Genomic DNA, 54,763 nt, shown 5'->3' with positions numbered 1-54,763 from the left:
CGGCCAGCTCGACCACGACGCCGTCCGCGCCGGTCGACCAGGCGCCCGGCGCGTCGGGGAATCTGGTGGGCTCGGCGTCCAGCCAGCGCAGGCTGGTGACGGCGAGGAAGCCGTGCGGGTCGGTCAGCGACCGCTCGTGCTCCTCGTGCCACTTCTCCCAACTCTGGACGAAGCCCGGCCGGTCGGTATCCTGGATGGTCATGTCGGCTCCCTAGAGATCTGCTTCGAGACGGCGGAACCGGCTGGCGTGGAACACCAGCGGCACCACCGAGTGATCGGCGTCCAGCGCGTGGACGCGGAGCAGGACGATGTCGTGGTCGCCCGCTCTGATGTGCTGCTCGACCGAGCAGTCGAACCAGGCGCTCGCGCCCTCGATCAGCACCGCCCCCGCCGGGGTCGCCCGCCAGCCGAGCCCGGCGAACCTGTCGTGTCGGTGCCGCGCGCCGCCAACTGCCGTCCGGCGGCCTCCTGATGGGCGCCGAGCACACTGACCCCGAGCCGGTCGCGCTCGCGCAGCACGGGCCAGGTGGTCGAGCTGTGGGCCACGCACACCGACACCAGCGGCGGGTCGAGCGACACGGACGTGAACGAACTGGCCGCGAGCCCGACCGGCGCCCCTTCGGCGAGGGCGGCGATCGCCGTGACCCCGGTGGGGAAGGCACCGAACACCCGGCGCAGCTCGGCGGGTTGCAGCGCCGGCGGCGCCGCGTCCAGGCAGCTCGTCCGGGTCGCGCTCATCGCCTGCCCCATTCCTCGGCGAGCAGCTCGTACGTACGGACCCGGTCGGCGTGGTCGTGGGTGATCGAGGTGATGACCAGCTCGTCGGCGCCGGTGGCGTCCCTGAGGATCTCCAACTGGTCGGCGACCTGCCCCGGTGTGCCGACGAACTGGGTCTCGGTCCGGTCGGCGACCAGTGCCGTGTCCTCCGGTGTCCAGGGGAGGGCGCGCGCCTCGTCGGGGGTGGGGAACTGGATGGCGCCCTCGCCGGTGCGGATGCTGCGCACCCACGGCCCGTAGCCGGTGGCCAGTTCACGCGCCGTGGTCTCGTCCTCGGCGACGACCACGTCGGCCGAGACGCTGACGTAGGGCCGGTCCAGCTCGTCCGACGGCTTGAACGCGGCGCGGTAACCCGCCGCAGCCTCCAGTACGGTGGCCGGGCTGACATGGTAATTCGCCGCGAACCGGAGCCCGTTGGCGCCTGCGACCTGCGCGCTGACGCCGGCGCTGCTGCCCAGGATCCACACCTGGAGGTCGGCGCCCTCGCCGGGGACGATATGCGCCTCGACACCGTTGTCCGCGGTGTACGTGCCGGCCAGCAGCGCGAGGATGTCGGCTATCTGCTCGTCGTAGGGCTGGGATTCGGCGCCCGGCTGCTGGAGCAGCTTCTTGTGGAGGACGAAGCGCGGTGACTTCAGCAGGTGCTCGAAGGAGAACCTGGCCGGGATCCTGAGCCCGCCCGGCGTGCGGCCGTCGACGACGTCCGCCACGACCGGCGGCGCCTCGCCGGTGGCCGGCGGTTTGCCGCCGGACCTGCCGAGGCCGAGGTCGAACCGGCCGGGGTAGGCGGTGTCGAGCAGCCCGAACTCCTCGACGGTGGCGAGCGCGGTGCGATGGCCGAGCTGCACGGCGCCGGAGCCGAGTCTGATGGTGGAGGTCGCGGCGGCGGTCAGGGCCAGCAGCACGGCGGGGGACGTGCCGGCGACACCGGGGTTGAGGTGGTGTTCGGCGAACCAGTAGCGGGCGTAGCCCAGCCGCTCGGCGTGGCGCGCCAGGTCGATGCTGTTGCGCAGGGCCTGGGCGGCGTCCGAGCCGGAGGAGATCGGCACGAGGTCCAGTACCGCGAGAGGTGTGTCGGCCACGGGATGCTCCTTGTCAGTGGGCGGCGTCAGTGGGCGGCGAGTTCGGGTACGACCGGGCCCCAGTGCCACGGCGGGTCGGGGATCTCGCTGCGCAGCACGGGCGCGACGTCCGACTGGAACAGCTCCAGGCTCTCCCGGTGCTGGGTGTCGGTGAGCCCGCTCGCGTCGGCGTGCACATGGAGCACGGTGTGGCCGAACTGCTCGTGGTACCGGTGCACCTTCTCGATCACCTGCTGCGGACTGCCGACCAGCGCGGAGCTGCGCTCGACGAAGTCCTCCAGCGTGGTGAAGACCGGATCGGCGCCGAGCCGCTTCTGCATGGCCAACTGGCCCTCGAAGACGGGGCGGTAGTCGGCGAGCGCCTGCTGCGACGTGCGCGCCGTGTACGACCCGGCCGACCCGGCGCCGACCGTGGCGAGCGCCGGGTCGTGCCCGTAGTGCTCCCACCGCTCGCGGTAGTAGCGGACCAGCGCCGCGTACGGCTCGATCGGGTTGGTGACGTTGGCGGAGAACAGCGGATCGCCGTAGCGCGCGGCGAGATCCACCGACTCCTGGCTGGTCGCGCTGCCGTGCCAGACCCGTACCGGCTGCTGGAGCGGCCGGGGCCAGACCTCGGCGTCCTCCAACGAGCCGCGGAACCGGGGAGCGGCGGTGACCTTGTCGTTGCGCCAGATCTGCCGGAACAGCTCGTACGACTCGGCGTTGCGGTCCCACTGGTCGTGGGGCGTGACATGGAACAGCTCGCGCTGCGCCGCGCCGTTCCCCTTGCCGATGATCAGTTCCAGCCGCCCCTGGGACAGGTGGTCCAGCGTGGCGTAGTCCTCGTAGGCGCGCACCGGGTCGAGCAGGCTGAGCGTCGTGACGGCGGTGAACAGCCGTATTCGCTTGGTCAGCGCGGCCAGGTGGCTGAGTACCACCGGCGGGGACGACGAGATGAACGGGCGCTCGTGCCGCTCGCCGACACCGAAGCCGTCGAAGCCCAGCTCCTCGGCGAGCAGCGCGTTGCCGATCACTTCGCGGAACCGGTCCTGGGTGGATGACTTCACCCCGGTGGTGGGGTCGGGGGCGTGCACGATGAGGGTGATGGCCAGGAACTTCACGAGGCCGCCCTCCTGTTGGCGTCCGCCGCGCGCGACTCCCCGAGCCCCAGGTGGTCGCGCAGGGTGTCGCCCTCGTACTCGGTGCGGAACACCCCGCGCTCCTGGAGCAGCGGTACGACGGTGTCGGCGAACTCGTCGAGGCCGCCGGGGACCAGGTGCGGTACGAGAATGAAGCCGTCGCCCGCGTCGGTCTGCACGAACTCGTCGAGCGCGTCGGCGACCGTGGCGGGGCTGCCGATGAACGACTGCCGGCCGGTCACCTCGATGATCAGCTCGCGGATCGAGAGCTTCTTCTCCTCGGCCAGGGCGCGCCACTGCGCCGCTGTGGCGAGCGGGTCGCGGTGCATCCGCACGCTGGCCCGGCCGCGTGCGACGGTGTTCTCGCCGACCAGCGGGTCGACGGCGGGCAGCGGCCCGTCGGGGTCGTAGGAGCTGAGGTCGCGGTTCCAGAGCTGTTCCAGGAACTTGATCGCGGTCTGGCCGCTGACCTGCTGGTGGCGGATGACGTCCGCGCGCTCCCGCGCCTCGGCGTCGGTGTCGCCGAGTACGTAGGTGACACCGGGCAGGATCTTCAGGTCGTCCGGCGAGCGGCCGTAGCGGGCGAGGCGCCGCTTGACGTCGGCGTAGAACGCCCGGCCGTCCTCCAGGGTGCCGTGCCGGGTGAAGATGGCGTCGGCGCCCGCGGCGGCGAATTCCCTGCCCTCCTCGGAGTCGCCGGCCTGGAAGATCACCGGCCGGCCCTGCGGGCTGCGCGGGACGTTGAAGTGGCCGCTGATGTCGAACTGGCTGACGTGGTGGTCGAACCGGCCGGGCGCCGGGTCCTTGAGGAAGGTGCCCGACTCCTTGTCGGCGACGATCTCGTCACCCTGCCAGGAGTCGAACAGCTCCCACGTGGCGGCGAGGAACTGCCGGGCGCGCTCGTAGCGGTCCCCCTGGGCGAGGAATCCGCCGCGGCGGAAGTTCTGCCCGGTGAACTCGTCCCAGGAGGTGACGACGTTCCACGCGGCGCGGCCGGCCGACAGATGGTCCAGGGACGCGAACTGCCGGGCCACGTCGTACGGTTCGTTGAAGGTGGAGTTGATGGTGCCGGCCAGGCCGAGCTTGTCCGTGACGGCGGCGAGCGCGCTCAGCACGGTGAAGGTGTCGGGGCGTCCGACCACGTCCAGATCGTAGATCTGTCCGTTCTGCTCGCGCAGCCGCAGTCCTTCGGCGAGGAACAGGAAGTCGAACTTGGCGCGTTCGGCGGTGCGGGCGAGATGGGTGAAGGAGCTGAAGTCGATCTGGCTGCCGGACGCCGGGTCGGTCCAGACGGTGGTGTTGTTGACTCCGGGGAAGTGCGCTGCCAGGTGGATCTGCTTGACGGGCTTGCTCATACGGGGTGCGTCCTTCGTCTTTGCGGGCGTCTGCGCTGCGGTCGTCTCAACTGCGGTCGTCTGCGCTGCTGTCGTGTCGCCGGGGGCGCGGCCTCAGGCGTCGGCGTAGCGGTTGACGGGGCGGGTGAGGCCGAGCAGCCCGCGCAGGGTGTCCGCCTGGTACGCGGTGCGGAACGCGCCACGGCGCTGGAGTTCGGGCACGAGCCCGCGGGTGATCCCGGTCAGGTCGTGCGGCAGGGTGCCGGGCCGCAGCCGGAATCCGGTCAGCCCCGCCTGCTGCAACTCCTGGAGCAGATCGGCCAGTTGGGCGGGCGTACCGGTGAAGACCCGCGCGTCGCTGGCGTACGGGGCGCCGGCGCGCTCGTCCAGCGCGGCCTTGCGGTCGGCGGCGGCCGCCGGGTCGTCGTCGATGAACACCACCAGGTCACCGAAGAGATGCACCGTCTCGTCGGCCCGTCCGGCGGCGGCCTGCGCTTCGCGGATCTCGGTGACGATCTCCGCGGCGTGCGCGGTGTCGCGCGGTGTGACGAAGCCGAGGTCGGCCGAGCGGGCGACCAGCCGGAACGGCTCGGTCCTGTGGGCCAGGGCCGCCACGATCGGCTGGCCCTGCGGCGGGCGCGGCGTGATGGAGGGGCCCTTGACGCTGAACTTGTCGCCCTCGAAGTCGATGTAGTGCAACTTCTCGCGGTCGATGAAGCGTCCGGTGGCGGCGTCGCGGATCTCCGCGTCGTCCTCCCAACTGTCCCAGAGCCTGCGCAGCACCTCGACGTAGTCGGCGGCCTCGTCGAACAGGTCCTTGAGCGCGGCGCGGCCCTCCGGTGTGTCCAGTTCGTCGAAGCGCAGGCGGGGCACGGTACGGCGGCCGAAGTGGGCGGCCTCGTCGCCGCGGCCCGACACCTTCACCCGGACTCCGGCGCGGCCGGCGCTGACGAAGTCGACGGTGGCGATCGCCTTGGAGACGTGGAACGGCTCGGTGTGGGTCACCACCGCGGTCGGCACAAGACCGATGTGCCGGGTCAGCGGCGCGATTCTGGCGGCGATGAGTACGGCGTCGAGCCGTCCCCTCACCTGGTCGGTCCTGCCGTCGAGGCCGTCCTGGTCGGTGGACTGGAGGCTCAGCGCGTCCTCGAAGGTGACGAGGTCCAGCAGGCCCCGCTCGGCCTCGGTGACGAGATCGGCCCAGTAGCGCGCGGTGAGCAGTTCGCCAGGCCGGGCGGCCGGCTCCCGCCAGGCCGCGGGGTGCCAGCCCGCACCGTCGAGTGCGACGGCCAGATGGAGGGCTGAGGGTGATCGGGGCATGGGGTACCGCTTCCTGCTCGAACGGGAATCTCGTGTGACCGGACGGCCGGGAACACGCCGAAAGGCGTCCGCGCCGGTGGTCGGTCCGGGCGGAGTTCGGCGAAACGGGAATCCGGGAGGCGCTGTACGTCCGTGGGTCGCGCGGCTGCGGCCCGCGATGCTTCGCGAGGCGCTGTGCGGCTCAGGCTCAGGCGTGAGCGCTGGGCGCCACGGCGTGCTCGTACGCCGGACACAGGGCGCCGGCGACGCGCTGCAGATCGATGTGGCGCCGGGAGAACATCGCGACGGCGCGGATGCGGAAGATGCCGGTCACGGCCTGGTCGGATCCTGCTCGCACTGCCGTCACCTCCACCCTCGACTGGAGCACCCCGCAGCGCCGAGGGGTTGCCGGTCGGCCCGTCAGCTCCGGACATTGCCCGGGACCGTCAGCCGACACTCATAACCTGCTCAAACGGTAACTCCGTATCGGTGTCCGGCACAATCCCCCGACGTCCGGGCACGGTACGGGCACGATCACCGGGGCGGGGATTGTCTGGACGTCACCGGGCGGTTACCGTTGGCCAGAGATTGTGACTGTGTGCCTCTCACGAGGGGCAGGACCGGACCGAGGAGGCGGAGATGCGTACGCAACAGCGTGGCTGCACCCGCTGTCCCGGCTCCTTCCAGTCACGGGTCTCCCGGCGCCATGTGGACCTGCTGCGCGTGAGCAGCGCCCTGTGTCCGGGCATCTCCCGGCTCCGCTGACCCGCCCGCCCCACCCGTAGTCCCCCGGCGCCGAGCGCCCGCCCCGCCGTGCCCGAAGACGCGCACGGCGCACCTTCCCCTGCCCGGCCCTCCCGACGTCGCACGCGCAGCACCGCGCGGCGGCGCGCACGGTCGTACCCACACCATCCCCGCCGCTGCGCACTGCCGCGCCCCCGACGAGACGGGAAGCACGAGACATGGCAAGTCCGGACACCTTCCAACGCGAACCCACTGCCGCACTGGCCGAGAAACCCACGGACCAGCAGCTCCTCGCGGCGAGACTGGTCCCGCTGCGCCGACCCGGGCAGTGGATATCCGCCCTGGTGCTGCTGGTGCTGTTCGCGATGCTGGTGAACACACTGCTGACCAACAAGCGGTTCCAGTGGGACGTCGTGGGGAGCTACTTCCTGGGCAGCTCGATCCTGCGCGGCTTGGAGCTGACGCTGTGGCTCACCGCCGCCGTCATGGTCAGCGGCTACATACTCGGCATCGGCATCGCGGCGATGCGGCTCTCCGGCAACCCCATTCTGCGCGGCCTGAGTTTCGGCTACGTGTGGCTGATCCGGTCGGTGCCGCCGCTGGTGCAGCTCCTCTTCTGGTACGAACTGGCCTCCCTCTACCCGCGGTTGTCGCTGGGGATTCCCTTCGGCCCGGAATTCGTCACGGTCAAGACGGCGCACCTGTTCAGCGGTGTGCTCGCCGCGTACGTGGCGCTGACACTGGACGTGGCCGCGTTCTCCGCCGAGATCGTCAGGGGCGGCATCCTCTCCGTCGACCACGGCCAGGCCGAGGCGGCGCAGGCGCTGGGGCTCGGCGGCGGCCGGATCTTCCGCAAGATCGTGCTGCCGCAGGCGATGCCGGCGATCATCCCCGCCTCGGGAAACATGCTCATCGGCATGCTCAAGGCCACCTCGATCGTCAGCGTCATCGCGGTCCAGGACCTGCTCTACTCGGCCCAGTTGATCTACAACCAGAACTACCTGATCATGCCGCTGCTGCTGGTCGCCACCATCTGGTACATCATCCTCACCACCCTGCTGTCGATCGGCCAGTACTACGTCGAGCGCCACTACGCGCGCGGCAGCAAGCGCGGCCAGGGCGGCGGCCGTTCGGGCCGCGGCTTCTGGCAGATCGCGCGGGGCAACATTCCGCTCTTCGGACGGACCAAGGCCGACCTGGGAGGTCTGTCATGACCGGGGCCGAGACACCCCTCGTAAGGATCCGGGGGCTGCGCAAGAGCTTCGGCGCGCACACCGTCCTGGACGGTATCGACCTGGACGTGCGCGAAGGGGAGGTGACAGTCCTGCTCGGCCCTTCCGGCTCGGGCAAGTCCACCCTGCTGCGCTGCGTCAACCATCTGGAGCGGCCCGACGCCGGGTTCGTGGAGGTGGGCGGCGACATCGTCGGCTACCGGCACGACGGCGGCAAGCTGCACGAGCTGCGGGCGCGGTCGATCACCAGGCAGCGCGCCCAAGTCGGCATGGTCTTCCAGCAGTTCAATCTCTTCCCGCACATGACGGTGCTGGAGAACATCACCGAGGCCCCGGTGGCCGTACGCGGCGCCGGCCGCAAGCAGGCCGCCGAGCGGGCCCGTGAACTGCTGGAGCGGGTGGGCCTCGCGGGCCGCGAAGGCTCGTACCCCCGGCAGATGTCCGGCGGCCAGCAGCAGCGGGTGGCCATCGCCCGCGCGCTGGCCATGGAGCCGCGGCTGCTGCTGTTCGACGAGCCGACGAGCGCGCTGGACCCGGAACTCGTCGGTGAGGTGCTCGCCGTGATGAAGGACCTGGCGCTCAGCGGCAACACCATGATCGTGGTCACCCACGAGATGGGCTTCGCGCGTGAGGTGGCCGACACGATGGTCTTCCTCGACGGCGGCCGGATCATCGAATCGGGGCCTCCTGCCGATGTGCTGACGAACCCTCAGCACGAGCGGGCCCGCGCCTTCCTCTCCGCGGTCCTCTGAACCGCGCTCCTCTGCCCCCCTCTCCCCCGCGTGTCGGCCGCCACCCCTCTGCTGTGGCACCACCCTCCGAAAGGCACACCGTGACCACCGAAAGACTGCTCGCCCGCCGCGTCCGGCGCGTCGCCGCCGCCACCGTCGCCGGGGCCGCCTCCCTCGCCCTGCTCGCCGCCTGCGGCGACTCGTCCGACCCGGGCGGCTCGCCCGCAGTGGACGTCAAGGGCGGTGCGCCCGCCGCTGTGAAGGTACCGAAGGAGGACGTCGTCTCCGCGGTCAAGGCCGACCCGGCGCTGACCGCGAAGCTGCCGGCCGCCGTCCGCGAGAGCGGCACGCTCACGCTCGGCACCACCCTCGTACCCGGGACCAACAACCTGCCGCACGGCGGGCAGGTCGACGGCAAGGACGTCGGCCTCGACGTGGATCTGCGCAACGCCGTCGCCAAGGTGCTCGGCATCACCTGGAAGGTGGGGTACGGCACCTTCCCCACCGTCATCCCCGGTGTGCAGAACGGCAAGTACGACGTGGGCCAGGACAACTTCGGGGTGACCAAGGACCGTGAGAAGGTGGTGGACTTCGCCACGTACCTCAGCGACGGACAGGCGTTCCTCGGCTCCAAGGACGCGGGGATCGACAAGGCGACGACCGTCACCGACGTGTGCGGGCTGAACATCGCGACCGGCTCCGGCTCGACCTTCCAGCAGATCCTCACCGACGGCGCGCCCAAGTGCGCGGCGGCCGGCAAGAAGCCGTACAAGGTCACCTACTTCGCCGACACCGCACCGATCTTCCTGGGCCTCGCCAACGGCAAGGTGGACATCTACTTCGGTCCGACGCTGGGGGTCAAGTACGACCAGAAGCGGCTGCCGGGGACCAAATTCCTCGGCGAGGTCAGCACGACCCCGGTCGGCTTCGTCACCAAGAAGGGCTCGCCGGTCGCCCAGGCCCTGACCGACGCCGTCAACAAGCTGATCGCCGACGGCGACTACGCCAAGATCTTCAAGAAGTGGGGCGTGCCCGGCACCGGCATCGCCAAGTCCGAGCTGAACCCGCCCGCCACCTTCTGAGACAGCTCCGCACGACAAAGCGACAGAACGACAGAACGGCGGAACGACAAAGCGGCGAGGCGCTCAGGCGCCTCGCCGCTTCGCGTGTGATCTCGCTGCGGGTGATCCCGCTGTCACCCGGTCTGCGGGGCCCGCACCGTACGGAACAGCGGGTCGCGCCGCCGGGTGAAGCCCAGTGCCTCGTAGAGCCTGATGGCGTTGGTGTTCCCGGCCGCCGTGTGCAGGAACGGGGTGTCGCCCCGGGCGACGATCCCGGCGCCCACGTGCCGGATCAGCCGGGCGGCCAGGCCCCGCCCCCGGTACGCCTCGTCGGTGCAGACCGCGCTGATCTCGGTCCAGCCGGGCAGCCGCAGCCGCTCCCCCGCCATGGCGACGAGCTTGCCGTCCTCGCGGATGCCGTAGTACGCGCCGAGGACGATCGTGCGGGGCAGGAAGGGGCCGGGCCGGGTGCGCTCGACCAGGTCGAGCATGTCCGGCACGTCGGCGGGGCCGAGCCGCACCGCCGCCGGGTCCGCCTCGGTGCGCAGGCCGGTGGCGACGAGCTGGACGCCGGCCACCGAGTCCAGGATCTCCCAGCCGTCGGGGAGGTCGCCGACGCCGGTGACGACGGTCGTACCGCCGGGGCCGATCAGCGCGGCCAGGTCGGCCCAACTGCGCGGCTCCTGGGGGCTGCCGACCGCGACGAAGGGCGACACGTCGGAGGGGTAGCGGGCGGCCGAGCCGATGCGCTCGGCGAGGTGGGCGTGCGGCCCCGACAGCGCGGCCCAGGCCGGGTTGTCGAGAATGTGCGGCTCTGTGGTCGTGGCCATGACTGTGGTGACACTCCGTTCGATGGGGTCGGCTGCGCGAGGGGCCTGGCGGCGCCGTGGTCAGCCGCCGTGCCTGCCGAGGGCGAACCGGCGCGAGCCGGGTTCGCCGTGGACGAGACCTGCGGCGAGTTCGCCGATGACCGAGCCGAATTTGAAACCGTGTCCTGAGAAGCCGGCGAGCACGGTGACGGGACCCGCTCGGTCGATGACGAAATCGTGGTCGGGTGTGGTGGTGTAGAGGCAGGTGGCGGCGGCCGGCGCGGTGGCGTCCACCCCTGGCAGCCACTTCGCCGCGTACGCCGCCAGGCGCTCGCGCGCCGCGGGGTCGACGGTACGGTCCCGGTGGTCCGGGTCGACGACGGGCCCCACCCCGTGGAATCCGGCTTTGACACCGTCCACACTACCCAGTCCGTACACACCGCCGCCGACGGTGAGACCCGCGCCCTCGTGGTGGATGAAGCTGGGCCAGTCGAGCGCGTCGGCCGCCGGGAAGTGCAGCGGCTGCTCCTGCGTGACGCGCATGGGCGGCAGGCCCGGTACGACGGGCCCGAGGGTGGCCGGTGCCCAGCCGCCCACGGCGCACACGACGGCGTCAGCCGTGAGCGCCTCCTGCTGGTCGGTGACCAGTTCCACACCGCCGGCGCGGTGGGTGAGCGAGATCACGCGTACGCCGTGCCGGATCTCGGCGCCCTTCAGCGCGGCGGCCCGCTGGAGGGCCGCCACGGCTGCGTCGGCGTCCAGCCGTCCCGCCTGCGGGTGGAAGAGCACCGTCGCGTCGGCCCGGATGCCGGGCCAGCGCTCGGCCGCGGCCTCCGGGGCCAGCGTCTCGGACGGGCGGCCCGCGAGGGTGAGCACGTCGCGCAGCGCCGACGTCGCCTCCTCGGGGCCGTGGTCGACACAGCCGGTGAGGGTCAGGACGGACGTCCCGGTCTCCTCCTCCAGCCGCTGCCACAGCGGCAGCGCCCGTACCGCGAGCGAGACGTAGAACGGGTCCGCGTAGGCGATGCGGAAGATCCGGGAGCTGCCGTGCGAGCTGCCCCGGTCGTGGCCCGGCTGGAACTGCTCCAGGAGGGTGACCTGGTCACCCCGTGCGGCGAGGTGCCAGGCCGCTGACGACCCCATGACACCGCCGCCGATGACGACTACCCGTCGTGCCATGGCGTTGTTCTCCTCTTGTGGCCGGTTCCGCTCGGCGGACTACGAGTCGGTCGTCGGGAGTCCGGGCGGGTTGACCTTCGACGTCGGGACGGCCTCGTTGTCCAGGTGCCAGGCGTCGAGCCACTTGTCGTACTGACCGTTCTTGATCAGATAGTTGATCGCCTCGGACAGCGGCTTGGCAAGCCCGCTGTCCTTCTTGGTGGTGGCGCAGATCAGCCCCTGAAGGGTGGCCCCGGCGCCGGAGTACTTGCCGGCGTTGCGGGTGGCCTTGGGCGTTTCGGCCGTCTGCACCGTGTGGTAGGCGATGCTCGGGTTCGGCGCGAAGTAGGCGTCGATCCGGCCGGAGGCCAGCGCCAGATAGGTGCTGTTGCTCTCCTGGAAGTACTTGACGGTGAGCTTCTTGCCCTCCGCCTTGAGCTGGTCACGCCAGTGCAGCAGGATCCTCTCCTGGTTGGTGCCTGCGCCCACGGCGACCGTCTTGCCTGCCAGGCTGCCGTACGTGCCGTCGAAGTTCCACTTGCTGTCCTTGACCACCTCGAAGCCGAGGTTGTCCTGCCGGTAGCAGGCGAAGTCGTACTTCTGCTTGCGCTCCTCCGTGTCGGTGATGTTGGAGAAGCCGACGTCGCTCTTGCCGCTGTCGATGCCCACGAACAGGTTGTCCCAGGTGGCGTTGGCGAGCACGGGCTTGAGCCCGAACACCGCCGCCACCAGCCGGGCGAGGTCAGGCTCGGAGCCGGTCAGGGTCTTCTGGTCGTTGCCGATGTAGCCGAGCGGCGGTGAGCCGGACGGCAGCAGGCCGAGCCCGATGGTGAGTTCGCCGCGCTTCACCAGGTCCTTGGGCAGGGTGGCCCGGATGGAGTCGACTTGGGGGACGGTGAGCGTGGTCTCCCGCGCCGCGCCGTTGGAGAGCGCGCCGACGACGACCTTCCCCTTGGCACTCGCGCCGCCGGCGGACGAGCCCGCGTCGGAGACGCTGTCGCTGCCGCAGGCGGCGAGGCCGGTGGCCATGGCGGCGACGGCCGCTGCGGCGGCGGCACTCCGGAAGAGTCTGGAACGGGTCTGCGGCATGATGATCCTCGGTCGGTTCGGTGGAAGCGGGTGGACGGGGAAAGTCGGTCGGGGACAGCGGAGTTCAGAGCACACGGCTCAGGAACTCGCGGGTCCTCGGATGCTGGGGGTTGCCCAACACCTCGTCGGGGGTGCCCTGTTCGAGGATCCGGCCGCCGTCGATGAAGACGACGAGGTCGGCGACCTCGCGGGCGAAGCCGATCTCGTGGGTGACCACGATCAGCGTCGTACCACCGGTGGCGAGATCCTTGATCACGGCCAGCACCTCCCCGACCAGCTCGGGGTCGAGGGCGGAGGTCGGTTCGTCGAAGAGGATGACGCCCGGCTCCAGGGCGAGGGCCCGTGCGATGGCCACCCGCTGCTGCTGGCCGCCGGAGAGCTGGCGCGGATAGGCATCGGCCTTGTCGCCGAGACCCACCCGCTCCAGCAGCGTCCGCGCCAGCTCCTGGGCCTGCGCACGGGTCTTGCGCCGGGTCGCCACCGGCGCCGCTGCGACGTTGTCCAGCACGGTGAGATGCGGGAAGAGGTTGAAGTTCTGGAAGACGAAGCCGATCCGGCTGCGCTGGGCGAGGATCGCCCGTTCGCTGATCTCCTTGAGCCGGCCGCCCTGGTGGCGTACGCCGATCGGCTCGCCGTTCACACTGACATAGCCGATGTCGAGCTTTTCCAGGTGGTTGACGGCCCGGAGCAGTGTGGACTTGCCGGACCCGGAAGGCCCGATGATCACGGTGACCTGGCCCGGCAGCACGGTGAGATCGACATCCGTCAGCACCCGGTTCGTGCCGTACCACTTGTGCGCCCCGTGGATCTCCACGGCGGCGGGGGTCACACTCGTCGTCATGTCGCTGATCCGATCTCGATGCGGGCGCGCAGCGCCTTGATGCCGGCGCGCAGTTTCTGCAAAGGGGTCGGCGGTACGGTCCGCAGCGCGCCGCGGGAGTAGTACCGCTCGACGTAGTACTGGACGACCGAGACGACGCTGGTCAGGACCACGTACCAGAGCGTCGCCACCATCAGCAGCGGCACGATGTCGCCGGGGTAGGTGCTGCCCATGCTCTGCACCTGGCCGAACAGGTCCAGCAGGGAGACGTAGAAGACCAGTGACGTGCTCTTGATCAGCCCGATGAGCTGGTTCACGTACGACGGCACGATCGCCCGGAGCGCCTGCGGAAAGACGATCCGGGTGAACTGGTAGCCCTTGGGCAGCCCCAGCGCCGACGCGGCCTCGTGCTGGCCCTGGTCGACGGAGAGCACACCGGCCCTGACCACCTCGGCGGCGTACGCGGCCTCGTTGAGGCTCAGTCCGACGATCGCCACGACCATGTCGGTGGCGAGGCTCGACTCGCTGAAGTGGACGAAGCCGGGGCCGAAGGGGATCCCGAGGCTCAGTGTTTTGTAGAGGGCGCTGACGTTGTAGAGGAAGAGCAGCACGACGATCAGCGGGACGGACCGGAAGAGCCAGATGTACACCCACGCGACGGAGCGCAGCACCGGGCTCCTGGAGAGCCTGCCCAGGGCGAGCACCACCCCGCCGAGCAGGCCAAGCACCGCGCTCCAGGCAGCGACCTTGAGGGTGATGAGCAGCCCGTCGAGGATCACCGGGCGCAGGAACCAGTAGCCGAACCTGCCCCATTGGTAGAACGGGTTGGTGACCAGGCCGTGCACGGCCTGTGCGACGAGCACCAGCACGATCGCCGTGAGGATCCACCGCCAGGGGTGGCGCAGTCCGACGACGCGCTGGGCGGCCGGCTCGGCGACCGGTTTCTCGGGCGGGGACTGCGGAGCGTCGACGACGGGGGCGGACGGCACAGGGAACTCCCGGAACGGTACGACGGAGGGGCACACCGCCGGCCGCGCGCGTCGTCGCGTGCGGCCGGCGGCGGCCGAAGAGGTGGTGGCAGCCCGAGGTGGGGGTGCGGCAGACGCCCGGAGCCCCCGGGACACGGCAGGGGGCTCGACGGGTTCAGGACAGGAAGTGCCGTCTCCCACGGAAGAGTTCGGGGAGCGGGGAAATGCGTCAGTGGCTGTGACAGGCGGTGCTGGTGACCAGCATGTGGTCGACCACACGGCGCTGCGTCAGAACAACGGTCCGCGACATGGGAGGGAGCATGGCATCGCGGCCGGAACCGGTCAAGGATTCATCAGGCTCGGGCCTGAGACGAAACGATCCAGACATGTATTGCGGCCGCGTTGCGGATTCATGGCCATCTGGGCCGGGGGCTTTCGCCGCTCCCGGGCGCCTTCTACCGTTCTGGACATGGGCCGGCCCGGCGGCTTCGCCATGCGACAGACCGCCCCGGCCGAGGAGATACCCGGCGCGGGGCGGTTGCGGGTCGTGCGGGTCGTGCGGGTCGTGCGGTCGCGCGTACCACCGCGGTGAGCGGACCGGTACGAGGGTGGCGCTAGCGCTGGTCCTTGGGGCGGGGGGCGGGGGCCGCCGTGTCGAGGAAGAACGCGTCGATGCCCTGGACGGAGTCGATGAACTCGTCCAGGTTCACCGGCTTGGTGACATACGCGTTGGCGTGCTGGCGGTAGGCGTCCTCGATGTCGTCCGGGGCGGCCGACGTGGTGAGCACCACCACCGGGATGCTGCCGAGCTGCGGATCGTCCTTCAGGACGGCGAGCAGCTCCCTGCCGTTCATCCGGGGCATGTTGAGGTCGAGGACGATCAGGTCGGGCCGTTCGTTCGCCGGGTCGCGGAGGTATTCGAGCGCGGCCACGCCGTCGTCCGCGCGGGCGATGGTGCGGGCCATACCCCGTTCGACCAGGGCGTCCTCGATCAGCATCGCGTCCGCCGGATCGTCGTCCACGAGGAGCACGGTGTACGGACGGCCGGGGGCGTAGGCGTTCATGGCGGGGCTCCTGCTGTCGGGGACGGGCAGTGGACGGGTGGCGGGTTGTGCGGTGAAGACCAGACCGGGCCAGCGCCTGCGGGCTCCCTGCCTGCTGATGCCCCAGGCGCTGCCGAGTTGGGGGTACCCCGCGCCCGCCCGCACGGCCTCGGCCGCTTCCTCTCTGGCGCAGCGCTCGACGGCCCGGTCGAGATAGGCGAGGACGCGGAGCCGGCCGAGCGGTCCGCCTTCCTCGGCCAGCCGCCGGGCGAGGTCGGTCACGGCTCTCTCGGCGGATGCGGTCAGCTCGTCGTGGTCAGGACGAACGGTGAGGTCGCGGGCCATGCCCGTACCCTACGGGCGATACGCCCCCGTGACAACAAACGTTGTCGGACGACGGTACGCTGTGCCGCCGGAGCGGTCCGGAGCACGCGAGCCGCCCTGAGCACGGCCGGTATCCGTTATCCGTTTTCCGTCATAGCTGGGAAGAGAAGCACAGTGGGCACCGTAGAAGTCCAGGCCACGTCCCCGGCCGCCGGCGAGAGCGCGTCCCTGCCCGCGCCCGCGCCGGCGGGGTGGACCACCCGCCGCTGGCTGAGTGTCGGCGCGGCTGCCGCCCTGTCGGTGCTGCTGATGCTCGGGGTCTGCGGCGCGTGGATCTTCGCGCACTCCTCTGCGATCAACAACCGCCTGGTCGACCGGAGTTCGCCCGCCCTCATCACGTCGGTGCGGCTGGAGAGCGCGCTGGTCAACCAGGAGACGGGCATCCGCGGGTACGGTCTGACGGGCCGGGCCGACTTCCTCACGCCCTACCGCGACGGGCTCGCCCAGCAGCGCGCGGCGGAGCGCCAGCTCAAGGAACTCGACGGCGACGACACCGCGGCGGCCGCCGATCTCGCCGCCGTGCACCGCTACGCGGTGCGCTGGCAGACACTGATCGCCGAGCCCGTCGCCACGGCCGCGGAGCCGGTGGCGGTGGCCACCGAGCGCGCCGAGGAGGGCAAGCGGGCCTTCGACACGGTCCGCACCGCCCTCGCCACCCAGCAGCGGCATCTGCAGGCCGAACGGGTCGAGGCGCGCAACGATCTGGAGGATGCCAGGTCCTTGCGCAACTGGACCTTCCTGGCCATCGCGGCGGTCATCCTCGCCCTCACCGGTCTGGTCTTCGTCGGACTGCGCAGGGGCGTGACCACCCATATGGACCGGCTGTCGGCCGAGGTCCGCCTGGTGGCCGGCGGCGACTTCGACCATCCGGTCACCGAGTCAGGCCCCGCCGATCTGCGGCTGCTCGCGCGGGACGTCGAGTCCATGCGCCGCAGGCTGGCCGACGAACTGGCCTTCAGCGACGAGGCGCAGCACCATCTCAGCGAGCAGACCGACGAACTGCGCCGGTCCAACTCCGAGTTGGAGCAGTTCGCGTACGTCGCCTCCCACGACCTCCAGGAGCCGCTGCGGAAGGTGGCCAGCTTCTGCCAGCTCCTGGAGCGGCGGTACGGGGCCCAACTGGACGACCGGGCCCGGCAGTACATCGCCTTCGCCGTGGACGGCGCCAACCGCATGCAGGGCCTCATCAACGACCTGCTGGCGTTCTCCCGGGTCGGCAGGCTGCTCACCGATCATGTCGCGGTCGACCTGGCGGCGCTGTTCGACCGTACCGTCGACTCGCTCGGCATGGCGATCGAGGAGTCGGGCACCGTCGTCACCCATGACCCGCTGCCGACCGTGCACGGCGAGCCGACCCAACTCGGCATGCTGTTGCAGAACTTGATCGGCAACGCGGTCAAGTTCCGCTCCCCCGACCGGCCCCCGGTGATCCATGTGGGTGCGCGCCGTACCGGGGAGGGCTGGGAGTTCGCCGTGGCGGACAACGGCATCGGGATCGAGGAGGAGTACCGGGAGCGGGTCTTCGTGATCTTCCAGCGGCTGCACACCCGCGAGCAGTACACCGGCAACGGCATCGGTCTGGCGCTGTGCAAGAAGATCGTCGAGTACCACGGCGGTGCCATCGGCATCGACCAGGAGCACTCCCCGGGCACCCGGGTCGTCTTCACCCTTCCGGACGCTCGATGAGCAGCAGGGCCGCGTCGTCGTCGAGACGGCCGCCGTTGTGCTGGAGCAGTTCTTCGTGCAGCACGTCCAGGGTGCCGCCGAACGGGTCGGCGCAGTGCTCCTGGAGATGCTCGTCCAGCGGGAAGAACGTGCCGCTGTCGTCACGCGCCTCCGTCACACCGTCCGTGTAGAGGAGCAGCCGGTCGCCCGGCGCGAAAGCGACGGTGTCCAGGGCGGGCTCGGCGCCGCCGAGGTCCAGGAGCCCCAGCGGCGGCACGGGCGAGCTGGCTTCCAGCGCGGCCACGGCGCGGTCGTGCACCAGCAGGGGCGGCGCATGGCCGCAGTTGACGATCTGGAGCCGCCCGGCCGCCGGGTAGCCCACCAGGACGGCGGTGACGAAGTCGTCCCCCTCCAGATTGCGCCGGAGGCTGTGCTCCATCCGCTCCACGACCCGCAGCAGGTCGGACTCGTCCTGCGCGGCCTCCCGGAACACACCGAGGACCAGCGCTGCCGTACTGACCGCCTGGAGCCCCTTGCCCCGTACGTCGGCCATCACGGCGCGCGGTCCGTGCGGGGTCAGGATCGCGCCGTAGAGGTCACCGCCCACACTGGCCTCGGTGGCGGCCGCCGTGTAGTGCACGGCGAGCCGCAGCGGCCCCACCCTGTCCGGCACCGGGGCGAGGATGGCCTCCTGGGCGGCCTCGGCGACCGATCTGACCGCGACCAGTTCCCGCTCGCGACGCTGCCGCAGCACGCTCAGCCAGGCGCTGACCACCGTGACCACGGCGACGCCGGAGAGCACCGGCGCCTGGAACGCCACGCTGGGTGAGCCGTTGCGCTCGCCGAGCAGGATGCCGAAGAGGATCGAGAACGCGCCGAAGGCGAGGACCGTACGCGGTCCGTGCCGGGCGGCGGCCAGGGACGGCGCGGCGGCGAGCATCGAGAGCCAGCGCAGCCCGGGTCCCGCGGCGACGGCGATCACCCCGACCACCACGGTGAACACGAACGGCAGGATCGCGGCGGCGCGGCTCATCCAGGCCCCCGGTGGCAGCGGGCTCCGCGTGGTGCGGCGGCGCCCGGGGAATACCTGGATACGTGCCATGTCACAGCCCCACGTGCTTGGCTACTCAGCAGGCTACCTCCGCGAGAGGCGATCCGCCGGGAGCGGGAACGCGGGCCGACGGGAGGGGCGGCGGGCGCGGCGGGCGCGGTGCCATTACCCGCGACGTAATCGACCGGTGCGGCCCGGCCCGGCATCGTTGCGGTCACCGGGAACACCGGGAACCGGCCGGCGCACTCCGGCCGGTCCCCGGTGACCCGCCCGTCCCGTACCACTGCCTCTGGAGGCTGATCCCCATGTCCGAGAACCGCTACGAGACCGCCGTCGCCCGCTACTTCGCAGCCTGGAACGCGACCTCCGAGGAGGCGCGCGCCGCGGCTGTCGGCGCCGCGTGGCACGAGGACGGCGGCTATGTCGACCCGCTCGCCGAGGTCACCGGGCACGGCCCGATCGCCGAGCTGATCGCCGGGGCGCAGGCGCAGTTCCCCGGTTACGCGTTCTCGCTGACCGGCGCGGTCGACGGCCATCACGACACGGCGCGCTTCCGCTGGGAGCTGGTCTCGTCGGCCGACGGCTCGGCGCCGGTGGCCGGCTCCGACGTCGTCACACTGGCCGACGACGGCCGGATCCTCGGTGTGCTCGGTTTCCTCGACCGGGTGCCCGCCGGCGCCTGACACAGAGCGGAAGACGGTTGTGGGAGCGCTCCCGGTTCGGGCACGATGCCTGGCATGCCGATCACTTCAGCCACGGTCAGGGCCTACCGCCCGGCGGACCGGGCAGCGCTCCACGACATCTGCGTACGCACCGCACACGAAGGCGGCGACTCCCGGCACATCTATCCGGACCCGGAGCTGATGCCGAGCATCTTCGCCGCGCCGTACGCGGTGCTCGAACCGGACCTGGCCTTCGTCCTGGACGACGGCGGGGGCCGCGCCGTCGGCTATGTCATCGGGACGGCGGACACCACCGCCTTCGTGGACGCGTTCCGGGAGCGCTGGCTGCCGACCGTGGCCGACCGCTACCCGCGGCCCGCCGGGGTGCCCGCCACACCGAGCGAGGAGATGGCGGTCCTGCTGCACACGCCCGAGCGGATGATCCTGCCCGAGCTGGCCGGCCACCCCGCGCACCTGCACATCGATCTGCTGCCCGACTGGCAGCGCAAGGGCCACGGCCGCGCGCTGATGAGCGCGTTCCTGCGCGCCCTCCACGACAAGGGGGTCGGCGCCGTGCATCTGTCGATGGTCACCGCCAACACCGCCGCCCGCGCCTTCTACGACCGGCTCGGCTTCCAGGTGATTCCGGTGCCGGATCCAGGTCCGCTCACCTTCCTCGGGCGCTCGACAGCGCCCGCTGTTGAGTAGGCGTACTCATCCGCACCGCCCCCGCCGCCTTCTATTGTCACGACGGACGGGAGCCGGGCGCGGCGGGGAGGGGCGGGGGCCATGGCGGGATCGGGAGCACGGGCGAGGTCGCACCGGGGACGGCGGGTGGGGGCGCGGCTGGGCGCGCTGACGCTGGCCCTGCTGGTCGGCGGATGCGGTGTGCTGGGCACCGGGAACGACCGCGAGCACGCCGCCGAACTGGCCGACCGGCGGTATCCGGGCGTACTCGACGTGGTCGCGGTGCGGACGCTGTTCCCGCAGGCCGCGGGTTCCGAGGTGAGCTTCGCTGTGGCCGACGACCCCGACGCGGTGGTCCGGCTGCGGATCGACGCGCACGCCGGGAGCTGCGAGGGGAAGGACTGCGCCGGCGCGCTGGACCGGGCGGTCGCTGAGGGCAGGGCGCAGGCGGTGGCGCTGCGCCGGATCACGTCGTCGTTCGCCGCCTGCGGATATCCGGCGCTGGCCGTGGACCCGGGCCTCGGCCGGGTCTGGGTCGCCGCCGCGCCGACCGGTCGCACCGTGAGCCGGGTGCTCGCGGAGGCAGGCGCCTGCGTGCGGGCCTGGGCGCCCGGCCGGGATGAAAGCGGCGGCGCGACGGCGGTGACGTCGGCGTCGGTGCACCTGGTCTCCCCCGCCGTCGCCGAGCGACTGCCCGCGGGGCACCCGTCCTGGCCGACGATGATGCGGCTGACCGACGACAAGCTGCTCACCGCGCTGTCGAAGCGCCCGTACTACACGGCGACCTATCCGGTGCGGGACGGCGAGGTCGACCCGGACTCGGGTACGGCGGTGATCACCCGGCCGTACGCGTACGAGAAGGCGTTCGGTGACACGGTCCAGAGCGCCGTCGGCGACTGGCTGCACCGTACGGACCCGCGCGCCGAGGTCAGTACGTATCTCGGCATCTGGCGGCTGGAGCCCGGCACGGTCGACCGGCTCAGGGGGTACGTGCTGTTCTGCGACGCGCCGAGGGCGGACGGCCGGCTCTGCCTGGGCGATCACGCGGTCGCCGTCACGGCGGACCCGGAGGGACGTCCCGTCGGTGACTTCCAGGTGATCCGGGACATCGGAAGCGGCCCGCTGCGACTGCCGCCGCGCTAGGAAGTGTCGCGAAGTATCGTCGTCCGCCCTTGGGGCGGGACCCGCGGTGGCTGGTGCGTACGCTCGCAAGGCGCCGATGTGCCCTTGTAGCGGAGCTACTCGGGCAGGGGCAGGTCGGCAACCCCGCGAGCGTGGGTACCAGCCACCGCGCGCCAGACGAGACTTTGCGGACACGACCTAGGGTCTGTCGTTTGGATCAGGCCGGATCAGGGAGCGGGGCCTGGTGCCGTGGATCGCAAGGCGGAGGAGGGAGGCGACGCGGAGCGTCGCCGACCGACGACAACGCCGCGAGGCGCGGCACCAGGGCACGCGAGCCCGGCAAGATCCAACCGACAGGCCCTAGGGGCCGTTCGACAGTCGGGGGCGGTTCAGCGCGGGCGGAGGCCCTCGACCAGCGTGCGGACCGTGTCGGACACCAGGGTGTCGAGCGGCCTGGCGCCCGCCATGCCGGTGGCGACGAGCACCGCGAGTCCCTGGAGGACCGCGAGGACCGTCATGTCGACCCGGCCGGTCGTGTCGGCGTCGATGTCCCCGCGCTCCCGCGCCTCGGAGAGCAGGGCGACCGGCGCGGCGAAGGCCCGGTCGTTGGCGGCCCGCAGCCGCTCGTCCGAGCCGTCCTTGGACGTGTGCATCAGCCCGATGAGCGCCCGGTGCTCCACGGCGAAGGCCACATACGCCTGGGCGAACGTGACCAGCCGCGCCGTGATGTCGCCCTCCGCTCCGGCGAGCGCCGCGTCCAGCCGGCGGCCCAGCCGCGCGTAGCCCTCCTCGGCGAGCGCGTCCAGCAGGGCCCGCTTGTCGGCGAAGTGCCGGCGCGGCGCGCCGTGGCTGACCCCGACGTCCCGGGCGAGTTCGCGCAGGGAGAGGCCCTCGACGCCGTGGGCGGCCAATGTCTGCTCCGCCTGGCGCAGTAGAGCGGTGCGCAGGTCTCCGTGGTGGTAGGGCCGAGGGGAGGTCACCCGGGAACCCTATCGCGATGTTGCCGTTGACTACAATGTTTCCATTGCCTACATTGGAGTCATGAGCACTACGGCACACACCCCCTGGCATCTGGCCGATCTGTCGCCGCAGACCGGACGCACCGTGATCGTCACCGGCGCCGGCGGCGGGCTCGGACTGGAGACCGCGCGGGCGTTCGCCGGCGCGGGCGCCCATGTCGTCCTGGCCGTGCGCGGTGTCGACGCCGCCCTGCGGGCGAGCGCCGAGATCGACGGCAGCACCGAGGTGCGCTCCCTCGATCTCGCCGATCTCGCCTCGGTCCGCCGGTTCGCGGCGGCGTGGGACCGCCCGGTCGACATCCTCGTCAACAACGCGGGCGTCGCCAACGTGCCGCTCCGCAGGACCGCCGACGGCTTCGAGCTGCAGCTCGGCACCAACCATCTGGGCCATTTCGCGCTGACGAATCTGCTGCTGCCCCGCCTCACCGACCGTGTGGTCACCGTCGCGTCCAACGCGCACAAGGGCGCGTCCTTCGATCTCGACGACCCGAACTGGGAGCACCGCCCCTACCGCGCTTCGGCCGCCTACGGGCAGTCGAAGCTCGCCAATCTGCTGTTCACGCTGGAGTTGCAGCGGCGGCTGACGGAGGCCGGTTCGCCGCTGCTCGCGGTGGCCGCCCACCCCGGCGCCGCGACCACCGGGCTCAACCGCCATCTGGGCCCTGCCATGTCGCTCGTCGCCGCGACGCTCGGGCGGCTGATGGCGCAGAGCGGACCGGCCGGCGCCCTGCCGACGCTGTTCGCCGCGACCGAGGAGATCCCGGGCGCGGGGTACGTCGGCCCCGACGGGCGCGGCGAGCAGCGCGGCCTGCCGACGCTCGTCGGACGCAGCACCGAGGCGCAGGACCACGCCCTGGCCCGGGAGGTGTGGGCGCTGTCGGAGCGGCTGACCGCGACCGCGTTCCCGGTGGCGCTGTCACCCGGCAGGTAGCGGCTCGCGGAACCGGCCCGGACGCGACGGCACCGTACGGCGCGACACGCTCGCGCCGTACGGTGCCCGTGGTGACCGGCGGCTCAGGCGGCCGGTTTCCGCGCGACTTCTCCCGCCGCCGACGCGGCGATCCGGACCCGGGCCTGCCGGGTCATGCCGTTGACCGTGACGGCCAGGGTGACCGTGCCCGGCCGCAGCGCGGTCAGCGTGCCGCTCACCGGGTCGAAGACCGCCGTGTGCCGCCGGGCGGCTGCCGACCGGTCACCGACGAGCAGATTCGGCGATCCGGTCCAGTCCGCGCTCATCGGGAAGGCGACCGGGACCTGCCTGCCGCCCTGGGTGACCGTCGCCGTGACCCGCGCCGTGTGTCCTGGTACGAGGCTCTGCGGCGCGTCAAGGGCCAGCGCGTCGGTGTGCGCGCGGGTCTGCACCGAGACCCAGTCGGGGCCGCCCTTCCACGGGGTCAGCCGCGCCGCTGCCTGCTCGCCGCGCGAGACGTGGTCGACACCGACCAGGGACCAGCCGGTGAAACCGCCCTCGTCCACCGGGGCCGACGGCGCCTTGCCCGAGTTGCCGTTGATCAGATACGGCACCCCGTCGACGTGCGAGGCGTCGAACACACCGACATGGCCGCCGATGAGACCCGCGCCCTTGCCCGTGGTCCTGCGGAAGTCGGCCAGCCACTGCTCGACCAGGGCCGCCTCCTTCCGGTCGCCCAGCTCGCTGGCCTTCTGCACGGTGGGATCACGCGGCGGTACGTGCTCGATCAGCATCACCGAGCCGACGCCGCTGTCCCGGGCCGCCGCGTCCAGTTGGGCCCGCAGGCCCGCGATCTGGTCGAAGCCGCCGCCGCGCAGGGTCAGACTGGACGTGTCGAGAGTGATGAACCGGGTCCCGGCATGGTCGAACACCCGGTGGGCCGGGCCGAATTCGGCCGTGAAGTCCGCGATGGAGCCGCCCATCACCTCATGGTTGCCCGGCACGTAGTACCAGGGCAGCGAGTCGCCCAGCTCCTCGGTCAGCACCTTCTTCGCGAAGGCCAGATCCGCCGGTGAGCCCTCGTCCACCAGGTCCCCGTCGATGACGAGGAAGTCCGGCCGGGCGGCCTTGATCTCGCGCAGGGTGCGCCGGGCCTGCGCCACGATGGCGCTGTCCGGGTCGCGGGCGACGAACTGCGCGTCGGACATCACGGCGAACTGCCAGTCCCTGGCCTCGGTGCGCGCCGCCGAGTCGATCAACGGGTCAGGCTCCCGCGGCTGTTCGGGCAGGTCGACGGTCGGCGGCACCTGCGCCGTCAGATCGTCGATCTGAATCTCCCCCGTGTACTGGGCGGTTGCCGCGGTCTCGGCGAGATAGAAGCGGTACACACTCAGCGGCATCGCCGCGCCCGGCGGCACGGCGAACGTCACCTGCTGCCAGCCGGTCCAGGTGATGTAGGGGCCGCGCAGCAACTGGTCAGTGCCTGCCGCGTCCTTCAGATGCAGGGTGGGCCAGGCGCCATGGCCGTCGCCCTTGATCCAGAGCTTGAAGGACTGCGGCTGGCCGGGTACGGGGATCTGCCGCGGCGGGCTCGCGTAGGCGGCCCGGGTGGCGGTCGACCCGGTGAAGTCGTAGGTGAGCGCGAGACCGGTGCCGGTGTGGCTGTCCGGAGCCGCCGCCACCGAACCGCTCGCCCTGGCCTGGCTGAACGTCCAGGCCGCCGCGTCGTCGAAGCCGGAGACCGGCTGCTCGTCGAGGCCGACACTGACGGCGAGTACGGTCGTCACACCGCCGACCGTCGCGGTGATCCGCCCGGCGCCGCTGCCCGTCACGGACTGCACGGTGAACGAGCCCGCGCCGTCGTCGCTCACGGTGAACAGGGCGTGGTCGTAGTCCAGGCGTACGTCACGGGGTTCGACCGGCGCGCTGGTGCCGTGCGCGTCGAGCCCGACGATGCCGAAGGTGCCGGTCGCCGAGGCGTCGGCGAGTCCGACCCGCTGGGTGGTCGGCCGGATCCGGGCGAGCTTGTCCAGCACCGTCAACTCCGTGCTGCCGTGCGCCTGTCCGCGCTCGGCACGCACCTCGGTCGTACCGCCCGAGCGCGCGGTGAACACACCGTGGCCGTCGACCCGGCCCACCGAGGAGCTGCTGGTGTCCCAGCGCGGCGCGCCGGCCGCCGGGCCGTACGTCTCGTCGTACCCGGCAGCCGTGAGCTGCCGGGAGAGCCCGGGGAAGACCCGCTCGGGGTGCCCCCCGGCGACCGGGTCGACGGTGGGCGCTTGCCCGGCCGGGGTGGCGGTCTCGACCCAGAAGCCCTTCAGCCGGCCGCTGCCGTCCGGGGCGGTGAGGGCGAGTCCGTTGGGCACGGTGCGCTCGCTGCCGTCCGACGGGCTGTTCTCCAACCGCAAGGCGTCGCTGCCCGGTTCGCGGGCGACGAGGGTGGACGAGCCGCCGCCGTCGAGGTTGATCGCGCTGTACGAACCGGCCTTCTTCATCATCAGGCCGAGTTCGGTGAGGGTGACCCCCGCACTGTCGGCCTGCCGCCCGTCCACGGTGAGCACCTGCATCGTGCTGCCGTCGCGGGAGAAGCCGACGGCGGTGCGGGGCGCCGCCGTGTTGTTGCCCTCGCCCTCGTGGCTCTGCGCCGCCCCGTCCACGACGAGCAGTTCACGGCCGCCGACCGCGGTGCGCGGTACGGGTCCGCTGTCGGTGCGCGGCCGGTAGGTGAGCGAGACAGGATCGCCGGGCCGCAGGGCGGCGAGCGCCTGGGCGCCCGCCTCGCGGCCGACGAGGACGGTGGTACCGGCCGCGATCGGCCCCGATCCCGGCTTCCCGGTCACGGACACGACCGCGCCGTCCCGTACGACCGCCTCGGCCACAGGCGTCGCGGTGTCCACGGTCAGCGCCCGGTCGGCCTGCCCCCACCCTTGCGTGTACGCGCCGACGCCACCGGCGGGCACATTGGCCGCGTTGTAGCCGGCCAGCGGGAGCTGTCCCGCCGGCAGGGTCAGGGTGCCGTCGAAGTAGAGCCGCAGAATTCGCCCCGCAGCACCAGGGCCGAGCCCGACGGCCTGGTTCGCACCGGGCGCCGGTGACTGGACGAGTTCGCCGTCCTGGACACCGGGGCCCTCGGGCGCGCCCGTCTGGTTGATGTCGAAGAAGTCCGCGTTGATCGCGGCGACCGTCCGGCGGCCCCGGCCCGCGTTGTGCCGCGCGGCGAGTTCGGAGACCGTACGGCGATCCGAGACCGCGCCCGACGAAAGGTAGTCGGCCCGCGCGCCCGAGCCTTCGAGGCTGACGTCGAGCGTGTCGACCCGCAGCCACTTGTCGGATTCGAGCCGGTCGTACGAGCTGAGCCGGATACCGGGGGCAACCGGCCGCGAGCTGCGCGCCGTTTCGATGCCGTCGCCGTCGGCGACCGCTCTCGGCGCTCCGCCGGCGGCCCTCGCGGGCGGCGGCGCCACCGGGCGCAGGACCTCGGCGGACGAGTAGGGACGGGGATTCGGATCGGAATCAGCAAAGGACGGGGAAACGGCCCCCGCCGTCAGGGCGGTCACCGCCGCGAACAGCACGGCGGACCTGCCGGCAATGCCTGGGCCCACAAGTTCTCCTGGAATGAGCTGGGTTACGCCCCTAGGTCAGGTCCGGATCGCCTAGTAAGCGCTGTCGGCGGCAAGCATCGCGGTGCGCACACCGATGGGCCAGGGGGCCGGGGGAAAGTCGGGGCGAACAGGCCGTGACACGGCTCGACCGTATCGCCCCGAAGCGGGACTGAGCGGTCGTCACACCTGCGATTCGCCGGCAAGTAAGCCACTGAACGCCCCGGTCCCGCCGGTCACCCCCGGCCGCCCCGGCCGCCCCGTGGTTCACCTGGCCCTCCGGGCCAGCCCCCTCCCGGTCGCCCCGGCGAGTGAGCCGAAGGGGCGCGCCGCTGTCGAAAGGGAGAGCGCGCGGAGGTTTGCGAGGTACGAGCGAACCGAGCACGGTCGACCGTCGACAGTGGCTTGCAGCGCCCCGGAGGCGAACCGAGCCCCAAAAAAAGGGGTGCGCGCGCCGCTGCCGAAAGGGAGAGCGCGCGCAGGCCCGTGAGGAACGAGCGGGTCGAGCACGGTCGACCGTCCGCTGGGGCCCACAACAGGCCCACTGAACGCCCCGGCCCACGTGTCGGCGAGTGAGCCAAAGGGGCGCGCCGCTGTCGAAAGGGAGAGCGCGCGGAGGTTTGCGAGGCACGAGCAAACCGAGCACGGTCGACCGTCGACAGTGGCTTAAAGCGCCCCGGAGGCGAACCGAGCCTCTAAAAATAGCGCCTTACCAGGTCCTGATCCGCTCCGGCGCGCCCGCGCCGTCGCGGTGCAGCAGCACCATCGCCACGTCGTCGCTGCCGCCCTGGTCCCCCACCACATGCCCGAGCAGGTCGGCGAGTTCCTCGATGTCGGACGGCCCCGAGCTGACCGTCTGCCGGAGCACTTCGAGCCGGTTGCCCAGGTCGATGCCCGGCAGCTCCACCAGCCCGTCGGTGCACAGCAGCAGTGTCTCGCCGGGGCCCAGCATCCCGCTGGTCACCGGGTAGTTGATGCCGCCGGGCCCTGCGAAGTCCGCCGAGAGGCCGAGCGGCAGTCCGCCGGCCGCCGCGATCCACTCGCTGGATCCGTCGGCCCGGCGCAGCAGGGCGTCGAGGTGTCCCGCCCGTACGATCCTGAGCTGTCCCGTCGTCAGATCCACCTGGACGTAGGTGCAGGTGGCGAAGCGGTCGGTCTCCAGGTCGTTGAGGAACGTCGAGGTGCGGGCCATCGCGGTGGCCGGCGGGTGGCCCTCGGCCGCGTACGCCCAGAGCACCATCCGGAGCTGTCCCATGACCACCGAGGCGTCGGTGTCGTGGCCCTGTACGTCACCGATCGTCACGCCGACCTGGCCGCCGGGCAGCGGGATCACGTCGTACCAGTCGCCGCCGACGCTCCTGCCGAGCCGCGCCGAGCGGTAGCGGACGGCGACCCGGGCGCCGGGGACGTTGGGGATGTACCGGGGCAGCATCGCCTGCTGGAGCCCCTCGGCGAGGTCGTGCTCCTGCTCGAAGAGCATGGCCCGCTGGAGGCTCTGCGCGATGCTGCTGCCGAGGGTGACCAGCAGGTTGCGCTCCTCGTCGCGGAACTCGCCGCGCTCCGGGTAGAGCAGCGCCAGCGCGCCGATCGTGCGGCCCTGGGCGATCAGCGGCAGATAGGCGCCGGAGGCGACCCGCAGCGGCTCGATGAGGGGCCACAGGTCCGGGTAGAGCCTGCGGTACTCCTGCCGGGACGAGACGAAGATCGGCCGCTCGGTGCGGACGGCCTCGCTTATCGGCAGCGGCGCCTCGACCTTGGTGGATTCGAGCTGGGGGTCGTACTGGTCCCCGCGCCCCTCGGAGGAGAGCATGAGCCGGCCGCCCTCCAGCACCCCGAGGATCACGTTCAGCGCTCCGAGGTGGCCGAGCGCGTCCTCGTTCCTGAGGACGCCCATGACCTCCTTGACCGTGCCGGCACTCGCCAGCAGGGCTGTCGTGCCCTCCACGACACCGGTGAGTCTGCGGCGCCCCTCGTCCAGCTCGTTCCTCGCCGCCGCCTCGGCCAGCTCCTCGTCGGCGCCCCGCACGATGCCGATGATCCGCAGCGGCCGCTCGCCGTCGTACCTGATGTGCGCCTGGGCGTGGATCCAGCGCAGCGCGCCTCTGGAGTCGCGGATCCGGTAGTAGGCGCCGTAGGAGTCCTCGTGGTCGCGGATCGACCGGTTCACATGCGCTTCGAGCCGGGCCGCCTCGTAGGGCGGGATCTGGTCCGTGACGGTCTGCGGGCGGCTGTCGTAGCTCTCGGCCGGCAGGCCCAGGACTTCCAGCGCCGACGGGTCGAGATGCAGCATCCCGCTGTCGTAGTCCCAGTCGAAACTGCCCATGCGGTTGAGCGCGAGGCTCAAGTCCGGATGGGCGGGCCAGTCGTCCGGCAGGGACACGGCAGCCGGTCCTGCGCCCCCATCAGCCATGCGCCCAGCTTCTCATCGTTTGTCCGTTGTCACCTGTCGAGCACGTCCCGAAACCGCTTTCCGCCGGGGCCCGCACGGAGGAGACTCCGTGTCTGCACGTCGAGCGCGTGTCATCGCTTCCGAAAGAGGACTTCGCTCCCCATGCGTCAACCCGATTGCACCCCGCGTTCCAGCCCGCTGGACCACCACTACTCCGGGGAGCATCCGCTCCGGACTCTCGCCTATCTCTTCCGTCCCGACCGCCGCAGGCTGCTTCTCGCCGTCGCCGTCTTCTCGGTGAAGCACATACCGGTCTGGCTGCTGCCGCTGATCACGGCGAACATCATCGACGTGGTCGTGGACCACAAGCCGGTCGCCGAGCTCTGGTACAACGCCGGGGCCCTGGTCTTCGTGCTCGTCCTGAACTTTCCGCTCGCCGTCCTCTACTCGCGGCTGATGAGCGCCAGCATCCGCCGGATGGGCAGGGAGCTGCGCTCGGCGCTGTGCCGGCGGATGCAGTACCTGTCCATCGGCTACCACGCCCGGGTCAGCGCCGGCGTCCTGCAGACCAAGGTCGTACGGGACGTCGAGGCGGTGGAGACGATGACCCAGCAGAGCGCGGACCTGGGTCTCGGCGCCATCATGACGCTGCTCGGCGGGCTCGTCGTGATCGGCTTCCGTACGCCGGTCGTGCTGCCGGTGTTCCTCGTCGTCGTGCCGCTGGCCGCGCTGCTGGTGCGCAAACTGCGCTCGCGCATCCGCAGCAACAACGAGGAGTTCCGGCTGGAGATCGAGCGGCTGTCGTCCCGGGTCGGCGAGATGACCACGCTCATCCCGATCACCCGCGCGCACGGCCTTGAGCGCACCGCCCTGCACCGCGTGGACAACACGCTGGAGCGGGTGCTGACCGCCGGTTTCCGGCTCGACGTGCTCAACGGCCGCTTCGGATCGCTGTCCTGGATCCTGCTCAACACCATGGCGGTCGGCTGCCTCACCGGCTCGGCGCTCGTCGCGTACTACGGCTGGCTCTCCATCTCGGCCGGCGACGTCGTGATGATCAGCAGTTTCTTCACCGCGCTGACGACCTCGCTGATGACGCTGATGAATCTGACCCCGATCATCTCCAAGGGGTTGGAGTCGGTGCGCTCGGTCGGCGAGGTGCTGCAGGCGCCCGACCTGGAGAGCAACGAGGGCAAGACGGCCGTCACCGGGGTCGGCGGACGTATCGACTTCCAGGGAATGGGCTTCCGCTACCCGGAGGCCGCCGAGCCGTCCGTACGGGACTTCGACCTGACCGTGCGGCCGGGCGAGACCGTGGCGCTGGTCGGTGCGTCGGGTGCGGGAAAGTCCACGATCCTCAATCTGCTGATCGGCTTCATCCGGCCGACCGAGGGCCGCATCCTGCTGGACGGCTCGGACATGGCGGCGCTCGATCTGCGCACGTACCGTCGCTTCCTGTCCGTCGTGCCGCAGGAGTCGATCCTCTTCGAGGGGACGATCAGGGAGAACGTGACGTACGGCCTGGAGGGCGGCGCCGACGAGACCGCCCTGCGCGAGGCCCTGGAGGCGGCCAACGCGATGGAGTTCGTGCGCAGGCTGCCCGAGGGGCTGGACACGGTGGTGGGGCAGCGCGGCGCGCGGCTGTCCGGCGGTCAGAAGCAGCGGCTGGCCATTGCCAGGGCGCTGATCAGGGATCCCAGGATCCTGGTGCTGGACGAGGCGACGTCCGCGCTGGACAACCGGTCGGAGGGGCTGATCCAGGACGCGCTGACCCGGCTGGTCCAGGGCCGGACGGTGTTCGTGGTGGCCCACCGGCTCTCCACGATCCAGAACGCCGACCGCATCGTCGTGATGGACCAGGGCCGCATCGTGGAGGCGGGCAGCCATCATGAGCTGCTGGCGAGCGGCGGCACGTACGCGACGACGCTCCAGCCGCGCAGGCTGGGGTAGCGCCGGGCGGGGTCCCGTACCCGGGCGAGAGAGCCGGTACGGGACCCCGCCGACGCAGCCTTACCCCGCCCCCCATAGCCCGCCGACGCAGCCTTACGCCGCCCGCCGCCCGCCGCCCGCCGCAGCCCGACGCCCGACGCCGCCCGCCGTCAGCTCTCTGCCGGCGGGTCCTGCGGGAAGTCCGCCGAGTTGCTGACCTCGGCCCACTCCTCGATCTCGGCCGCCCGGGTCGCCGCCGACATCCGCGCGCTCTCCACCGCGCCGGCCCCGAGGAGCAGCCGCAGCGGCGGGTCGTCGAGCCGGGCCACGTCGATGACGGCCTTCGCGGCGCGCGCCGGGTCGCCGGGCTGGTTGCCGCTGTTGGCCTCGCGGTAGCGGTTCATGGCGCCGACGGTGCTGTCGTAGTCCGCGCCGACCTCGTACCTGCGCATGGACGAGCCCTGCCAGTCCGTGCGGAAGGCGCCGGGCTCCACGATGACGACCTTGATCCCGAAGGGGGCGACCTCGTTGCTGAGGACCTCGGAGAAGCCCTCGACCGCGTACTTGGCGGTCTGGTAGGCGCCCATGCCGGGCGTGCCGCCGACCCGTCCGCCCACGGACGAGTACTGGATGAAGCGTCCCGAGCGCTGCTCGCGCAGCACCGGCAGCGCCGCCCTGGTGACATTGACGACGCCGAAGAGATTCGTCTCGATCTGGGCGCGGTAGTCGTCCTCCGCCATCTCCTCGATGGGGGCGGAGTTCGCGTACCCGGCGTTGTTGGCGACGACGTCGAGCCGGCCGAAGGTGTCGACGGCGAGCCGGACGGCGGCGCGCGCCGCCTCGGCGTCGGTGACGTCGAGCGCGGTGGCTTTGATCCGGTCGCCGTACTTCCGCACGAGATCGTCGAGCTGCTCGGGCCGGCGGGCCGTCGCGAGCACGTTGTCGCCGTCCTCCAGGACCGCTTCGGTCAGGGCGCGGCCGAGACCGCGTGAGCTACCAGTGATCAGCCAGGTCTGAGTCATGTCTGCCACGCCTTCGATTAAGCGATAGTTTCCCTCTCACTTAACGCTAACACCAGAGGCGCGCGATCCTCGACCTTCGCTTGCCTGACTGGTCACTCTTTTATTATGGTGGGGTCATGGCCCGACCACGAAGCCCCGAACGGCGCGACGCCATCCTTTCCGCAGCCACCCGTGTCATCGCGGCACAGGGTCTCGGTGCGGCCACGGCCGCGATCGCGAAGGAGGCGGGCGTCTCCAACGGGTCGCTGTTCCTGTACTTCGACACCAAGGTGACGCTCCTCAACGAGCTGTACACCGAGCTGAAGACCGAGATGGGCGCCACGGCGCTCGCCGGCCTACCCGCCGAGGCCGAGCCCCACGATCAACTGCACCACATGTGGACGCGATGGCTCCGCTGGGCCACCACCCATCCCGACAAGCGACGCGCGCTGGCGCGGCTCACGGTCGCGGAGGAGATCACCGACGCCGGCCATCGGGCGGGGCACGAAGCGATGCGCGGGATGGCGGAGGTCCTGGAGCGCACGCGTGCGAGCGGGCCGATGGCGGACGTACCGCTCGCTTTCGTGCTGACCCTGGCCAACGCGATAGCCGAGGCGACCATCGACGCCGTCATCCGCGAACCGGCCGAGGCGGAGTCGCACAGCCGGCACGCGTTCGACGCCGTCTGGCGCGTACTGGCCGGGACCGAGGTCCCGGCCGGGAGCCGACCCGAACCTGAGGAAGAACAGCTATGAGCGAGACCCCGCACACCCACCCGCACACCAACGCCACCAACGCCACCAACGCCACCAACAGCGCCAACAGCGCCAACAGCACACGGAAGGCATGGGTGATCACCGGTCCGACGTCCGGGATCGGCCACCGCACCGCGCTCAAGCTCGCCGAGCACGGCACCGTCGTGCTCGTCGGCCGCGACCCGGCGAAGCTGCGCGCCGTCGCTGCCGAGATCGACGCGCGGCCCGGCGGACACGCCGTCCCGGTCGCCGCCGACCTGTCGGACCCCGAGAGCGCGCGGCGCGCCGCCGACGAGATCACCACCCTCGGGCTGCCCGTCGCCGGTGTGCTGAACAACGCCGGAGTCTTTCCCCTCGCGGCGGGCAGCACCGCGCGCGGCTGGGACCTCGCGTACGCGACCAACCATCTGGGCCCCTTCGCGTTCACCGACGCCCTGCTGCCGCATCTGCCCGACGGCGCGAACGTCGTGTTCATCGGCTCGGCCGTCGAGGATCCCGCGCGCAAGCCCGCGGTGACGGCCGGTTTCCGGGGCGGACGGTTCGTGTCCGTCGAAGCGAGCGCACGCGGCGAGTGGGAGCCGGGCGGTTCGGCGAAGCCGGGCTACGACGCCTACGCGACGTCCAAGCAGGCCAATCTGGCGACCGTGTTCGCGCTCGCGCGCGAGGTGCCGCGGCTGCGCTTCAACGTGATCGAGCCGGGGCTGAACCCGGGCACCGGCCTCGGGCGGGACGCGAGCCCCGCCGTCCAGTTCCTGGCGAAGTACCTCGCGGCGCCGCTGGCTCCGCTCATCCCCTACTGGAGCACACCGAAGGCCGCGGCTTCGGTCATCACCAAGGTGCTGACCGACGAGTCCGACGCCACGGGCGTCTACTACGACGAGAAGGGACGGCCGATGCGGGCCTCCCAGCAGGTCAGCGACCCGGCGTTCGCCGGGCGCGTGGTCGCGGAGACCCGCGCGTTCCTGGCGAGGACGGCCTCCCGGGGCTGATCCACGCGCGTCACCGGCGCCCGCGCGTCTCCCCCGCCGGGTCGATACGCGGGGCCCTGACGTGCTCGTAGGCCAGCGTCGTCTGCACGTCGGCGACCTCGCGCCGCTCGGTGAGCCGGTCGATCACGAACGCGTAGACACCGTTCACGTCCGGCACCGCGACATGCAGCAGGAAGTCATGGGCGCCCGAGGTGACGAAGAGCCCGATCACCTCGGGCAGCCGCGCCGCCCACTCGCGGAAGCCTTCGATGACGGGCCGGGCGGGCGGCCGGATCCGGACGGAGATGAGCGCCTGTACGGGCCGTCCCATCGCGTCGAGGTCGACGGTCGCGTGGTAGCCGGTGATCACACCGCGCTCGCGCAGCAGCTTCACCCGCTCCAGGGACGTGGAGGGCGAGACACCGGTCTTCGCCGCGAGGTCGCGGTTGGTCTGCCGTGCGTCGTTCTGCAGCTCCCGCAGAATCGCTTGATCAATCGCATCAAATTTCACACTGGGACCCTTTCGGCGTACAACATGCGGATCCTGACGACAGATCCAGCATGTCTGCCTAGCGTATCCGCATGTCTCTTCCCCAATTGACCAGCGAAGACGTCACCACCCATGAGTCCACCCGCAAGGCCCGGCTGAAGTGGGTGATCGTCGTCGACGAGAGCCTGCCCGCGGGACGGGTGACGAACGCGGCCGCCTGTATGGCGGCGGCCGTCGGCAAGGCGCTGCCGGACCTGCTCGGCAGGGACGGCGAGGACGCGTCGGGCGTCGCGCACCCGGGACTGCCGTGGGCCGGCTGCACGGTCCTGGCCGCCGACGCGGCGACGCTGCGCCAGATCCGCGCCAAGGCCGCGGCCAAGGACCAGATGCTGATCGTGGACATGCCCGAACAGGCGCAGACGTCGCGCGTCTACGACGAGTACCTCGGTCTGATCGCCGAGGCCGAGAGCGACACCCTCGACTATCTGGCGGTCAGCCTGGTCGGCCCGCGCAACACGGTCGACCGGCTCGTCGGCAGGCTCGCCCTGCTGCGCTGATCCGGGGAAGTTTCGGCTTTGGCGCGATCGGTTCGGCATTGATCCGTTACCGAGCGTGAGTCGCGGCGTTGAACGTGCGTGAAGGCCGCACAACAGCGGCCGTGTTCGAAACGTTCAAGGAGTTCTTTATGTCGCGTATCGCGAAGGCAACCGCCGTCCTGGTCGGCACCGGTGCCGTGCTGGCCGGCGGCGCCGGAATGGCCGCCGCTGACGCCGGTGCGGGCGCCGCCGCCGTCGGTTCCCCCGGTGTGCTGTCCGGCAACCTGCTCCAGGTGCCGGTGCACGTGCCGGTCAACGTGTGCGGCAACACCGTCGACGTCGTCGGTCTGCTGAACCCGGCCTTCGGCAACCAGTGCGCCAACCTCTCGGGCGGTCACGACAACGGTGACGAGGGCGGCTACGGCGGCTGAGCCCCACCCGGCCGGCGGCCTCCCGCGTCCTGCGCGGGGGGCCGCCGTCTCACTGTCCACGGACGGTCGGGGTCAGACCTCGTAGCGGTAGAGCTTCTTGTGGTCGAGGAGCGTGGAGGGCCGTACGTCCCAGGGGGGCATGGGCTCCTCCAGGCTGATGGCCCGGCCGCTCTGCGGATCGCTCGCGGGGAGTCTGCGCTTCGGCAGGTAGGTCGCCTTCGGATGCTTCTGCTGCCAGCGGTCCCAGAGCAGGTCGACGAAGGCGTGGTGGAGCCAGAAGACCGGATCGTTGGGCGAAGCGGCGCCCAGCATCTCCCCGCCGACCCAGCGGTGGACCCGGTTGTGGTTGAGCCAGGGCTGCCTGCCGCCGCCGGTCGTCCACCCTTCGAGCCGGTTGCGGAAGCCCTTGGCCGGTGTGGAGTCCCAGGGCGCCACGTCGTACACGGACTCGTTCAGCGCGCTTGCCAGCTCGGCCTTGGTGGGCAGCGCGATCGGGTCGGCCGGGCGGCCGAGGTTGCGGGTGAGGAACCTGTCGTCCGTGACATTGCCGCTGATGGTCCAGTTCCCCGCCGAGTAGGCGAAGGGCCCGGTCATGACCTGCTGGTCGGACGAGCGGCCCGTACCGCCGAGGAAGTCCTCGCTCCAGAGCGCGGCAGCGGGCGTCCGGTCGACCGTCCAGTCCCAGTACGGGACGGTCACCTTCGGGTCGATCTCGCGCAGCGCCCCCTCGAACTCCAGCAGGAAGCGCCGGTGCCACGGGAAGAACGACGGCGCCATGTGCGCGGCGCGCATGCCGCTGTCCGCGTCGGGGACGTAGAACTCGGTGTGCGTCTCGACGAAGTCCTCGTACCGGCCGCGCCGTTTGAGCTCCAGGACCGCGCTGACGAAGCTCCTGCGCTCGGCGCCGGTGAGGTTCCGCTGGTTCTTTCTGGTGTACATCCGGTGGGTGCCTTTCCCGCTCTCGCGCTGTCAGATGTTCGGGGCTCGGGCTGTCAGGTGTGGTGCGTCATCGGTCCCGAGAGCGACAACTGGGCTCCGTGCAGGTCGTCGACGGCGGCGCGGGCCGTGTCGAGCAGGGTCGGGAACGACTCGTAGTGGTTGACCACACTCAGATAGCTGCCGTCGGCGCGGCGCATCACGCCCAGGGGCCGGCCGTCGATCCGTACCTCCTGCGTCGCGTCCGCGACGAGGATGTGCCGGCCCCGGTACATCTCTTCGACGACAACTCCCGCCGCCGGTCCCGTACGGCCCGGCGCGGCCCCTTTGAGCCGGCGGCCCGCGCTCACGATGGGGGCCAGGGCCGCCGTGGTGGCGGTGACGACACCGAGGGTGAAGACCGAACGCAGCAGGGCGCGCCGGGTGCGGCCCCCGGTGGTGCGGACCCCGGTCGGCGGCGGTGCGTCCGCGGGGGGTTCGGGCGGTGCCGCGGGTACGGTTCTCGGCTCCAGCTCGATTCCGACTGCCATCATGGCTCCGCTCATCGGTGTACGGGACAAGGGCCGCGGCCCCGAAACGGACAACGAGGCGGCGGCGAAACAGTTATCCGCCGGGCGCGGGGCTTGCGGCATGTGCCGTACCGACGCGTACCGTCTGCCGTGTGCGGTCCTGAACGGGGTAGACGGGTTGTACTGATGAAACGGCACCTTGAGGACGCAGGAGGCAGCGTGTCCGCCGAAGAGACCGCGGGGCGCGGCGGGCCGGGCGGTGGTACGCGCCGGGCCAGGCTCGCCGGTGCGCTGCGCCGTACGCCCGTCGCCATGTGGAACGACGACGCGACGGACCGGGCGGCGGCCCTCACGTACTACTCGGTGCTGGCGATCTTCCCCGCGCTGCTCGTGACCGTCTGCTCCATCGGCCTGGCGGGGCCGGGCGCCAACGGTCAGCTCACCGCGCAGGTGACCTCCGTCGTGCCCGCGCAGTCGCAGGCGCTGGTGCGCGGCATCCTGGACGGGATGGCGCAGCAGCGGTCGGCGGCCTGGGTGCTGGCGTCGGCCGGCGCGGTGGGCGCCCTGTGGTCGGCCTCCAGCTATCTGGGGGTCTTCCGGCGCGCGCTGCACGCGATGCACGGCGCGGTGGACCACCGGCCGCCGTGGCGTACCGCCCCGCGCATCGTGGTGGCGGCCTGCGCGCTGCTCGCCCTGCTGGTGACGAGCGCCTTCACGCTGGTCCTGACCGACGACGCGGCGGACGGGCTCGGCGGGATCCTGGGGGTGGGCAGTGCGGTGAGTGTGGCGTGGAGCGGGCTGAAGTGGCCGCTCATGCTGGCGCTGGCCGCCGTGCTCGTGCTGATCGTGTTCCGTACGGGGCCGCCGGGCACGCGCGGGCTGCGCCGCGCCCTGCCGGGCGGGGTGGTCGCCGTGGTGTTCTGGCTGCTGGTCTCGGCGGGGTTCGCGCTCTACACGGCCCACGCGGCGCAGTACAACCGGCTGTACGGCTCGCTCGCCGGCACCATCGTCTTTCTCGTGTGGCTGTGGCTGAGCAATCTGTCGCTGCTGTTCGGCGCGCAGTTCAACGCGGAGCTGGCCAGGTCCAGGAAGCCAGCGGCGGCGTCGGGTGCCGGCGCCGGCACCCCCGTGCCTGCGCCGGCCCAGTCGTCGGCGGCCGAGGCGGAGACCGGCCCGTCAGACGCTGACCTCCACGAGCTCAAGGTCCGTCAGACCGGCCAGGGCGCGCAGCTCGGGCAGTAGCCGGCCCGTCGCCAGGGCCCAGTGGTGGCCGACCCCGCTCGCGCTCCAGGCGTCGGTCCACTCCCCCGGGTCGCAGCCGAAGTCGACGCGCGAGGTGGTGTTGCCGATCTCCAGCAGCGGCCCGTCCACGACCTCGCCCTCGGCGGCGACGAGCCGGAATCTGCCGTCGCGGCTCTGCCCGAGGCCGACCAGGGTGACCGGGCCGTGGCGTACGTCGAACTCGACGGACACGCCCCAGCCGCGTTTGCCGTGGTAGACGCCGAGCCCCCGCAGCAGCGGTTTGCGGGCGCTGATCGCCAGGTGCCCCGGGCCGTCGTGGCCCATCTCGACCACTCCGGCGGTGAAGTCCAGCGCTTGCAGTTCGGTGAAGGAGCCGCCTGCGCCGAGGCGGTCGACGATCAGCATGGCGAGCGAGGTGCGCAGTTCGTATTCGCCGCAGGCCGGGACGCCCCGGGCGGTGAGCAGGGACGAGCCGAGGATCATCCCGGCGCCGAGCCGTTCGTGGATCTCGCCGTCCAGGCCCCGGTGGTAGTAGGCGAAGGAGTCCAGATCGAAGTCGGCGACCAGCTTGTCCAGGCCGGCGGCGACCTTCGCCGCCCAGCGCAGGTCGTCCTCGACCACCGTGTCGGCGAGGGTGAACAGCTCGCGTGTCTCGTCCAGCTTCGCCGTCAGCTCGCTGTCGGAGACCTGCTCGACCCGGACCCGCAGGTCGTCGAATTCCAGGACCTCCATATGGCCGCCGAGGTGTGCGGTGACCATCGTCGGGTCGGTGGAGACGTCGTACATCCCGGGGTAGAGGTGCCCCATCAGCCCGTGCCGGCCGTGGCGGAGCACGGAGCGTACCGAGGCGGCGCGGATCCAGCGTCCGATCCGCTGCCAGGCCCGCTCGTCCTCCAGATAGCCGGACACGGAGCGGAAGGGCACGCCGACGCGCTCGAAGGCGTTGGCCATCTCCGGCAGCGGGCAGGCGCCGCAGTACGCCAGCCACTGCCCGGTGTCGAACGTGGCGTGGTCCATCGACTCGGTGGGCTGGAGGTTGATCAGCAGCACCGGCGCACCGCTGCGCTGCGCGATCGGCACGAGCATGCTCGCCGTCATGTACGTCGTCAGGAACCCGACGATCAGGTCGCAGCCCGCCGCCCGCAGCTTCTCGGCCGCCGCCGCACCCTCCTGGGCGTCGGAGATGAAGCCGACGTCCACGACCTCGGCGTCGAACTCCCCCATCCGCTCGGTCACCCGGGCCGCCGAGCGCCGCAACTGCGGCAGCAGATCGGGGAACTGCGGCCAGTAGGCGCCGAGGCCGCCCGCGACCAGACCGATCCTTGGCCGGCGGGCGACGGCCGGGGTGCGCGTGTGCGTGGTCATCTCAGAAATTGAACTTGTCGATGTTGTTCTTGTCGAACACCGTCGGCTTGCCGAGGATGACTTCGCCGTCCTTCCCGATGGTGTACTCGCCGAGCTTGCCGGCCTTGAACTTCTCGCCCTCGGCGCCGGTGACCTGCCCGGACGCGAGCGCTGCCGCCGCGTACGAGCCGAGGTAGCCCAGCTCCTCGGGGTTCCACAGCGAGAACTGCTCGACGGTGCCGTCCTTGACGTACTTGCGCATCTGGTTCGGTGTGCCGAGGCCGTTGAGGACGACCTTGCCCTTGTACGACGAGTCGTCGAGGTAGCGCGCGGCGGCTGCGATGCCGACGGTGGTGGGCGAGATGATGCCCTTGAGGTCGGGGTACGCCTGGAGCAGCCCCTGGGTCTGCTGGAAGGACTTCTGGTCGGCGTCGTCACCATAGGCGACCTTGACGAGCTTCATGTCCTTGTACTTGGGCAGTTTGAGTTCGTCCTTCATGAACTCGATCCAGGTGTTCTGGTTCGTCGCGTTCTGCGTGGCCGAGAGGATCGCGAACTTGCCCTTGTAGCCGAGCTGTTCACCGAGGTGCTGGACGAGGCTGCGGCCGATCTCCTCCGAGCTGGCCTGGTTGATGAAGAGCTGGCGGCAGTCCTTGGCGGTGTCGGAGTCGTAGGAGACGACGCTGATCTTCTTCGCCATGGCCTGCTTGAGCGGCCCGCAGACCGCGTTGGGGTCGTTGGCGGCGATCAGGATGGCGTCCTGCCGCTGCTGGATCAGGGTGTTGATGTAGGAGACCTGGGAGGAGGCGCTGGCGTCGGAGGGGCCGACCTCCTTGCCGGTGGCGCCGTACTCCTTGGTGGCGGCGATGCCCGCGTCGTCGACGATCTTCTCGTACGGGTTGTTGATCTGCTTGGGCAGGAACGCCAGCTTCAGCCCCTTCTTGAGCGGGGCCTTGGGGTCTGCCTTGGCGGCGCCCGCACCGGTGCCTGCGCTCGACGTGTCCTTGTCCGCGCTGTCCTTGGTGGTTCCCCCGCACGCGGTCAGGGATACGGCGAGGGCGCAGGCGGTGGCAGCGGTGACAACCGCGCGACGCCGGGCAATGGAACGGATCATCATGAGGGCCGGGACCTTTCGGGCTCAGGGAGTGCGGGACGAGGTGCTGGACACGGGGCTGGGTGCCGTCGGCGGTGCGGGCGCGGTGCCGGCTCTGCGGTGACGGCGTTCGACGGCGGCGGCGACGATCCGCGGGGTGAGCACGGAGGCGACGAGCAGCAGTCCGGTCACGATGACCTGGACCTCGTTCGGTACGTCGTTGAGGGTGAGCAGGTTCTTCAGGACGCCGATGAGCAGCACACCGGCGACGGCGCCGAAGAGTGTGCCCTTGCCGCCGTCGAAGTCGACGCCGCCCAGCAGGACGGAGGCGATGACGAGCATCTCGAAGCCCAGGCCGTTGTCGGCGCGGGCACTGCCGTAGCGCAGGGTGAAGACGACCCCGGCGAACGACGAGACGAGTCCGGTGACGACGAAGAGGATCAGCTTGAAGCGCTTGACCCGGATACCGGCGAAGTAGGCGGCGTCCTCCTGCGCGCCGATGGCGAACAGGGACCGGCCGAACGACGTGGCGTGCAGCACCACGGCCGTGAGGACGGCCAGGACGATGAACAGGACGACCGGGTACGTCAGGAACGTACCGGGGACCGTGGTGGTGTCGACGGCCCAACGGGCGTAGTTCTGCGGGAAGTCGGTGACGGCGTCACTGCCGAGCGCGACGGAGGCGAGGCCCCGGTAGAGGGCGAGCGTGCCGATGGTGACGGCGAGCGAGGGCAGTCCTACCCGGGTCACCAGCCAGCCGTTGAGCAGGCCGCCGGCGACCCCCACCAGCAGGACGACGGGCACGATCGTCTCGAAGGCCCAGCCCGCGTTCCACAGCGCTCCGGTCAGGGCGCTGCCGAGGCCGAGCATGGAGGCGACGGACAGGTCGATCTGTCCCGCCACCACCAGCAGCGTCATCGGCAGGGCGATCAGGGCGACTTCGGAGATGTCGTTGAGGGCGAAGGCCAGATTGCCGCTGGAGGCGAAGCCGTCGGTGGTGCCGAGGCCGACCAGGAAGACCGCCACCAGCAGCACTCCGACGGCGGTGTCCCAGCGCAGTCCCACCGACCTGACGAACTCGCCGGTCGTCGGGCGCGACGCGCCGGACCTTTCGGGGTCCGTTCGCTTTCCGGGCGGCGGTGTCACCGGTATTCCCGGTGTCTCAGGCACCGTTGCCATGGCGGGCGCTCCTCTTCCTCAAGGCGGCTGTCATCCGCAGGCCGACGATCCGGTCGACGCTGATGGCCGCGAGGAGCAGCGCGCCGGTGATGGCTCCTTGCCAGAACGCGTCGACCTTGAGGACGACCAGCGCGCTGCCGATGGTGGTGAGCAGGAGCGCGCCGAGCGCGGCTCCCCAAACGGTGCCGGTGCCACCGGTGATGGCGACACCGCCGACCACCACGGCGCTGACGACGGTCAGTTCCCAGCCGTGCGCGTTGTCGGCGACGACGGTGCCGAAGCGGGCCAGCCACAGCGTCCCGGCGAATCCCGCGACGGCTCCGGAGAAGACGTAGGCGGCGAGGATCCGGCGCCGGATGGGGATGCCGGCGAGCCGGGCCGCCTCCGGGCTCGACCCGATCGCGTACAGCTCTCTGCCCGAGCGGTAGACGCGCAGGTAGTACGCGGTGGCGGCGAGCAGCACGGCGGTGATGAGCGGCAGATAGGGGATGCCGGCGACGCTGCCGCTGCCCAGGGAGAGGATCGGGTCGGGCACGTCGGCGGCGCCGATCTGGTCGCCCTGCGCCCACCAGTAGTCCAGGCCCTGGATGATGTAGAGCATCCCGAGTGTGACCACCAGCGCGGGCACCCTGCCGAAGCTGACCAGCGCTCCGCTGACCAGCCCGCACACCACACCGATCGCGATGCCGAGCAGCATCACCACGAGCACGCCGTGATCGGTGCCCGCGACGAACTTCCCGCAGGCGAAGGCGGAGAGGCCGACCACCGAACCGACCGACAGGTCGATGTTGCGGGTCACCACGACGACCGACTGGCCGACGGCGAGCAGCACCAGGATGGAGGCGTTGAGCAGCAGGTCCTTGATGCCCTGGTCGTCGAGGAAGCGCGGGTTGGAGATCCAGGTCCCGAGGATCAGCAGCACCAGCGCGCCGGCGATGCTGATCTCCCTGGCCCGGAAGACCGCGTCGACCAGCGAGCGCGCCGAGCCGTCGTCCTTCGTCGTGGCCGCGGGTTCGTCCAGCACAGTCGTCATGCCGCCGCCTTCGTCCCGCGGCCGGTGGCCGCCGCCATGACCGTCTCCTCGGTGGCTTCCGCCCTCGGTATCTCGGCTGCGATGCTGCCCTCGTGCATGACGAGGACCCGGTCGGCCATGCCCAGTACCTCCGGCAGGTCGGAGGAGATCATCAGCACCGCGAGCCCGTCGGCGGCGAGCGCCGACAGCAGCCGGTGCACCTCGGCCTTCGTACCGACGTCGATGCCCCGGGTCGGCTCGTCCACGATCAGTACGGCGGGCTCGGTGGCCAGCCACTTGGCCAGCACCACCTTCTGCTGGTTCCCGCCGGAGAGCACGCCCGCCGGGTCGGTGAGCCTGCCGTACTTGAGCTGGAGGCGTACGGCCCAGTCGGCGGCCCTGCCGCGCTCCAGCGCCCGGCTGACGAGGCCGCCCTTGCCGAGCCGGTCGAGACCGGTCAGTCCGATGTTGCGGGCGATGGACATCTCCATCACCAGACCGCGCTGCCTGCGGTCCTCGGGGACCAGCGCGAGCCCGGCCGCCATCGCGGCTGTCGGTGAACCGGCCGCCAGTTTGCGGCCGTTGACCTGGACCTCGCCGGCATCCGCCCGGTCGACACCGAACACCGCCTGGGCGACCTCGCTGCGGCCAGCGCCGACCAGTCCGGCCAGCGCCACGATCTCGCCGCGCCGCACGTCGAAGCAGATGTCCCGGAAGACGCCCTCCCGGGTCAGTCTGCGCACGGACAGGGCGACTTCGCCGATGTTCGCCGCCTGCTTGGGGTAGAGGTCGCCCAGCTCGCGGCCGACCATGGCACGCACCAGATCGTCCTCGGTCAGCTCCGCCACTTCCTGGGAGGAGATCCAGCGGCCGTCGCGCAGCACGGTGACGCGCTGGCACAGCTCGAAGATCTCCTCCAGCCGGTGGGAGATGAAGAGGACGGCGGCGCCTTCGGCCCGCAGCGTCCGGACGACCGAGAACAGCCGCGCCGTCTCACTGCCGGTGAGCGCCGCCGTCGGCTCGTCCATGATCAGGACGCGGGCGTCGAAGGAGAGCGCCTTGGCGATCTCGACGATCTGCTGGTCGGCGATGGAGAGACCGCGCGCGGGCCTGCCGGGGTCGAGTTCCACCCCGAGCCGCTTCATCAGGGCCGCCGTGCGCTCCCGTACGGCGGCGCGGTCGATGCGGCCGAGCGATCTGCGCGGCTGGCGGCCCATGAAGATGTTCTCGGCGATGGACAGATCGGGAAAGAGCGTCGGTTCCTGGTAGATGACGGCGATGCCGGCGTCCCGCGCGTCGGCGGGGCCGTGGAAGACCACCGGCCGGCCGTCGAGCAGGACCTGCCCGGAGTCCGGTCTGTGCACCCCGGCCAGCGTCTTGATCAGGGTGGACTTGCCCGCGCCGTTCTCGCCGGCGATGGCGTGCGCCTCACCGGCGTCAAGCCGCAGGGAGACGTCCCGCAGCGCTCGTACGGCACCGAAGGACTTACTCACATCCTTCAGGGCCAGAACCGGGACGGTACCCGTGACTGGCTGGTTCATGGGGCTCCTCAGCGATGGGGGTTCGGCGCGCCGACCGCCATGAAAGGTTTCAATAAAGTTTCTCGGACGGTAGGGCCAACCGCGGGCCGCGTCAATGGTTCGCGCAGAATGTTTGCCGACAAGTTCGGAAGTCCAGTTCGAATGGGCCTGTCCAGGGCGTGGGGTCTTGACACATCCTTGTCGGCGTACCTAACTTCCCATCCGTGAATCGATTCATGACATCTCCCTCGAATGTGCCCGCCGTGAAAGCCGCGCTCATGTCGCAGGCCGTCGAGACGGCGTCGTGGGCGTTCGCGAATTCGGGCACCCGCTTCAAGGTGTTCGCGCAGCCGGGCGTGCCGCGCACGCCCGAGGAGAAGATCGCCGACGCGGCGCGGGTGCACGCGCACACCGGGGTCGCGCCGAGCGTGGCGCTGCACATTCCCTGGGACCGGGTGGACGACTACGGCGCGCTCGCCGCGCACGCCCGCGGACTGGGCGTGCGGCTGGGCTCGATCAACTCGAACGTCTTCCAGGACGACGACTACAAGCTCGGCTCCGTCACCCATCCCGACCCCGCGGTGCGCCGCAAGGCGCTCGGCCATCTGCTGGAGTGCGTCGACATCATGGACGCCACGGGCTCGCGCGATCTGAAGCTGTGGTTCTCCGACGGCATCAACTACCCGGGGCAGGACGACATCTCGGCGCGCCAGGGCCGGCTCGGCGAGGCGCTGGCGGCGGTGTACGAGCGGCTCGGCGACGGGCAGCGGATGCTGCTGGAGTACAAGCTGTTCGAGCCCGCCTTCTACGCGACCGACGTGCCGGACTGGGGCACGGCGTACGCGCACTGCCTGCGGCTCGGCCCGAAGGCGCAGGTCGTGGTCGACACGGGCCATCACGCGCCGGGCACGAACATCGAGTTCATCGTCGCCGTGCTGCTGCGCGAGGGGAAGCTCGGCGGCTTCGACTTCAACTCCCGCTTCTACGCGGACGACGACCTGATGGTGGGCGCGGCCGACCCGTTCCAGTTGTTCCGGATCATGTACGAGGTGATACGCGGCGGCGGCTTCACCGCCGACACGGCGTTCATGCTCGACCAGTGCCACAACATCGAGCCGAAGATCCCGGCGATCCTGCGCTCCGTGATGAACGTCCAGGAGGCCACGGCCAAGGCGCTGCTGGTGGACGCGGACGCGCTGGACGCCGCCCAGCGGTCGGGCGACGTCCTCGCCGCCAACGCCGCCATGATGGACGCGTTCAACACCGACGTACGTCCGCTGGTCGCCGAGGTGCGGGCGGAGTTGGGCGCCGACGCCGACCCCGTCGCCGCCTACCACGCGTCGGGCTACGGCGAGCGGATCGTGGCCGAGCGGGTGGGCGGCGTCCAGGCGGGCTGGGGAGCCTGAACGGCGGCTGTGCCGCACATATGATGGTCACGTGACGCAGACGGTGGGCATCAAGGATGTGGCCCGGCTGGCCGGGGTTTCGGTCGGTACCGTCTCGAACGTGCTCAACCGTCCTGAGAAGGTGTCGGAGGGCACCCGGGTGCGGGTGCGCGCCGTCATCGACGAACTCGGTTTCGTACGCAGCGAGACAGCCAGGCAGCTCCGGGTCGGCACGAGCCGGATCCTGGCCATTCTCGTGCTCGACATGGCGAACCCGTTCTTCGTCGCCGTCGCCAAGGGCGCCGAACGGGCGGCCAGGGAGGCCGGGCTCGGGGTGATGCTCTGCAACAGCGCGGGCAGCGCCGCCGAGGAGGCCGAGTACCTGTCGCTCTTCGCCGAACAGCGGGTGCGCGGCGTGCTGCTGACGCCCGCCGATCCGACCGGCGGCAATGTGCGGGAGTTCGCCCGCCAGCGCATCCCGTACGTGCATGTGGACCGGGCGGTGCCGACGGCGGACGGCTGTTCCGTCTCGGTGGACGACGTGGCGGGCGGCGCGCTCGCGGTCCGGCATCTCCTCTCGTCGGGGCACCGTTCGGTGACGTACATCAGCGGCCCGATGGAGCTGCCGCAGTGCCGGGACCGGCGGATCGGGGCGCTGAGCGCGCTGCGCGAGGCCGGCCTGCCCGAGGACGCGCTGCGCCAGGTGGAGACGGCCCGGCTCGATGTCGCCTCCGGGATCGACGCGGGCGCGCGGCTGCTGGGCCTCGCCGAGCGGCCGACCGCCGTGTTCTGCGCCAACGACCTGCTGGCGCTCGGTGTGCTGCAGGCCATGTACGGGGCCGGGGTCAATGTGCCCGGTGACGTGTCGATCGTGGGATACGACGACATCGAGTTCGCCGCCGCTGCCGTCGTGCCGCTCACCTCGGTGCGCCAGCCGGCCGACCGGATGGGGCGCACGGCCGCCAGGATGCTGATGGACGAGACCGGTCCCGACGCGGCCGGTCACACGCACAGCTCCGTGGTGCTCCAGCCGGAGCTGGTGGTCCGCAGCTCCACGCGCCGCCGCGTGCCCTGAGTACGGGACCGGAACTCCTGTCGCCGAAGGGTTCGATGGAGTCGAGGGAGCGGGCCTCTTGATGTGAACCCGACACTGTGTCATATATGTCTAGACCATTGCCGCCGTAAGGGACGACCGACGGAGGACACGGCCATGAGAAGGACCTTCAGCCTCACCGCACTCGTCTCCGCCGCCGCCCTCGGCCTCGCCGCGTGCGGCGGGAACGCCGGGGACCCGCCCCCGTCCGCCCCCGCGGGCGTCACGGCCCAGGCCGGCAGCGCCACCACCGTCCATGTCATGTGGCGGGGAGCGGCCGGCGCCGCGCACATCAGCGGGTACGAGGTGTACCGGGGCGGCCGGAAGGTCAAGAACGTCCCGGCCGGCCAGACCATGGTGGACATCGTCGGGCTGACGCCGTCGACCTCGTACACCTTCACCGTCCTGGCCAAGGACGCCGAGGGCCGCCGCTCGCCGCACAGCGGCGCGAAGGCCGTCACGACACCGGCCGCCGTCGCCGAGGACACCGCGGCCCCGGCGCGGCCGACGGGACTGAAGGGCCGCAGCGCGGGCCCCCGGGGCGCCCGCCTGAGCTGGCAGCGGCCCAAGGACGGCCAGGACATCACCTCGTACGACATCCAGCAGGCCGGCACCAAGATCCACAGCGTCGACGGCGGCGCCGCCTCGGCGCAGATCACGGGGCTGCGCCCCGGCACCCGCTACCGCTTCACGATCACCGCCAGGGACGCGGCCGACAACGCATCGCCGGTGAGCGGCGCCGTCGAAGTGACGACCCCGCACGGGCCCGGCGACGATCCGGACACCCGGCCTGCCGACTTCCGGGTCGCGACGCACGACGCCGACGGCGGCCACTATCTCGACCTGTCCTGGCAGCCGCCCGACACCGGCGGCACCGTCTCCTCCTATCAGATCTATCTCGACGGCGCCTTCGCCACGACACTCGTCTGGGGCGGCGAGGCACCGAGCGGACGCGCCACCTACAGCGTGTACGCGGGCGCGAGACCCGGCGTCGGCTACCGGGTCAAGATCCGCGCCCAGCTTCCCGACGGCGACTGGGGAGCCTTCTCGGCGGAGCGCTCCGTCGTCACCTCGGCCGGCCGGACCTGACAGCCGGCCGCTGCTCCCGTGGTCCGTTATCCGAGCATGCCGACCCGGTAGCTCCCGGCGGGCTGCTGGATGATGACGTTCCCCCGGTTGAAGGCGTTGATGATGGCGATCTGGGAGACCAGCGCGGCAAGCTGGTCCTCGTCGTAGTGCTTGGCGGCATTGGCCCACACCTCGTCGCTGACGCCGCCCGCCGCGTCGGCGAGCCGGGTCCCCTGCTCCGTCAGCTCCAGCGCCGCACGCTCGGCGTCGGTGAAGACCGTCGCCTCCCGCCACGCCGCGATCAGATGGAGCCGCACCGCGCTCTCGCCGGCCGCCGCCGCTTCCTTCGTGTGCATGTCGAGGCAGCCGGCGCACCCGTTGATCTGACTCGCGCGGATCTTCACCAGCTCCTGCGTCGCGGCAGGCAGCGTCGAGTCGACGATCGCCTTGTTCGCCGCGATGATGTGCTTCCAGACCTTGCTTCCGACCGCGTTGCCGAACACGTTCATACGGGCATCCATGGTGGACTCCTCCGTCGTTGCCGATCCCTACACCCCTACGACGAGACAGCGCGGCGCGCTGTGACATGGCCGACCACATCCCCTTCACACCGAGGCTCCCGCAGCTCTGCCGCCCTTCCTGATTCCGAGCCGGCCCAGCAGCCCCGCCCGCTCACCGCGGCGGACCGCCGGTGCGCGCCCGGGACCGGGTCGCGGGCCGGGACGGGGAGCGTGGCGGGAATCAGGGTTCGGCTCGGGGTTCGGATCGCGGGTCGGCTCCGGGGTCGGACCGGGGCGCGGACCCGGGTCGTGCGCCGCCTTGCTCCCCGGCGCGGGCCGCAGCGCGCGGGCCTCTTCGAGCAGCTCGGCCAGACTCGTCCTGTGCCACTCGATCTCGTCGGGCCGGTCCGCCACCAGCAGCTCGCGCAGCGCAGCCTGTCCGGCCTCGGTCGCGGGTCCGCCAGGGGCGAGCACCGGCCGCAGCCGCTTCAGATAAGCGCGCTCGAAGGAGCCGGGCACGACCTCCGCGAGTTGCGCGTCGTCGAGCACGCTCCCGGCGCACGCGGCCCGCTCCCAGGGGTCGTCGCGTTCGTTCAGCAGGAGGCCGACCCGCCTGCTCCGCCAGTTGCGCGGTCTGCGGTCCTCGCCCGTATCGAGGAGGGCGCGCAGCGGCGCCGGCAGAGGGCCGGTGAGCAGGGTGTGTTCCGCGGCGCCGAACTCCGCCAGCTCCTCGGCGAGATAGAGCCAGACGACTGCCCGGTAGCGGTTGAGGTAGAAGCGCACCGGGATCAGAAACCCGGCGCGGGCCAGCCGCGTGAACCGCCCGGGGCTGATGCCGATGAGCGCGGCCCCCTCAGCCGTGCCCACCGTACGGACCCGCTCGCGCAGCGTGTCCGGAAATCCCTCGACGGCCCGCAGCCGGGCGATCTCCCGCACGGCCACCCGCCGTCGGCCGCCCGTCGCGGCGATCGTACGGATGTGTCCCAACTGGACGGCGAGCTGGAACTCGCCCCGTTTCAGTTCCAGTTCACGCGCTGCCCTGACGACTCCGACGTCCTGGGCACCGGCGCTGACAACGGTCATGATGTGGTCTCCCCCGTGAGCTTTCATTACTCTCGGTGACGACCGTAGCGCGTTCGCCGCTCTCGCCGAGCGGCCTGTGGATAACTCCTCGGCTCCGGCGCCAAGCGCCGGGAAGCAGCCCGCTCAGAGGCCGCTGACCGCCGGGTTTCCCGGCTGCCTCGCCGCGACGCCCAGATGTTCGCCGACCCGGTTGACCATGAGCGTCATCTCGTAGGCGATCTGGCCGACATCCGCCTCGGCCGCGCTCAGCACGCACAGGCAGCTCCCGTCGCCCGCCGCGGTGACGAACAGCAGCGCGTCGTCGAACTCGACCATGGTCTGCCGCGCCTTGCCGGCCCTGAAGTGCCGGCCGGAACCCCTGGCGAGGCTGTGCAGGCCCGAGGAGACGGCGGCGAGATGCTCCGCGTCCTCACGGGCCAGCCGCGAACTGGCGCCCGTCACCAGTCCGTCGTTGGACAGCACCAGCGCATGCCGTATGTGCTCGACCCGTTCCGTCAGGTCGTCCAGCAGCCAGTCCAGTCCCTTTTCCAATACCATTCCGCGCCTCCCCGTTCATATGTTCACCATGCAGCGACGGCCGTAAGCCTTTCGCACGGGCCGCCCGCGGGCAAGCGGTCCAGACGGAAACACCGGGGCGCGTCGCACCGCTCCGGACCGGCCCGGGGGCGGAAAATGCGGGCATGGCTACCAAGATGAGCGAAGAAGAGTGGCGGGCCTTCGTCTCCGAAGGCACCCGCACCGCCAAACTGTCCACCGTGCGGGCCGACGGCACCCCGCACATCGCCCCCGTCTGGTTCGTGCTCGACGGCGACGACCTTCTCTTCAACACCGGGAAGGAGACGGTGAAGGGGAAGAACCTGCTGCGCAGCGGCCGGGTCGCGATCTGCGTGGACGACGAACGCCCGCCCTTCGCCTTCGTGATCATCGAAGGTCCGGTCGAAGTGAGCGAGGACCCCGACGAGTTGCTCGCCTCCGCCATCCGGATCGGCGAGCGCTACATGGGCAAGGAGCAGGGGCGCGCCTTCGGCGAGCGCAACGGCGTGCCCGGCGAACTGCTCGTGCGCGTGCGCATGGAGAAGGTCATCGGCACAGCGGATCTGACCGGCTGACGCACCGCTCCGCGGGAGGACTCGCCCCCGCCCCCGCCGCTCAGGCGGCGGCGGGTGCGAGCCCTTCCACAGGACCCGAGAGCAGGGCCTTGGCGGCGCGGCTCGTGTCGTCCGCCAAGACCTCGCTCGCGCCCTTCTCCAGCGCGACGACCGCCTCGCGTGCGACGTCCCTGGGATCGCTCTTGGGCACGTCGAGGTCACGGATCATGTCGGTGTCGGTGTACCCGAGGTGGACACCGAGGACCTGGGTGCCTGCCGGTGCCAGCTCCAGCCGGAGCGAGTTGGTGATCGACCAGAGCGCCGCCTTCGTCGCCCCGTAGCCGCCGAAGCCCGGCAGCCAGGACAGCGCCGAGTGGATGTCGACGAGCGCCCCGCCGCCGTTGGCGGCCAGGACCGGCGCGAAGGCCTGCGCGACGCGCAGCGCACCGAAGACGTTCGCATCGAAGAGCGCCTTCACGTCGTCGATCTCCGACGAGAGGAGCGGGTCGGCCCCGCCGATCCCGGCGTTGTTGATGACGACGGTGACATCACCCGCAGCGCGCGCCAGCTCGGTGACCGACTGCTGGTCGGTGACCTCCAGCGGGAGCGGGACGATGCGCGGATCGTCGTCGGGGACGGGGGTGCGGGCGGTGACATAGACCTTGGCGGCCCCTGCCTCCAGCAGTTCCCGCGCGAAGGCCCTGCCCAGACCTCGCTGCCCGCCGGTGACCAGTGCGACAGCTCCGTTGATGGTGGTCATGGTCGTTCTCCTCAGATGTCGATGCGACAGATGCGTAAGCCGTTTACCTCTGTCAAGACTGCTGGAGCCGAGCGACATAGTCAAGTACGATTCACCTATGTCATGGTCTGCCAGCGAACGATACGAACTGCGTACGGCTCCCGCCGGGCTCGCCCTGGTGCAGGAGCTGATCAACACGCGCGCGATCAGGGAGTACGCCCCCGATCTGCTGGCCGAGCGGGAGACCGCCGAGCAGTGGCTGTCCGGAGCGGCGAACGAATGGGCCCGCGTCCACGACCTGGTCACTCCGGACACCACCCTCACGGCGGCCGATACCGCCGCGCTCCGCGACCTCAGGACCGCTTTCGGGGCCCTGGTGCACCGGGAGGAGGCGCCGGAGCGCCCGCGCCCCGGCGCCGATGTGACTGTCCGGCTCGACACCGACCCCGAGGGTCAGGTGATCATGGTTCCGGTCGGCGCGGGCGTGCGCTGGCTGGAGGCCGCCCTGTGGTCCGAGACGCTGCTCGCCCAGCGGGCGGACACCTGGCGCCGGCTCAAGGTGTGCCGCAATCCGGAGTGCGCTTCGTCGTTCTACGACACGTCCCGCAACAACAGCGGCGTCTGGCACAACGTCCGTATCTGCGGCAACGCGGCCAATCTCCGGGCCTCGCGGGAACGCAAACGCGCGCGGGGATGACCCGCCTGGCTGACGCGCCTGCATGACGCGCGGGGATGATGGGGGGCATGGATGACGACCACACGCAGGTGCGGGAGTTCTTCGGCCCCCGCGCCCCGGGCTGGGACACCCGTTTCCCCGACGACGGCCCCGCCTACGCGGCGGCCGTAGCCGGTCTCGGGGTCCGCGCCGGGGACGCCGTGCTGGACGCGGGCTGCGGGACAGGCCGCGCGCTGCCCGCGCTGCGCGCCGCCGTGGGCGCACGTGGCACCGTGCTCGGCGCGGACCTCACCCCCGAGATGCTCGACGAGGCCGTACGGGCGGGGCGGCACCGCGACGCCCAGTTGCTGCTGACCGACGCGGCCGAGCTGCCGCTGCGCGCCGGCAGCCTCGACGCGGTCTTCGCCGCAGGACTGATCGGCCACCTGCCGCACCCCGCGGCCGGTCTGCGCGAGCTGGCCAGGGTCGTACGGCCGGGCGGCCGGCTCGCTTTGTTCCATCCGGTCGGGCGGGCGGCGCTCGCCGCCCGGCAGGGCCGCGCGCTGACCGATGACGATCTACGCGCGGAGCCCAACTTGCGTCCGCTGCTCGCCGGTTCGGGGTGGCGCCTGCTGTCGTACGTCGACGAGGACGGCAAATTCCTCGCCCTCGCCGAACGTGAACAGCGGATCACGAGCTGACTGCGGAAACATCCGGAGTCTCGACGTCCGCGTTACCCACTGGTTAGGGTGCGCCGACAACGATCGGATGGGGAGGTGCCGTGGCCGGGACGGAGGAGTCCGCCGACGACGACGCGCTGTATGTGCTGACCGCCGTCCTGCTGACGCCCGCGCAGTTCCCCAGCGTGCTCGGCGACGACTATCCGCAGGCGTGCGCGGCCCTCGGCCTTGAGCCGTACGCACGGGGCTACGGCCTCGTCTTCGGGCAGGACGGCGACGGAGCGCGCTGGACGGTCGCCGTGGACGACGTGTCGCTGGTCGCGGTCGCCATCGCCTCCTGGGACTGCGGGATGGAGTACGACCTGTCGCCCCCGGAGCGCACGGTCGTCTCGGCGCTCCCCGGCTGGCCCGTCGCGCTGGCGGTCGCCGCGCCCGGCGTACCCGCTCCGCACGACCCCGAGCCGGACGAGGACGAGGAGCAGCCCGGGTCCGCTGCCGGGCAGGGCGTGAAGCTGCCGCTCACCCCGCCGGACGCGGAGGGCTGGGGCCCGGCGCAGCGGCGGCTCGGCGCGGACGAGATCGCGCTCCAGTGGGCGATCTGGCGGGAGCAGTTCGACAGCGACGGCTCCGAGGACGCCCCCGCCGAGGAAGACACCGACGCGGGCGCCGCCGAACCCGCCGAAGCCGCCGATTCCGGCGCTGACCCCGACCCCGACCCAGGCGACCCCGGCGCCGGCCCCGACCCCGACGACACCTCGGAAGCCACCGAAGCCGACGGGTCGCCGAGCCCGCCGAAGCCCTCCCACCCGGGCGTCCGGCGCGTCCTGGAGGAGCTGCACGGGTATCTGGCGTCGGCGCCGCCGCTCGGCCGGATCCGCTCCAGCTTCGCCCCGGGCGGCGCCAGGACCCTGCGCGCCGACGGCCCCGGCTGGTCGTTCGTCGCGCGGACGGACGACATCGCGTTCATCCTGCTGGACGAGGAGCCCGCCGAGGTGCTGCCGGTCGGCCGGGGCACGGAGCTGCCGGGGCTGCTGCGCTCACTGGACGAGATCGCCGTACGCCCGGCCTGAGAGACGGCCGCGGCCCGGGGTACCGGACGACGGCAGCGCGACGCTGCGGGCCTGCTGATGCGCAGGTCCGCAGCGTCGCGCTGTGGGTGCTGTGGTCAGTGGCCGGTCGCCGAGCCGGGGCTCAGCGGCCTATCTGATTGCGGTTGATCCGGCGCAGCCTGCGGCGCTGCGACGGGTCCAGCGTCAGATATGCCACCGCCGGAATTCCGACCACGATGAGCAGAGCGACCCAGAACGGGAGAAATATCCACAGGAAAAGGCCGACGGCCACTCCCCCGATAGCGATCTTTGCCCTTGTCGACATCTTCGACGCCTCCTCCGCGGCTCTTGCCGCTACTGCTGGGTGAACGCGTACGAGCGCTCACCAGTTCCACTATGCGTCCGCGCGCAGCGGTTCGCCGACTCCGTGCAGATGTCCGAGTGCCTGGCGGTACGAGTCGATCAGTCCCGTTTCGGTGTACGAGACCCCCAGCGAGCGGCAGTGGGCGCGCACCAGCGGCTGGGCGAGCCGCAGGTGGGGGCGGGGCATGCTGGGGAAGAGGTGGTGTTCGATCTGGTAGTTCAGACCGCCGAGGAACCAGTCGGTGAGCACTCCGCCGCGGATGTTGCGCGAGGTGAGGACCTGCCGGCGCAGATGCCCCCAGCTCGCCGAGGTCTCCGGGTCCGGCATCTCCATGCCCTTGTGGTTCGGTGCGAAGGCCATGCCGAGGTGCAGTCCGAGCAGCATCTGGTGGACCAGGAGGAAGACCACTGCCTGGCCGATGCTGAGCGTGGTCAGCAGGAGCGTGAGGTACGCGGCGACGTGCACGGCGAGCAGGGTGCCCTCGACGACCCGCTGGCGGGTCGACATGCGGTTGTCGCGCCGGGAGAGGACGGCCTGGAAGCCCGCGACCTTGAGCGCGATGCCTTCGAGCGTGGTGAGCGGGAAGAACAGCCACGCCTGGTTGCGGGTGAGCCAGGCGCGCAGCCCGGTGCGGCCCGCCGTCTGGCGCTGGGTGTGGACGAGGACGTCGGCCTTGACGTCGGGGTCCTTGTCGACGTGGTTCGGGTTGGCGTGGTGCCTGTTGTGCTTGTCGTTCCACCACTCCTGGCTCATACCGAGCAGCAGATTGGCGTGGACGAGCTGCACGATCCGGCCCTTGGCGCGGTCGTTGGTGATCTGCGCGTGGCCCGCGTCGTGTCCGACGAACGACATCCGGGCGGACAGGACGGCCAGCGGGACCGCGAGGAGCACCGCCCACCAGGAGGGGCCGAGCAGGATCATTCCGGCGACTATCGCGGCGAGGAACAGCGCGTTGACGGTGATGCCCCGGGCGTACCACGCGACGCGACGCTCCAGGAGGCCCTGCTCCCGCACCACTCGCAGAAGGGGCGCGAAGTCGCTGCCGGCAGTGCCGGCGCCCGCGGCTGGGTCGGGCACTGGCTCCGCTACGGGGGCGGCGGCGGTGGCTTGGGGCATGTCGGTCTCCGGTCTGTCGGCCGATGCTCGGGGTGAGGTGAACGCGCTGACTGCGCTGACCTGTTGAAACGTACGGGGCTGCGAGGCCGGCGGGCCATGGGGCCACCACCCGTCAACGGTGGGGGTTGTCCCGGGAGTGGAGGTGGTGCTGGCTACACCCCGCTCGTCCGAATGTGATCCAGGCCACAGTCGCACCACGCCCGCGCGGATTCGCGGTGGGGTACTCTCGGCGGCTCCGACCCGCA

The 54,763-nt window shown here is 71.3% G+C and carries 55 protein-coding genes (1 of these 55 running past the window's edge); 22 read left to right on the top strand and 33 right to left on the bottom strand.

The annotated features are described in order from the left end of the window. The 8 genes from ACZ63I_RS19375 to ACZ63I_RS19340 form a co-directional block, all read right to left on the bottom strand. Window positions 1-202 carry the start of a DUF1684 domain-containing protein gene (locus ACZ63I_RS19375; protein ID WP_469340119.1) on the bottom strand. 614 nt of this gene lie to the left of the window's left edge, so the window shows 202 of its 816 coding nt (coding positions 1-202); the start codon lies at window positions 200-202; its stop codon lies off the left edge, out of view. 9 nt (window positions 203-211) lie between these two features. Then, window positions 212-382: a flavin reductase family protein gene (locus tag ACZ63I_RS19370; RefSeq protein ID WP_469340117.1), complete on the bottom strand. Its 171-nt coding sequence runs from the start codon at window positions 380-382 to the stop codon at window positions 212-214. Next, on the bottom strand, window positions 376-738 hold the full coding sequence (locus tag ACZ63I_RS19365) for a flavin reductase family protein (protein ID WP_469340116.1): 363 nt from the start codon (window positions 736-738) through the stop codon (window positions 376-378). The genes ACZ63I_RS19370 and ACZ63I_RS19365 overlap by 7 nt, the downstream gene beginning before the upstream one ends. After that, window positions 735-1,859, bottom strand: a complete 1,125-nt coding sequence (locus ACZ63I_RS19360) for an LLM class flavin-dependent oxidoreductase (protein ID WP_469340114.1) — start codon at window positions 1,857-1,859, stop codon at window positions 735-737. The genes ACZ63I_RS19365 and ACZ63I_RS19360 overlap by 4 nt, the downstream gene beginning before the upstream one ends. 26 nt (window positions 1,860-1,885) lie before the next feature. Further along, window positions 1,886-2,959 carry an LLM class flavin-dependent oxidoreductase gene (locus tag ACZ63I_RS19355; RefSeq protein ID WP_469340112.1) on the bottom strand — a complete coding sequence of 358 codons (1,074 nt, stop codon included), beginning with the start codon at window positions 2,957-2,959 and terminating at the stop codon, window positions 1,886-1,888. Then, window positions 2,956-4,332, bottom strand: coding sequence for an NtaA/DmoA family FMN-dependent monooxygenase (locus ACZ63I_RS19350; RefSeq protein WP_469340111.1), 1,377 nt, complete (start codon window positions 4,330-4,332; stop codon window positions 2,956-2,958). The genes ACZ63I_RS19355 and ACZ63I_RS19350 overlap by 4 nt, the downstream gene beginning before the upstream one ends. A gap of 93 nt (window positions 4,333-4,425) precedes the next feature. After that, window positions 4,426-5,631 (bottom strand): LLM class flavin-dependent oxidoreductase, encoded by a 1,206-nt coding sequence (locus ACZ63I_RS19345; RefSeq protein WP_469340110.1) that lies wholly within the window; start codon window positions 5,629-5,631, stop codon window positions 4,426-4,428. Between the two features lie 187 nt (window positions 5,632-5,818). After that, window positions 5,819-5,968, bottom strand: coding sequence for a putative leader peptide (locus tag ACZ63I_RS19340; RefSeq protein WP_469340108.1), 150 nt, complete (start codon window positions 5,966-5,968; stop codon window positions 5,819-5,821). A gap of 281 nt (window positions 5,969-6,249) precedes the next feature. Between ACZ63I_RS19340 and ACZ63I_RS19335 the strand changes: the two genes are divergently transcribed. The 4 genes from ACZ63I_RS19335 (at window position 6,250) to ACZ63I_RS19320 (ending at window position 9,399) form a co-directional block, all read left to right on the top strand. Beyond that, on the top strand, window positions 6,250-6,375 hold the full coding sequence (locus ACZ63I_RS19335; RefSeq protein WP_469340106.1) for a putative leader peptide: 126 nt from the start codon (window positions 6,250-6,252) through the stop codon (window positions 6,373-6,375). A 197-nt stretch (window positions 6,376-6,572) separates the two neighbouring features. Continuing rightward, window positions 6,573-7,568, top strand: coding sequence for an amino acid ABC transporter permease (locus ACZ63I_RS19330; protein ID WP_469340104.1), 996 nt, complete (start codon window positions 6,573-6,575; stop codon window positions 7,566-7,568). After that, complete coding sequence (locus ACZ63I_RS19325) at window positions 7,565-8,338, top strand: amino acid ABC transporter ATP-binding protein (protein ID WP_469340102.1); 774 nt, start codon at window positions 7,565-7,567, stop codon at window positions 8,336-8,338. The genes ACZ63I_RS19330 and ACZ63I_RS19325 overlap by 4 nt, the downstream gene beginning before the upstream one ends. 80 nt (window positions 8,339-8,418) lie before the next feature. Continuing rightward, window positions 8,419-9,399: a transporter substrate-binding domain-containing protein gene (locus tag ACZ63I_RS19320; protein ID WP_469340101.1), complete on the top strand. Its 981-nt coding sequence runs from the start codon at window positions 8,419-8,421 to the stop codon at window positions 9,397-9,399. A 113-nt stretch (window positions 9,400-9,512) separates the two neighbouring features. Here ACZ63I_RS19320 and ACZ63I_RS19315 read toward each other — a convergent pair whose 3' ends face one another. The 6 genes from ACZ63I_RS19315 to ACZ63I_RS19290 all read right to left on the bottom strand — a co-directional run bounded on the left by ACZ63I_RS19315 (window position 9,513) and on the right by ACZ63I_RS19290 (window position 15,610). Next, window positions 9,513-10,208 carry a GNAT family N-acetyltransferase gene (locus ACZ63I_RS19315; RefSeq protein ID WP_469340100.1) on the bottom strand — a complete coding sequence of 232 codons (696 nt, stop codon included), beginning with the start codon at window positions 10,206-10,208 and terminating at the stop codon, window positions 9,513-9,515. Window positions 10,209-10,268: 60 nt separating this feature from the next. Further along, a complete protein-coding gene (locus ACZ63I_RS19310) occupies window positions 10,269-11,366 on the bottom strand; it encodes an FAD-dependent oxidoreductase (protein ID WP_469340098.1) in 1,098 nt (365 codons plus the stop codon). A gap of 39 nt (window positions 11,367-11,405) precedes the next feature. Next, a complete protein-coding gene (locus ACZ63I_RS19305) occupies window positions 11,406-12,434 on the bottom strand; it encodes an ABC transporter substrate-binding protein (RefSeq protein ID WP_469340097.1) in 1,029 nt (342 codons plus the stop codon). 64 nt (window positions 12,435-12,498) lie between these two features. Further along, window positions 12,499-13,275 (bottom strand): amino acid ABC transporter ATP-binding protein, encoded by a 777-nt coding sequence (locus tag ACZ63I_RS19300; protein WP_469340096.1) that lies wholly within the window; start codon window positions 13,273-13,275, stop codon window positions 12,499-12,501. Beyond that, window positions 13,272-14,243: an amino acid ABC transporter permease gene (locus ACZ63I_RS19295; protein WP_469340094.1), complete on the bottom strand. Its 972-nt coding sequence runs from the start codon at window positions 14,241-14,243 to the stop codon at window positions 13,272-13,274. The genes ACZ63I_RS19300 and ACZ63I_RS19295 overlap by 4 nt, the downstream gene beginning before the upstream one ends. 593 nt (window positions 14,244-14,836) lie before the next feature. Then, window positions 14,837-15,610, bottom strand: a complete 774-nt coding sequence (locus tag ACZ63I_RS19290; protein WP_469340093.1) for a response regulator — start codon at window positions 15,608-15,610, stop codon at window positions 14,837-14,839. Window positions 15,611-15,763: 153 nt separating this feature from the next. On the opposite strand from ACZ63I_RS19290, the gene ACZ63I_RS19285 reads away from it, so the two are divergent. Beyond that, window positions 15,764-17,335 carry a sensor histidine kinase gene (locus ACZ63I_RS19285; protein WP_469340092.1) on the top strand — a complete coding sequence of 524 codons (1,572 nt, stop codon included), beginning with the start codon at window positions 15,764-15,766 and terminating at the stop codon, window positions 17,333-17,335. Here ACZ63I_RS19285 and ACZ63I_RS19280 read toward each other — a convergent pair. Beyond that, window positions 17,313-18,347 carry a PP2C family protein-serine/threonine phosphatase gene (locus ACZ63I_RS19280; RefSeq protein ID WP_469340090.1) on the bottom strand — a complete coding sequence of 345 codons (1,035 nt, stop codon included), beginning with the start codon at window positions 18,345-18,347 and terminating at the stop codon, window positions 17,313-17,315. The genes ACZ63I_RS19285 and ACZ63I_RS19280 overlap by 23 nt on opposite strands. 323 nt (window positions 18,348-18,670) lie before the next feature. Here ACZ63I_RS19280 and ACZ63I_RS19275 point away from each other — a divergent pair, with 323 nt between their 5' ends. The 3 genes from ACZ63I_RS19275 to ACZ63I_RS19265 all read left to right on the top strand — a co-directional run bounded on the left by ACZ63I_RS19275 (window position 18,671) and on the right by ACZ63I_RS19265 (window position 20,857). After that, on the top strand, window positions 18,671-19,048 hold the full coding sequence (locus ACZ63I_RS19275) for a nuclear transport factor 2 family protein (RefSeq protein ID WP_469340089.1): 378 nt from the start codon (window positions 18,671-18,673) through the stop codon (window positions 19,046-19,048). 54 nt (window positions 19,049-19,102) lie between these two features. After that, window positions 19,103-19,735, top strand: a complete 633-nt coding sequence (locus ACZ63I_RS19270; RefSeq protein ID WP_469340087.1) for a GNAT family N-acetyltransferase — start codon at window positions 19,103-19,105, stop codon at window positions 19,733-19,735. A gap of 126 nt (window positions 19,736-19,861) precedes the next feature. Further along, window positions 19,862-20,857 (top strand): SCO7460 family lipoprotein, encoded by a 996-nt coding sequence (locus ACZ63I_RS19265; RefSeq protein WP_469340085.1) that lies wholly within the window; start codon window positions 19,862-19,864, stop codon window positions 20,855-20,857. A 368-nt stretch (window positions 20,858-21,225) separates the two neighbouring features. Here the strand turns inward: ACZ63I_RS19265 and ACZ63I_RS19260 are convergent, their stop codons facing one another. Next, window positions 21,226-21,816: a TetR/AcrR family transcriptional regulator gene (locus tag ACZ63I_RS19260; RefSeq protein WP_469340083.1), complete on the bottom strand. Its 591-nt coding sequence runs from the start codon at window positions 21,814-21,816 to the stop codon at window positions 21,226-21,228. Between the two features lie 61 nt (window positions 21,817-21,877). Here ACZ63I_RS19260 and ACZ63I_RS19255 point away from each other — a divergent pair, with 61 nt between their 5' ends. Then, window positions 21,878-22,786 carry an oxidoreductase gene (locus tag ACZ63I_RS19255; protein WP_469340082.1) on the top strand — a complete coding sequence of 303 codons (909 nt, stop codon included), beginning with the start codon at window positions 21,878-21,880 and terminating at the stop codon, window positions 22,784-22,786. Between the two features lie 83 nt (window positions 22,787-22,869). Here the strand turns inward: ACZ63I_RS19255 and ACZ63I_RS19250 are convergent, their stop codons facing one another. Together ACZ63I_RS19250 and ACZ63I_RS19245 are read right to left on the bottom strand one after the other, a co-directional pair. Then, window positions 22,870-26,367, bottom strand: coding sequence for a phosphodiester glycosidase family protein (locus tag ACZ63I_RS19250; protein WP_469340080.1), 3,498 nt, complete (start codon window positions 26,365-26,367; stop codon window positions 22,870-22,872). A gap of 706 nt (window positions 26,368-27,073) precedes the next feature. Then, window positions 27,074-28,774, bottom strand: coding sequence for a SpoIIE family protein phosphatase (locus tag ACZ63I_RS19245; RefSeq protein WP_469340079.1), 1,701 nt, complete (start codon window positions 28,772-28,774; stop codon window positions 27,074-27,076). Between the two features lie 141 nt (window positions 28,775-28,915). Here ACZ63I_RS19245 and ACZ63I_RS19240 point away from each other — a divergent pair, with 141 nt between their 5' ends. Then, entirely contained in the window at window positions 28,916-30,703 is a 1,788-nt protein-coding gene (locus ACZ63I_RS19240) for an ABC transporter ATP-binding protein (RefSeq protein ID WP_469340078.1), read from the top strand. Between the two features lie 149 nt (window positions 30,704-30,852). On the opposite strand, the gene ACZ63I_RS19235 is transcribed toward ACZ63I_RS19240, so the two are convergent. Beyond that, window positions 30,853-31,704 (bottom strand): oxidoreductase, encoded by an 852-nt coding sequence (locus tag ACZ63I_RS19235; protein ID WP_469340513.1) that lies wholly within the window; start codon window positions 31,702-31,704, stop codon window positions 30,853-30,855. A 116-nt stretch (window positions 31,705-31,820) separates the two neighbouring features. Between ACZ63I_RS19235 and ACZ63I_RS19230 the strand changes: the two genes are divergently transcribed. Together ACZ63I_RS19230 and ACZ63I_RS19225 are read left to right on the top strand one after the other, a co-directional pair. After that, the gene (locus tag ACZ63I_RS19230) at window positions 31,821-32,438 is read left to right on the top strand and encodes a TetR/AcrR family transcriptional regulator (protein WP_469340076.1); all 618 of its coding nucleotides are present in this window, start codon (window positions 31,821-31,823) and stop codon (window positions 32,436-32,438) included. Continuing rightward, window positions 32,435-33,427, top strand: coding sequence for an SDR family NAD(P)-dependent oxidoreductase (locus ACZ63I_RS19225; protein ID WP_469340075.1), 993 nt, complete (start codon window positions 32,435-32,437; stop codon window positions 33,425-33,427). Before ACZ63I_RS19230 ends, ACZ63I_RS19225 begins: the two co-directional genes overlap by 4 nt. A 10-nt stretch (window positions 33,428-33,437) precedes the next feature. Here the strand turns inward: ACZ63I_RS19225 and ACZ63I_RS19220 are convergent, their stop codons facing one another. Further along, complete coding sequence (locus tag ACZ63I_RS19220) at window positions 33,438-33,917, bottom strand: Lrp/AsnC family transcriptional regulator (RefSeq protein WP_469340074.1); 480 nt, start codon at window positions 33,915-33,917, stop codon at window positions 33,438-33,440. Between the two features lie 71 nt (window positions 33,918-33,988). On the opposite strand from ACZ63I_RS19220, the gene ACZ63I_RS19215 reads away from it, so the two are divergent. Together ACZ63I_RS19215 and ACZ63I_RS19210 are read left to right on the top strand one after the other, a co-directional pair. Next, window positions 33,989-34,453 carry a DUF2000 domain-containing protein gene (locus tag ACZ63I_RS19215; RefSeq protein ID WP_469340072.1) on the top strand — a complete coding sequence of 155 codons (465 nt, stop codon included), beginning with the start codon at window positions 33,989-33,991 and terminating at the stop codon, window positions 34,451-34,453. A 128-nt stretch (window positions 34,454-34,581) separates the two neighbouring features. After that, window positions 34,582-34,863, top strand: coding sequence for a chaplin (locus tag ACZ63I_RS19210; protein ID WP_469340070.1), 282 nt, complete (start codon window positions 34,582-34,584; stop codon window positions 34,861-34,863). A gap of 72 nt (window positions 34,864-34,935) precedes the next feature. On the opposite strand, the gene ACZ63I_RS19205 is transcribed toward ACZ63I_RS19210, so the two are convergent. Continuing rightward, the gene (locus tag ACZ63I_RS19205; RefSeq protein WP_469340068.1) at window positions 34,936-35,802 is read right to left on the bottom strand and encodes a tyrosinase family protein; all 867 of its coding nucleotides are present in this window, start codon (window positions 35,800-35,802) and stop codon (window positions 34,936-34,938) included. Window positions 35,803-35,855: 53 nt separating this feature from the next. Further along, complete coding sequence (locus tag ACZ63I_RS19200; protein ID WP_469340067.1) at window positions 35,856-36,332, bottom strand: tyrosinase family oxidase copper chaperone; 477 nt, start codon at window positions 36,330-36,332, stop codon at window positions 35,856-35,858. A gap of 195 nt (window positions 36,333-36,527) precedes the next feature. On the opposite strand from ACZ63I_RS19200, the gene ACZ63I_RS19195 reads away from it, so the two are divergent. Beyond that, a complete protein-coding gene (locus ACZ63I_RS19195) occupies window positions 36,528-37,550 on the top strand; it encodes a YihY/virulence factor BrkB family protein (RefSeq protein WP_469340065.1) in 1,023 nt (340 codons plus the stop codon). On the opposite strand, the gene ACZ63I_RS19190 is transcribed toward ACZ63I_RS19195, so the two are convergent. From ACZ63I_RS19190 to ACZ63I_RS19170, 5 genes are read right to left on the bottom strand one after another with little or no spacing between them, the layout of a single operon-like run. Continuing rightward, entirely contained in the window at window positions 37,485-38,915 is a 1,431-nt protein-coding gene (locus ACZ63I_RS19190) for an arabinose isomerase (protein WP_469340063.1), read from the bottom strand. The genes ACZ63I_RS19195 and ACZ63I_RS19190 overlap by 66 nt on opposite strands. A gap of 1 nt (window position 38,916) precedes the next feature. After that, window positions 38,917-40,011 (bottom strand): rhamnose ABC transporter substrate-binding protein, encoded by a 1,095-nt coding sequence (gene rhaS / locus ACZ63I_RS19185; RefSeq protein WP_469340062.1) that lies wholly within the window; start codon window positions 40,009-40,011, stop codon window positions 38,917-38,919. Between the two features lie 21 nt (window positions 40,012-40,032). Continuing rightward, window positions 40,033-41,166 carry an ABC transporter permease gene (locus ACZ63I_RS19180; protein WP_469340061.1) on the bottom strand — a complete coding sequence of 378 codons (1,134 nt, stop codon included), beginning with the start codon at window positions 41,164-41,166 and terminating at the stop codon, window positions 40,033-40,035. Beyond that, the gene (locus tag ACZ63I_RS19175; RefSeq protein ID WP_469340059.1) at window positions 41,150-42,199 is read right to left on the bottom strand and encodes an ABC transporter permease; all 1,050 of its coding nucleotides are present in this window, start codon (window positions 42,197-42,199) and stop codon (window positions 41,150-41,152) included. Before ACZ63I_RS19175 ends, ACZ63I_RS19180 begins: the two co-directional genes overlap by 17 nt. Then, window positions 42,196-43,719: a sugar ABC transporter ATP-binding protein gene (locus ACZ63I_RS19170; RefSeq protein WP_469340057.1), complete on the bottom strand. Its 1,524-nt coding sequence runs from the start codon at window positions 43,717-43,719 to the stop codon at window positions 42,196-42,198. Before ACZ63I_RS19170 ends, ACZ63I_RS19175 begins: the two co-directional genes overlap by 4 nt. A 215-nt stretch (window positions 43,720-43,934) precedes the next feature. On the opposite strand from ACZ63I_RS19170, the gene rhaI reads away from it, so the two are divergent. The 3 genes from rhaI to ACZ63I_RS19155 all read left to right on the top strand — a co-directional run bounded on the left by rhaI (window position 43,935) and on the right by ACZ63I_RS19155 (window position 47,265). Next, complete coding sequence (gene rhaI, locus ACZ63I_RS19165) at window positions 43,935-45,104, top strand: L-rhamnose isomerase (protein WP_469340055.1); 1,170 nt, start codon at window positions 43,935-43,937, stop codon at window positions 45,102-45,104. Between the two features lie 31 nt (window positions 45,105-45,135). Next, window positions 45,136-46,158, top strand: a complete 1,023-nt coding sequence (locus ACZ63I_RS19160; RefSeq protein WP_469340054.1) for a LacI family DNA-binding transcriptional regulator — start codon at window positions 45,136-45,138, stop codon at window positions 46,156-46,158. A 135-nt stretch (window positions 46,159-46,293) separates the two neighbouring features. Beyond that, entirely contained in the window at window positions 46,294-47,265 is a 972-nt protein-coding gene (locus ACZ63I_RS19155; RefSeq protein ID WP_469340052.1) for a fibronectin type III domain-containing protein, read from the top strand. Between the two features lie 26 nt (window positions 47,266-47,291). Here ACZ63I_RS19155 and ACZ63I_RS19150 read toward each other — a convergent pair whose 3' ends face one another. The 3 genes from ACZ63I_RS19150 to ACZ63I_RS19140 form a co-directional block, all read right to left on the bottom strand. Then, window positions 47,292-47,765 (bottom strand): carboxymuconolactone decarboxylase family protein, encoded by a 474-nt coding sequence (locus ACZ63I_RS19150; RefSeq protein WP_469340050.1) that lies wholly within the window; start codon window positions 47,763-47,765, stop codon window positions 47,292-47,294. Between the two features lie 84 nt (window positions 47,766-47,849). Continuing rightward, window positions 47,850-48,827, bottom strand: coding sequence for a DUF6397 family protein (locus ACZ63I_RS19145; RefSeq protein WP_469340048.1), 978 nt, complete (start codon window positions 48,825-48,827; stop codon window positions 47,850-47,852). A gap of 123 nt (window positions 48,828-48,950) precedes the next feature. Continuing rightward, window positions 48,951-49,364, bottom strand: coding sequence for a roadblock/LC7 domain-containing protein (locus ACZ63I_RS19140; RefSeq protein ID WP_469340046.1), 414 nt, complete (start codon window positions 49,362-49,364; stop codon window positions 48,951-48,953). A gap of 143 nt (window positions 49,365-49,507) precedes the next feature. Between ACZ63I_RS19140 and ACZ63I_RS19135 the strand changes: the two genes are divergently transcribed. Further along, complete coding sequence (locus tag ACZ63I_RS19135) at window positions 49,508-49,936, top strand: PPOX class F420-dependent oxidoreductase (protein WP_469340045.1); 429 nt, start codon at window positions 49,508-49,510, stop codon at window positions 49,934-49,936. Window positions 49,937-49,976: 40 nt separating this feature from the next. On the opposite strand, the gene ACZ63I_RS19130 is transcribed toward ACZ63I_RS19135, so the two are convergent. Next, complete coding sequence (locus tag ACZ63I_RS19130) at window positions 49,977-50,675, bottom strand: SDR family oxidoreductase (protein ID WP_469340044.1); 699 nt, start codon at window positions 50,673-50,675, stop codon at window positions 49,977-49,979. A gap of 97 nt (window positions 50,676-50,772) precedes the next feature. On the opposite strand from ACZ63I_RS19130, the gene ACZ63I_RS19125 reads away from it, so the two are divergent. The 3 genes from ACZ63I_RS19125 (at window position 50,773) to ACZ63I_RS19115 (ending at window position 53,059) form a co-directional block, all read left to right on the top strand. After that, window positions 50,773-51,351, top strand: coding sequence for a CGNR zinc finger domain-containing protein (locus ACZ63I_RS19125; protein ID WP_469340042.1), 579 nt, complete (start codon window positions 50,773-50,775; stop codon window positions 51,349-51,351). Window positions 51,352-51,398: 47 nt separating this feature from the next. After that, window positions 51,399-52,010, top strand: a complete 612-nt coding sequence (locus ACZ63I_RS19120; protein ID WP_469340041.1) for a class I SAM-dependent methyltransferase — start codon at window positions 51,399-51,401, stop codon at window positions 52,008-52,010. A gap of 80 nt (window positions 52,011-52,090) precedes the next feature. Then, window positions 52,091-53,059, top strand: coding sequence for a hypothetical protein (locus tag ACZ63I_RS19115; protein WP_469340040.1), 969 nt, complete (start codon window positions 52,091-52,093; stop codon window positions 53,057-53,059). 121 nt (window positions 53,060-53,180) lie between these two features. Here ACZ63I_RS19115 and ACZ63I_RS19110 read toward each other — a convergent pair whose 3' ends face one another. Both ACZ63I_RS19110 and ACZ63I_RS19105 read right to left on the bottom strand, forming a co-directional pair. After that, on the bottom strand, window positions 53,181-53,363 hold the full coding sequence (locus ACZ63I_RS19110; protein WP_041994416.1) for a hypothetical protein: 183 nt from the start codon (window positions 53,361-53,363) through the stop codon (window positions 53,181-53,183). A gap of 69 nt (window positions 53,364-53,432) precedes the next feature. Then, entirely contained in the window at window positions 53,433-54,518 is a 1,086-nt protein-coding gene (locus ACZ63I_RS19105) for a fatty acid desaturase family protein (protein WP_469340038.1), read from the bottom strand. Between the last annotated feature and the right edge of the window lie 245 nt (window positions 54,519-54,763).

Source organism: Streptomyces sp. NPDC087906, from assembly GCF_055584925.1.
Note: the sequence above shows the minus strand (reverse complement) of the source record. Positions and strands in the feature narration are given on the sequence as shown.

Bases quoted from the DNA above. Each gene is read 5' to 3' on its own strand.
- ACZ63I_RS19155 (WP_469340052.1), top strand. From the start codon at position 46,294: ATGAGAAGGACCTTCAGCCTCACCGCACTCGTCTCCGCCGCCGCCCTC.
- ACZ63I_RS19125 (WP_469340042.1), top strand. From the start codon at position 50,773: ATGTCATGGTCTGCCAGCGAACGATACGAACTGCGTACGGCTCCCGCC.
- ACZ63I_RS19130 (WP_469340044.1), bottom strand. From the start codon at position 50,675: ATGACCACCATCAACGGAGCTGTCGCACTGGTCACCGGCGGGCAGCGA.
- ACZ63I_RS19175 (WP_469340059.1), bottom strand. From the start codon at position 42,199: ATGACGACTGTGCTGGACGAACCCGCGGCCACGACGAAGGACGACGGC.
- ACZ63I_RS19335 (WP_469340106.1), top strand. From the start codon at position 6,250: ATGCGTACGCAACAGCGTGGCTGCACCCGCTGTCCCGGCTCCTTCCAG.
- ACZ63I_RS19140 (WP_469340046.1), bottom strand. From the start codon at position 49,364: ATGGTATTGGAAAAGGGACTGGACTGGCTGCTGGACGACCTGACGGAA.
- ACZ63I_RS19255 (WP_469340082.1), top strand. From the start codon at position 21,878: ATGAGCACTACGGCACACACCCCCTGGCATCTGGCCGATCTGTCGCCG.
- ACZ63I_RS19275 (WP_469340089.1), top strand. From the start codon at position 18,671: ATGTCCGAGAACCGCTACGAGACCGCCGTCGCCCGCTACTTCGCAGCC.
- ACZ63I_RS19365 (WP_469340116.1), bottom strand. From the start codon at position 738: ATGAGCGCGACCCGGACGAGCTGCCTGGACGCGGCGCCGCCGGCGCTG.
- ACZ63I_RS19305 (WP_469340097.1), bottom strand. From the start codon at position 12,434: ATGCCGCAGACCCGTTCCAGACTCTTCCGGAGTGCCGCCGCCGCAGCG.
- ACZ63I_RS19120 (WP_469340041.1), top strand. From the start codon at position 51,399: ATGGATGACGACCACACGCAGGTGCGGGAGTTCTTCGGCCCCCGCGCC.
- ACZ63I_RS19325 (WP_469340102.1), top strand. From the start codon at position 7,565: ATGACCGGGGCCGAGACACCCCTCGTAAGGATCCGGGGGCTGCGCAAG.
- ACZ63I_RS19280 (WP_469340090.1), bottom strand. From the start codon at position 18,347: ATGAGCCGCGCCGCCGCGATCCTGCCGTTCGTGTTCACCGTGGTGGTC.
- ACZ63I_RS19300 (WP_469340096.1), bottom strand. From the start codon at position 13,275: ATGACGACGAGTGTGACCCCCGCCGCCGTGGAGATCCACGGGGCGCAC.
- ACZ63I_RS19145 (WP_469340048.1), bottom strand. From the start codon at position 48,827: ATGACCGTTGTCAGCGCCGGTGCCCAGGACGTCGGAGTCGTCAGGGCA.
- ACZ63I_RS19200 (WP_469340067.1), bottom strand. From the start codon at position 36,332: ATGATGGCAGTCGGAATCGAGCTGGAGCCGAGAACCGTACCCGCGGCA.
- ACZ63I_RS19350 (WP_469340111.1), bottom strand. From the start codon at position 4,332: ATGAGCAAGCCCGTCAAGCAGATCCACCTGGCAGCGCACTTCCCCGGA.
- ACZ63I_RS19210 (WP_469340070.1), top strand. From the start codon at position 34,582: ATGTCGCGTATCGCGAAGGCAACCGCCGTCCTGGTCGGCACCGGTGCC.
- ACZ63I_RS19105 (WP_469340038.1), bottom strand. From the start codon at position 54,518: ATGCCCCAAGCCACCGCCGCCGCCCCCGTAGCGGAGCCAGTGCCCGAC.
- ACZ63I_RS19225 (WP_469340075.1), top strand. From the start codon at position 32,435: ATGAGCGAGACCCCGCACACCCACCCGCACACCAACGCCACCAACGCC.
- ACZ63I_RS19245 (WP_469340079.1), bottom strand. From the start codon at position 28,774: ATGGCTGATGGGGGCGCAGGACCGGCTGCCGTGTCCCTGCCGGACGAC.
- ACZ63I_RS19180 (WP_469340061.1), bottom strand. From the start codon at position 41,166: ATGGCAACGGTGCCTGAGACACCGGGAATACCGGTGACACCGCCGCCC.
- ACZ63I_RS19290 (WP_469340093.1), bottom strand. From the start codon at position 15,610: ATGGCCCGCGACCTCACCGTTCGTCCTGACCACGACGAGCTGACCGCA.
- rhaS (WP_469340062.1), bottom strand. From the start codon at position 40,011: ATGATGATCCGTTCCATTGCCCGGCGTCGCGCGGTTGTCACCGCTGCC.
- ACZ63I_RS19345 (WP_469340110.1), bottom strand. From the start codon at position 5,631: ATGCCCCGATCACCCTCAGCCCTCCATCTGGCCGTCGCACTCGACGGT.
- ACZ63I_RS19190 (WP_469340063.1), bottom strand. From the start codon at position 38,915: ATGACCACGCACACGCGCACCCCGGCCGTCGCCCGCCGGCCAAGGATC.
- ACZ63I_RS19150 (WP_469340050.1), bottom strand. From the start codon at position 47,765: ATGGATGCCCGTATGAACGTGTTCGGCAACGCGGTCGGAAGCAAGGTC.
- ACZ63I_RS19270 (WP_469340087.1), top strand. From the start codon at position 19,103: ATGCCGATCACTTCAGCCACGGTCAGGGCCTACCGCCCGGCGGACCGG.
- ACZ63I_RS19135 (WP_469340045.1), top strand. From the start codon at position 49,508: ATGGCTACCAAGATGAGCGAAGAAGAGTGGCGGGCCTTCGTCTCCGAA.
- ACZ63I_RS19215 (WP_469340072.1), top strand. From the start codon at position 33,989: ATGTCTCTTCCCCAATTGACCAGCGAAGACGTCACCACCCATGAGTCC.
- ACZ63I_RS19315 (WP_469340100.1), bottom strand. From the start codon at position 10,208: ATGGCCACGACCACAGAGCCGCACATTCTCGACAACCCGGCCTGGGCC.
- ACZ63I_RS19310 (WP_469340098.1), bottom strand. From the start codon at position 11,366: ATGGCACGACGGGTAGTCGTCATCGGCGGCGGTGTCATGGGGTCGTCA.
- rhaI (WP_469340055.1), top strand. From the start codon at position 43,935: ATGACATCTCCCTCGAATGTGCCCGCCGTGAAAGCCGCGCTCATGTCG.
- ACZ63I_RS19240 (WP_469340078.1), top strand. From the start codon at position 28,916: ATGCGTCAACCCGATTGCACCCCGCGTTCCAGCCCGCTGGACCACCAC.
- ACZ63I_RS19230 (WP_469340076.1), top strand. From the start codon at position 31,821: ATGGCCCGACCACGAAGCCCCGAACGGCGCGACGCCATCCTTTCCGCA.
- ACZ63I_RS19330 (WP_469340104.1), top strand. From the start codon at position 6,573: ATGGCAAGTCCGGACACCTTCCAACGCGAACCCACTGCCGCACTGGCC.
- ACZ63I_RS19170 (WP_469340057.1), bottom strand. From the start codon at position 43,719: ATGAACCAGCCAGTCACGGGTACCGTCCCGGTTCTGGCCCTGAAGGAT.
- ACZ63I_RS19205 (WP_469340068.1), bottom strand. From the start codon at position 35,802: ATGTACACCAGAAAGAACCAGCGGAACCTCACCGGCGCCGAGCGCAGG.
- ACZ63I_RS19110 (WP_041994416.1), bottom strand. From the start codon at position 53,363: ATGTCGACAAGGGCAAAGATCGCTATCGGGGGAGTGGCCGTCGGCCTT.
- ACZ63I_RS19235 (WP_469340513.1), bottom strand. From the start codon at position 31,704: ATGACTCAGACCTGGCTGATCACTGGTAGCTCACGCGGTCTCGGCCGC.